Raw genomic sequence first — 57671 nt, 5'->3', positions numbered from 1 at the left:
GCGCGGTGCTTGCCCTCGGCTGGGAAGGCGCGCCCGAGCGGCACGGCGTCCTCCCACGCGCTCGGATCGGACGGCGGCACCTCCTCGACGCCGATCTCGATGTGCTCCAGGCTCTCGCCCCAACGCGCCTCGAGCCGTTCGACGCTGCGCAGCACCGCCTCGTCGAACGAGCGCGCCCGCGACAGCATCGACGGCGTGGGCGGCCACGCGAGCGGCCCACGATGGCGGCGCCCGTGACGATCGCGCCGCGTCGGGGCGTCCCCGCGCGGCGCGCGTGGGGTGGGGCGAGGAGTCACCCGGCGAGCCTAACGTGGTGCCCGCCGTGGCGTACCCTTGTGCCTCGTGACGTTGATGCGACAGTGTTCCCGATCGGCCTGCTCCCAGCCCGCCGTGGCCACGCTGACGTACGTCTACGCCGATTCGACGGTCGTGCTCGGCCCGCTCGCGACATACGCGGAGCCGCACACCTACGACCTGTGCGCCGACCACGCGACGCGCCTCACCGCGCCGCGCGGGTGGGACATCGTCCGCCTCGCCGTCGACATGACGCCGCCCGAGCCGACGCCCGACGATCTCGTCGCGCTCGCCGAGGCCGTGCGTCAGGCGGCGGTACGCCCGGCGCCGGGGGAGCCCGAGCCGACGCGCCGTTCGACGCGCAGCGTCGCCGCGAGTGACCCGACGCTGCTGTCGGCGACGGAGCGCCGCCGTCACCTTCGGGTGCTGCCCGGTCAGACGCCCGCGGACGCGCTCTCTGACGCTTCCGATGACGACGACGCCGACGGGGGCCGGTTCGACAGGCCCTTCGACGGTCGGGAAGGGCCCTCGCGCCGGTAGAGTGAACGTCGTGACTGCACCCGCGCTCAACGACTTCATCAAGGCCTACGACGTGCGTGGCCTCGTGCCCGACCAGCTCTCCCCGCGCGTCGCCCGCGAGCTCGGCGCCGCGTTCGCGCAGGTTGTCGTGCGCCCCGAGGGCGCGAACGCCATCGTCGTCGGGCACGACATGCGCCCGAGTTCTCCAGAGCTGTCGCGCGCGTTCGCCGACGGCGCCGCCGCGTACGGCGTCGACGTCACCCTCATCGGGCTGTGCTCGACTGACGGGCTCTACTTCGCCTCCGGTGCGCTCGATCTGCCGGGCGCGATGTTCACCGCGAGCCACAACCCGGCGCAGTACAACGGCATCAAGCTGTGCCGCGCGGGCGTTCGCCCCGTCTCCCTCGAGACCGGTCTCGCCGAGATCCGCGACCTCGCGCAATGGGCGCTCGATCGAGGTCAGGGTGTGCCGTTCGACGGCCCGGCGGGCAGCGTCACCGAGCGCGAGATGCTGCGCGAGTACGCCGAATTCCTGCGCGGTCTCGTCGACCTGTCGGGCGGACGCCCGCTCAAGGTCGTCGTCGACGCGGGCAACGGCATGGGCGGCCACACCGTCCCGGCCGTGCTCGGCACCGACGCGGGCCTGGCGCAGCTGCCGCTCGACATCGTCCCGCTGTACTTCGAGCTCGACGGCACGTTCCCCAACCACGAGGCCAACCCGCTCGAGCCGGCCAACCTCGTCGACCTGCAGCAGGCCGTCGTCGAGCACGGTGCCGACATCGGCCTCGCCTTCGACGGCGATGCCGACCGCTGCTTCGTCATCGACGAACGCGGCCAGCCCGTCACGCCGTCCGCGGTGACGGCGCTCGTCGCGGAGCGCGAGATCGCGAAGGAGGTCGCGCGGGGGGCCGCAGCGGCCGACGTCAAGGTCGTCGCGAACCTCATCTCGAGCCGCGCCGTCGGCGAGGTCATCGCCGAGAACGGCGCACAGCCGGTGCGCACGCGCGTCGGGCACTCGTTCATCAAGGCGCAGATGGCCGAGCACGACGCCGTCTTCGGTGGCGAGCACAGCGCGCACTACTACTTCCGCGACTTCTGGTTCGCCGACACCGGCATGCTCGCCGCGATGCACGTGCTCGCGGCGCTGGGGGAGCGGGACGCACCGTTGTCGCAGCTCGTCGCCGCGTATGCGCGCTACGAGGCGTCGGGGGAGATCAACTCGACGGTGAGCGACGCCGCCGCGGCCACGGGCCGCGTGCGCACGTGGGTCGCGTCGCAGGGCGAGTTCACCGAGGACGCGCTCGACGGCGTGACGTTCGTCCACGAGGGCGCGGGGGAGAGCGATCCGATGTGGTGGCTCAACCTGCGCGCGTCCAACACCGAGCCGCTGCTGCGCCTCAACGTCGAGGCCGCCGACACCGCCACCATGGAGCGCGTGCGCGACGCCGCGCTCGCCGCCGTCCGCGAAGGAGAAGCTCAGTGAACGACGACAAGAGCCGCCGGCCCCTGACGATCGACCCGTGGCTGCGCGAGATCCTGCGCTGCCCCGTCACCGGCACCGAGCTGGAGGACGCGAGTGACGCCTCGGGCGCGCCCGTCCTCGTCAGCACCGGGGTCGACGCAGAACGCGGCGGGCGCCTGCAGTACCCGATACGCGACGGCATCCCCGTCCTGCTCGCCGACGACGCAAGCGTGCTGCCCGCCTGACGCTCGCGCGCGCGGTCATCGACCGCGCGGCCCGCGAACACGCTCGACGTGAGCAACGACGGCGGCGTCGCCGCGCCCCGAATGTCTGAGACGAACCCCCGAGCCGAGGAGAAGTCATGGCCCATCTCGACGAGAGCTGGCTCGACGACGCCGGCCACCTCGAACGTTGCGACTCACGCGGATCGCTGCGTGCGCTCGCCACGGCGGGCGCGCAGGTGCGTGAGGCCCTGACGCTCGCGCGCGAAGCGGGCATCGACGACGTCGCCGGGTACGAACGACCGCGTTCGGTTCTCGTAGGGGCGCTCGGCGGGTCCGAGCGCGTCGGCGATGTGTTGCAGACTCTCGCGCAGCCGAGTTCGCCGGTGCCCGTCATGACGCGGCGCGACGTGCCGCTGCCCGGTTGGGTCGGGCCGCTCGACCTCGTCATCGCGGTCTCCTTGTCCGGGCGCGCTGAGGGGCCGCTCGCACTCGCTGCGGAGGCGGCACGGCGGGGCGCGTCGCTACTGACGGTCGGTGCCGACGACTCGCCGCTCGCCGACGTCTGTGCCCGCGCTCGCGGCGTGCACATCGGTGTCGGCCGCGGGCGGGTCTCGAGCCGGACCTCGCTGTGGTCGCTGCTCACCCCCGTGCTCATGGGCGCCCGTCGGTTGGGGCTGGTCGACGTCAGCGACGACGACCTGCTCGTCGCCGCCGCGATGCTGGATGCCGAATCGGAGACGCTGCGACCGTCGTCGGAGCACTTCGTCAACCCGGCCAAGCTCGCCGCGCTCCAGCTCGCCGGGACGGTGCCCGTCGCCCTCGCCGACGGCCCTGTCGCGGCGCTCGCGGCGCGTCGGGCCTCGTCGATGTTCGCCCGCACGGCGCGCGTGCCGATGACGTGGGGTGAGCTGCCCGACGACGCGGCCGACCTCGTCGCGACGCTCGACGGCCCGTTCACTGCCGGCGCGGGGGAAGGCGCCGTCTCCGCGCCGGACGACATCTTCGCCGACCCGTTCCTCGACGCCCCGCGCCAACCGAGCCTCGGGTTCCTCACGCTGCACTCGGACGCGACGGGCGGGTCCGGCGCGGGGCGTGATGGAGCCGATGGCTTCTTCGTCAGCGATGCGCCCGGCGGAGCGAGTGGGCTGGGCGGCAACGGCACCGGTGGCGTGGGAGCACTGGCCGGGGTCGCGAGCGGCATCCAGGAGAGCGCTCGCGCGGCGGGAGCTGTCGTCGTCGAGATGCATCCCGACGCCGGCCCGGCCATCGCGCGGGCCGCGCAGCTCATGCACCGCGTCGACTTCACTGCGACGTACCTCGCGCTCGGGCAGGGCCTCGACCCCGCAGTCTCGCGTCACGTCACCGAACTGCGCGACCGGCTCGGCCGCTGACGTCCGAGCGCGCGTGTTCGCCGTCAGACCCATGTGCCCGAGGCGCGACCGACGACGCGGAGCGCGGCCTGCGACGGGCGCGTCCTCCCGTCCCGTCACTGGGTAGGCTGAGTGGCATGAACACCGCTGCTTCGTCCTCGTCAGGCTCCCCGTTCGACCGCGCGCACGTCGCGTCGATCGTCGACCACACCCTGCTCAAGCCGGAGGCGACGCGCGCGGACGTCGACGCCCTCGCCCGTGAGGCCGAGGCGCTCGGCGCGTACTCGATCTGCGTGTCGCCGTCGATGCTCCCCGTGGAGACGAGCGTCAAGGTTGCGACGGTCTGCGGGTTCCCCAGCGGCAAGCACACGAGCGCCGTCAAGGCCGCAGAGGCCGCAGAATCCGTGGCGCGGGGGGCTGACGAGGTCGACATGGTCATCGACGTGGGCGCCGCGAAGGACGGGCGTTTCGACGACGTCGAGGCCGACGTGCGGGCCGTGCGCGAGGCCACCGAGGGCCGCGTGCTCAAGGTCATCATCGAATCCGCAGCACTGAGCGATGACGAGATCGTGGCCGTCTGCCGTGCTGCCGTCGCGGCGGGCGCGGACTTCGTCAAGACGTCCACCGGCTTCCACCCCGCCGGCGGTGCGAGCGAGCACGCCGTCCGCCTCATGCGCCAGACCGTCGGCCCCGACATCGGCGTCAAGGCCAGCGGCGGAATCCGCGACGCTGCCGCCGCCCACGCGATGATCGCGGCCGGTGCCAGCCGTCTCGGCCTCTCGGGTACTCGGGTGGTTCTCGACGGGCTCGACGGCGACGCCACCGGCGCGGACGCCCCACAGGCCGCGGCCGGTTACTGACCCGCCGCGGCCAGTACGTCAGGCGTCACGCCATGCCTGAAGCGCCCGAACTCCGACCGCGCTCGCGCGAAGGGTGACGTCTCGCTGCGGTTGAGCCCAGCCCGTCAGGGCGTCACAGCCGCGCGACGGTTCGGCACGCGCCACACGACGGCCGTGCCGCCACTGCGCCTCGCGCGGATGACGCAGGTGCCGCCGAGTCGCTCGGCCCGCGCGACGAGGTGGGCGATCCCCGAGCGTCGTTCGAGGTGCTCGGGCAGGCCGCGTCCGTCGTCGGTGACCTTGACGAGCACCTCGTCGCCGACGTCGAGCACGACCCGCACGGCGCTCGCGTGCGCGTGCCGCGCCGCGTTGCTCAGTGCCTCACGCATCACGGCGAGCAGGTCGGTGACGAGGGCGTCGTCGAGCGTCCAGTAGGCACCACTGACGCTGACGCTCGGCGCGAATCCGAGGGCGTCCTGCGCCTGCGCGGCGAGCTGGTCGACGGTGTGCGCGAGCGCCAACGCGGCGCCACCGGTGTGCAGGTCGAAGATCGCGCGGCGCACGTCGGTGACGGTCTCGTCGAGGTCGGTGATGACGGCGTCGAGCTTCTCGACGGCGACCTCGTCGTCGATGCGCGGCAGCGCACTCTGCACGCGCATGCCGGCGGCGAAGATGCGTTGGATGACGTGGTCGTGCAGGTCCTGCGCGATGCGGTCGCGATCTTCGAGGATGGCGACGCGTTCGGCCTCGGCGTGCCGGTAGGCGAGCAACGTCGCGACCGAGAGTCGGTCCGCGATCGTCTGCCCGATGGCCTCCATGGGTTCGGGGTCGAGCGAAAGCGTCGGGCGGTCCCAGGCGAACAGCAGCAGCTCCGGGTTCTCGCCGTCACTGGCGAGCGGCACGACCATCGCGCAGCGCATGCGCTCGTCGACGAGGCGCGCCGCGACGTCGTGCGTGAAGAATCGTGCGCGCGGCGCGAGGAGCAGTTCTTCGGCGAGGTCGCCGAGGCGCGCTGCGCTGCGGTGACCCGGCACGTGTTCGACGTGGTTGGCGGTGAGGATCGAGTCGAACCGCGCGACGACCTGCGGCCACGCTTGCGCCGGCGGCAGTTGCGAGAGGAGCTGCGCGGCCTCGGCCGCCGCGCGGTGCCAGCGCTCGCGGGCCCCCGCCTCGGCGAGCGTCCGAGCGTGCGCGATGGCGGACGCCGCGGCCGACGCGAGCGCCTCGAGCACCCGTTCGTCGCGGGCGGAGAACTCCTCGGCGTCGCGCTTGTTCGTCAGGTAGATGTTGCCGTAGACCTGCCCGCGGATGACGACGGGGCAGCCGAGGAACGACGACATCGGCGGGTGGTGCTCGGGAAAGCCGACGCTCGCCTCGTGCGCGGCGATGTCGGGCACGCGCAGCGTGTGCGGGTGGGCGATGATCGCGCCGAGGACGCCCTCGCCGTGGGGGCCGTCGCCGATGAGTGCGGCCGTCTCGGCGTCGATGCCGTGGATGACGACGTCGTCGAAGCGCCCCTCGGCGTTGAGCACGCCGAGCGCCCCGTACTGGGCGCCGGTGAGTTCCGCTGCGGTCTCGACGAATCGGCGCAGCAGTGGTTTGAGCTCGAGATCCTTGCTCAGTTCGATGACGGCGGCCAGCAGAGCCTCGTCAGGCTCGTTCGGCAAGACCGGATCGAAGGAGCGGATCGACGCGGTGACCATGCGCCGATGATAGGCACTCGGCGCTGAACAGAGCCTCCCGCGTCGGCAGGACGACATCGCCGCGCTGCGGTGCATCCGACGTCGAGCGAATGGCGAGCGGGCCGGTGACGCTGATCGACCAGCACGTTCCGTCGATGAGCGCCTCGACCTGCACGGCCGCGATGTCGCGTCGCTGCGCGCCGCGTGTGACGCTCGGGTGGGCCGTCTCGACGACGACGTCGCCACCCGTAACACGCACGCCACAGGGCATGACGAACGGAAGAGCACCCCGCGAGACGCTGACGTGCGCCCGACCGGTCCGTCCCATGGCATCGAGCATCTGCTCCGGTGTCGGTTCGCTCGGTGAGGGCATGCTTCATCCTCACCCGCGCCTCACCGCAGCGCCCGGGGACCTTCGTCCTCACCTGCGCGCCGGTGATGTGGCAGGAACCTCCTGAGCTGACGCGGCGTCAGCGCCGTGTTTTGTGCATGGGCGTCGACATTCGGCTGCGTGACGACGGTGATCGGGACGCGCTCGTGCGGCTGCTGTGCGAGCAGCAGCCGGTGTCGGGGTATCCGGTGCGGTGGCCGCTGCCCGGGCCGGTCGAGGGCTTCATCTTCCGCGATCGTGACGAGATCGCGTGGGTGGCGTGTGACGCCGACGCGGCTGACGGGCTGGAACGAGACCAGGGTCAAGTCCGTCATGCGCCCATCCTGGGGGAGCGCGCGGCGCGAACTCAACGCAGCGGCCACAATGGGGTCATGACTGTGCGCGTGTATCTGCTCGACGACCACGAGATCGTCCGTCGCGGCCTGGCCGAGTTGCTGGCGTCATCGGGGCGCTGCGACGTCGTCGGCGAGAGCGGCAGCGCAGAGGAGGCGACACGGCGCATCCCGGCGGCGCGCCCCGACGTCGCCATCCTCGACGGCCGGCTGCCAGACGGCACGGGCATGGAGGTGTGCCGCGCCGTGCGCAGCGTCGACGAGAACATCCGCTGCCTCATCCTCACCTCCTACGACGATGACGAGGCCCTGCTCGCCGCGATCCTCGCGGGCGCGAGTGGGTACGTCCTCAAGCAGGTGCGCGGCGCCGACCTCATCGACACGATCGAACGCGTCGCGGCGGGGGAGTCGCTGCTCGACACCGCCGACGCCGACGTCATCCGCGCGCGCCTGCGCGGTGACGGTGCCCTCGAGAGCCCCGAACTCGCCGCGCTCACCGAGCAGGAGAAGCGCGTGCTCGACCTCATCACGCAGGGGTACACGAACCGTCAGATCGCGGGGCGCCTGCACCTCGCGGAGAAGACGGTGAAGAACTACGTCACCAGCCTGCTCGCGAAACTCGGCCTCGAATCGCGCACGCAGGCGGCCGTCCTCATGGAGCGCCTGCGCCACCCGCACTGACGCCCATCGTTCGACGCCTCGAGGCTCGGGAGGCTCGCTCGCGCAGAGAGGTCCGTGAGAAGAAATGCCCGGCGTTCCGGGGTTGTCCCCGCCTGCGCCTAGGGTTGGGGCATGGCTCATTTCGACCTCGTCATCATCGGCACCGGCTCGGGCAACTCGCTCGTGACGCCCGACTTCGCCGACAAGCGCGTCGCCGTCATCGAGAAGGGTGTCTTCGGCGGCACCTGCCTCAACGTCGGCTGCATCCCGACGAAGATGTTCGTCCAGGCCGCCGAGGTGGCGCGCAGCGCGCGGGAGGCGTCGCGCCTCGGCGTCGACGCGCACGTCGATCAGGTGCGCTGGGACGACATCCGCGACCGCGTCTTCGGGCGCATCGACGCGATCTCCGCGGGCGGACGCGCGTACCGCGAGCGCGGCAGCGACGACGGCAACACGACCGTGTTCAGCGGCCACGCGCGCTTCACCGGCGACCGCACGCTGCGCGTCGAGGGCTACGACGAGGAGATCAGCGGCGACCAGATCGTCATCGCGACCGGCGCGCGTCCCAACATCCCGCCCGTCGTCACCGACAGCGGCGTGCCCTACGAGACGAGCGACACGATCATGCGCATCGAGAAGTTGCCGCGTTCGCTCGTCATCGCCGGCGCCGGGTACATCGCCCTCGAGTTCGCCCACGTGTTCTCGTCCCTCGGCGTCGAGGTGACGATGCTCGCACGCGGAAAGCGCGTGCTGCGCCACGCCGACGACGACGTCAGCCGCGTCCTCACCCACGCCGCCACCGACCAGTGGGCTCTCGAACGTGATGCGGTCATGGAGTCGATCGAACAGCGCGACGGGACGATCCGCGTGACGCTGAGAGGTGGGCGCGTCATCGAGGGCGAGATGCTCCTCGTCGCCACGGGCCGCATCCCCAACACCGACGACCTCGGCCTCGAGAACACCCGCGTCGAGGTGCGCGACGACGGGCGCATCGTCGTCGACGAGTACGGACGCACGGGCGCTGACGGCGTCTGGTCACTCGGCGACTGCTCCTCGCGCTACCAGCTCAAGCACGTCGCCAACGCCGAGGAGCGCTGCGTCGCGCACAACCTCGTCCACCCCGACGACCTGCGCGCGTTCCCGCACGACGTCGTGCCGGCGGCGGTCTTCACGCACCCGCAGGTCGCCACCGTCGGGCTGACGGAGGACGAGGCGCGCGAGGGCGGGCACGCCATCACGACGAAGGTGCAGAAGTACGGCGACATCGCCTACGGCTGGGCCCTCGAGGACACGACGAGCATCTGCAAGGTCATCGCCGACAAGGCGACGAAGAAGCTGCTCGGCGTGCACCTCGTCGGCCCGGAGGCCTCGATCGTCATCCAGCCTGCAGTCCAGGCGATGTCGTTCGGGCTCACCGCCGACGAGATGGCACGCGGGCAGTACTGGATTCACCCGGCGCTCACCGAGGTGCTCGAGAACGCGCTGCTGGGGCTCGAATTCGACTGAGCCCCAGGATGCGCCCCGAATGAACCCCGGGGTGCGACGGCGAGACTGAGCCCCAGGATGCGCCCCGAATGAACCCCGGGGTGCGACGGCGAGTGAGCCCTGGCAGCGATGTCAGAGCGGCAGCGGCGTCCCGACCCCGGCGCGCTGGGCGGCCTCCTGTACCGCGACGGCCGCGGCAGCGTCCTGCAACCCGATCCCGACCGAGGCGTAGAGCGTCACGCGCGGGCGACGCTCACCGTGGGCGCCTGCGTCGCTGTCGGCGGCGCCGTGGTTGGTGACGCCGTTGTTCGAGGAGTCGTCGTTCCAGACGTGACGTTCTGCGTCATCGTCATCGGCATGTGCGGCGTCGCGCACGAGCACCTCGCCGAGCGTCTCGACGCTGCCGGTCTCGAGCACCCCGGCCATGAGGGCCGCGACGACGCACCCGTTGTCGGCCAGTGCCGTCTCGCGGTCGTCGACGACGACGCGTGCCTGAGCGACGAGGTCGCTCGGCACCTCGGATCGCTCGGCGCTGAACGAGCCCACGGAGATGACGAGGGCGCCGTCACGCACCCAGGTCGCCTCGAGCACGGGCGTCGTCGACGTCGTGCACACCGCGATGACGTCGGCGTCCGCGCACGCCTGCTCGACCGTGTCGACGAGTTCCATGTCGGGTGCGCCCTCGGGCCTCGTCGTATGCCAGCGCGCGACCAACTCGTCGGCACTCGCGCGGTCGCGCGCCGCGAGCCGGATGCGACCCACCGTGTGCTCACCGCCGACGGCGCACAACGCGTGCGCGTGCGCCTCGGCCTGCACGCCGCTCCCGACGATCGCGACATGAACACCGGTGCCGTCCCGGGCACCGACACCTGCGCCGTCGGCCACACGGACGTCGTCGCGCCCGCTCGAGTCAGGGGACCACAACGCCTCCATCGCGACGGCGCTCGCTGCCGCCGTGCGGCGTGTCGTCAGCGTCGTGCCTGCCATGACGCACGTCGGCACACCTGTCGTCGGGTCGAGCACCGTGACGAGCGCGTGCACCGCGGGCAGCCCCGCGTCGACGTTGCCGGCGTGTACCGAACCGAACTTGCTGACGGCCGGTGCGCTCGCCTCGGCCCGCGCGGCGTAGCAGAACGCGACGTCGTCGCCGCGCCCCGGCAGCAGCAGACGTGCGGGCAGCAGCGCCTCTCCGCGTCCGAGCGCGATGAACGCCGCGTGCTGCGAGGCGTGCGCGACGTCTGCCGTGAACGCTGCCCGGACGTCGGATTCGCTGAGGTAGAGCAGAGTCGGCGCGGCGGGTTCTTCGCTGGATCGAGGGGGTGTGACGGCGCCGTCGCGGTTGGCGGCGCGAGAGTCGCCACCTATTCTCGGGGGCATGAGTGACGAGAAGGAAGCCGGATCGGGCGGGCACAGCGGCAACAACACGGCGATCTTCGCCGCGCTGGCCGCCAATCTGGGCATCGCCGTCACGAAGATCATCGCGTGGTTGCTCACCGGCATGAGTTCGATGCTCGCCGAGGGCATCCACTCCGCCGCCGATTCGGGCAACCAGATCCTCCTGCTCATCGGCGGCAAGAAGGCCCAGAAGGACGCGGACGAGGATCACCCGTTCGGTCACGGGCGTGAGCGTTACCTTGCGGGCTTCGTCGTCAGCATCATCGTGTTCTCCCTCGGTGGCCTGTTCTCGCTGTTCGAGGCGTACGAGAAGTTCCATCAGATGCGCGAGCCCGGAGCGAAGCAGCCGTCGACGGACGAGGCCTGGTGGTGGGTGCCGATCGTCGTGCTCGTGCTGGCGATCCTCATGGAAGGCCGTTCCCTCATGACGGCGGCCAAGGAGGCACGCAAGCAGAAGGGCGAACAGAGCTGGGGGCAGTTCCTCAAGTCGGCGAAGAGCCCCGAGTTGCCCGTGCTCCTGTGCGAGGACTCGGCGGCCGTCACCGGTCTCGTCTTCGCCCTCGTCGGCGTCTCGCTCGCCCTCGTCACGCAGAACGGCATCTGGGACGCCGTGGGCGCCGGCCTCATCGGCATCCTGCTCATCCTGGTCGCGATCTTCCTGTTCCGTGAGACGAAGTCCATGCTCCTCGGCGAGGCCGCGACCCCCGAGACGGTGCGCGACATCCGACGTGCCATCGAGTCGGCGGACGGCGTGAACCGCGTCATCCACATGAAGACGAGCCACCTCGGCCCCGAGGAGTTGCTCGTCGCCGTCAAGTTCGCCGTCGACAAGAGCGACACGGGTGAGGAGATCGCCCACGCCATCGACATGGCTGAACAGGCGGCACGTGCCGCGAAGCCCGACATGCAGTTGCTCATGTACCTCGAACCCGACATCGACCTCGGGCGCGTCGGCAGCCGTATCGGGCACCGCTCGTCCGCGGTGCACACCGACCTGCCCGACGAGCGGGTCAACGATGGCGGCTCGACCCAGCACGGTGCGACGCGCATCGAAGGCTGAAGCTCGGAGTGGATAGCTTCCCTCAGCGTATTTCGTGAGCCTCCCAGGTTTCTCTAGGCTGTGCGCATGATGCCCGCCGCTCCGCACCCGAGGCCTGACGCCATGCCGCCGTCGCACCGAAGCGCGCAGGTGCGCTGATGGCGGGCGGACTGTTCGCACTGCTCGACGACGTTGCCGCGCTCGCGCGCATGGCTGCGGCGTCCGTCGACGACGTCGCCGCCGCTGCCGGCAAGGCGAGCACGCAGGCCGTGGGCGTCGTCGTCGACGACACGGCCGTGACGCCGCGCTACGTGCAGGGTCTCGCCGCGGAACGCGAGCTGCCGATCATCGCGAAGATCGCGAAGGGCTCGATCCGCAACAAGCTGCTCATCATCCTGCCCGTCATCCTCGTGCTGTCACAGTTCTTGCCCATCGCGGTGACGATCCTGCTCATCCTCGGTGGCCTCTACCTGTCCTACGAGGGCGCGGAGAAGATCCATCACGCCCTCGCGCACCGCCGCGCCCACCGCGAGGAGACCCCGGCCGAGCACCTGGCCGAGGACGTCGCCACCGAGTCCGTCGACGAGAACAAGGTCATCGCCGAGGCCGTCCGCACCGACCTCATCCTGTCGACCGAGATCATGGTCATCTCGCTGCAGACCGTCGATCACGAACCCTTCCTCACCCGCACCATCGTCCTCATCGTCGTCGCGTTCCTCATCACCGCGCTCGTCTATGGCGTCGTCGCACTGATCGTCAAGATGGACGACGTGGGCCTGCACCTCGTCGAGTCGGGCAAGAACGAGAAGCTCGGCCGTGGACTCGTGGCAGCGATGCCCAAGGTGATGTCGTTCCTGTCGACGCTGGGCGTCGTGGCGATGCTGTGGGTCGGTGGGCACATCCTGCTGGCGAACTCCGCCGAACTGGGCTGGCACGCGCCGTACGACGCCGTCCACCACGTCGAGCACGCCGTGGCCGACGCCACCGGAGCGCTCGGGGGAGTGCTCGCCTGGCTGACGAACACCCTCATCAGCGCCATCGTCGGCGTCCTCGTCGGTCTCGTCCTCGTCGCCCTCGTGACGCCCGCGCTCGCCCGCCGCAGCGGCGAGGTGGCCGCCGCGCACTGAGCGATGCGGCGCCCCCGGCGGCCTGTCAGTGATGGCGGATAGACTGACGAGCACGCGTTCGGCGTGGGTGATGACCCATGCGCGAAGCAGCCCAGAGGGGCGCGCCGGCGACGCCTGATCGAGAACGTCATTCGACAACCGAAGGGAACGACATCCCCATGTCCTTCGACTACAAGATCCGCGACATCAGCCTCGCCGAGGCCGGCCGCCACCAGCTGCGCCTCGCCGAGCACGAGATGCCCGGCCTCATGAGCCTGCGCGAGGAATACGCCGAGTCGCAGCCGCTCGCCGGCGCCAAGATCGCCGGCTCGCTGCACATGACCGTCCAGACGGCCGTCCTGATCGAGACCCTGACGGCGCTCGGCGCCGAGGTCCGCTGGGCGAGCTGCAACATCTACTCGACGGACGACGCCGCGGCCGCCGCCGTCGTCGTCGGCCCCGACGGCACGCCCGAGGACCCGAAGGGCGTCCCCGTGTTCGCCTGGAAGGGCGAGAGCCTCGAGGAGTACTGGGCCTGCACGAACGAGATCCTCACCTGGTCCGGTGACGACGCCCCCAACATGATCCTCGACGACGGCGGCGACGCCACGATGCTCGTGCACAAGGGCACCGAGTGGGAGAAGGCCGGCCAGGTGCCGCCCACCACCGAAGCCGACTCCGAGGAGTTCAGCGTCTTCAAGGCCCTCGTGCGCTCCACGATGGCCGACGACCCGCAGAAGTGGACGAAGGTCGGCGAGCGCATCAAGGGCGTCACCGAGGAGACGACCACCGGCGTGCACCGCCTCTACGAACTCGCGCGCGCGGGAGAACTGCTGTTCCCGGCGATCAACGTCAACGACTCCGTGACGAAGTCGAAGTTCGACAACAAGTACGGCACCCGCCACTCCGTCATCGACGGCCTCAACCGCGCCACCGACGTGCTCATCGGCGGCAAGGTTGCCGTCGTCGCCGGATACGGGGACGTGGGCAAGGGCGTCGCCGCCGCCCTTGCCGGACAGGGCGCCCGCGTCGTCATCACCGAGATCGACCCCATCTGCGCGCTCCAGGCCGCGATGGAAGGCTTCCAGGTGACGACGATGGACAAGGCCTGCGAGTACGGCGACATCTTCGTCACGACGACCGGCAACTTCGACATCATCACCGCCGACCACATGGCACGCATGAAGAACAAGGCCATCGTGTCCAACATCGGCCACTTCGACAACGAGATCGACATGGCCGGCCTCGCCAAGATCCCCGGCATCGAAAAGGTCGAGATCAAGCCGCAGGTCCACGAATGGACGTTCGACAAGGGCGCCGACGACGAACGCTCCATCATCGTGCTGTCCGAAGGCCGCCTCATGAACCTCGGCAACGCCACCGGCCACCCCAGCTTCGTCATGTCCAACTCGTTCGCCAACCAGACGATCGCCCAGATCGAACTGTGGACCAACGGCAACGCCTACACCGACAACGGCAAACCCCTCGTCAAGACGCTCCCCAAGCACCTCGACGAAAAGGTCGCCCGCGCCCACCTCAACGCCCTCGGCGTCGAACTCACCGAACTGCGCAAGGACCAAGCCGAATACATCGGCGTGGACGTTGCCGGCCCGTACAAGCCGGAGCACTACCGCTACTGACCGCGCGCAAGCGCGCGCCAGTCTCGGCGCGTTCCGGATTGATTCTCTCTGGCGCGTCTTGTGGCCGGGCCCTGGCGGGCCCGTCTCACTGTGACACGCGGGCCGTCCACGTTGCGACGCGGTGCTGCCCGCACGATCCGGAACGTGCCGATGCTGGCCGGCTCGCAAGCTCGCCGGTCCAGTCTCGGCGCGTTCCGGCTCCGATCCTGTTCGGCGCGTCTTCCGGCTCGGCCCGGGGGGCCTCGCTCGGTGCGACACGCGGGCCGTCCACGTTGCGACGTGGTACGGCCCGCACGATCCGGAACGTGCCGATGCTGGCCGGCTCGCAAGCTCGCCGGTCCAGTCTCGGCGCGTTCCGGCTCCGATCTTGTTCGGCGCGTCTTCCGGCTCGGCCCGGGGGGCCTCGCTCGGTGCGACACGCAGGCCGTCCACGTTGCGACGCGGTGATGCCCGCGTGGCTGTCGCCGTTTCACCCGTGAGGCGTGCACAACTGCGATTTGCGGTCACATTCGCAATTCCTGTCCACCTTCGAGGTTCTCGTCCACCTGTGCGAATCACGTCCACATTCGGCCAGACAGAACGCACGCGCAGGCAGAGTGGGGACGAACGTCCCGGGGACGGCAGGACGCCTGAAGAGGTCCGGGGAGGGCCCGCAGGCATGTGTGACAATGAGCCGAGGACGGCGCCCCACCGGGCGCACGCGCCGCACGAAGGAAGGGGCCCCCACGTGATGAACCGTGTGCTGATAGTCGACGACGACCCGGCACTCGCCGAGATGCTCGGCATCGTTCTGCGCGGCGAGGGCTACCACGTCACCCACTGCGGCGACGGCACGTCAGCACTCGCCACGTTCCGCGACGCGAAACCCGACCTCGTCCTGCTCGACGTCATGCTGCCCGGCAAGAACGGCGTCGAAGTGTGCCGCGCCATCCGCGCCGAATCCGACGTCCCCATCGTCATGCTGACCGCCCGCACCGACACCCTCGACGTCGTCGCCGGCCTCGACGCCGGCGCCGACGACTACGTCAACAAGCCCTTCAAACCCGCCGAACTCGTCGCCCGCGTCCGCGCCCGCCTGCGCCGCGGCGACGCCGAACCCGAAACCGTCACCATCGGCGACCTGACGATCGACCTCGCCGCCCACTCCGTCACCCGCGACGGCACCCCGATCTCCCTCACTCCCCTCGAGTTCGACCTCCTGCTCGCCCTCGCCCGCAAGCCATGGCAGGTGTTCAGTCGCGAAGTGTTGCTGGAACAGGTCTGGGGTTACCGCCACGCCGCCGACACGCGCCTCGTCAACGTGCACGTCCAGCGCCTGCGCGCCAAGGTCGAGAAGGACCCGGAGAGGCCCGAGATCGTCGTGACCGTGCGAGGTGTGGGATACAAGGCCGGTGCCAGCACACCCGCCACCTGAGGCACCCCGCAGCGTCCTACGACGCGCCTACGACGCGTCCCGCCGCGCAATCAGGCGCCTCGTCACGTTCTGCGTGCGCAGCTGGCGACGCAGCCTGCACGTGCGCGTCATCAGCCTGACGATGCTCATGGGCCTCACCGTCGTCATCGCCGTCGGATCCCTCATGTACCAGGGCATCGCCGACGGGCTCGTGCGCAGCAAGACCGCGTCCGCGCAACAGATCGCGCTGAGCGAGACCGCTGACGTCCAGAGCGCGTTCGACGCGACCGACAAGACCGACATGACGACGCTCTACAACCTCTCGCGTGACTCCGTGCAACGCATCGCGAGCCCGCTCGACGACTCCGCGCGCCTCGTCATCCTCATGCGCGCCAGCGACAACACGCGCCCCGGCATCCCCCTCGTCGCGACGGCCCGTGCGCGCGGCTTCACCCCACCCGCCGACGTGCGCGGCGCCCTCGCCCGCGACCCCGCGCATCAGCAGACGAAGATCATCTCCCTCGACGCGACCGGCCGCCACATCCCCGCCGTCATGGTCGGCTCACGCGTCAGCATCCCCAACGCCGGCGCGTACGACCTGTACCTCATCTTCCCGATGGACAAGGAAGCCGACTCGCTCAGCATCGTGCGCACCTCGTTCGCCGCCGGCGGCCTCGCGCTCATCCTGCTCCTCGGCGCCTGCGCCTACCTCGCGACGCGCCTCGTCGTGACCCCCGTCCGCTCCGCCGCGCACGTCTCCGAGCGCCTCGCCGCCGGCAACCTCGACGAACGCATGCCGGTGCGCGGAGAGGACGACATCGCGCGCCTCGCGACGAGCTTCAACGCCATGGCCTCGAGCCTGCAACGTCAGATCGGCCAGCTCGAGGACCTGTCGCACCTGCAGCAACGCTTCACCTCCGACGTCTCGCACGAACTGCGCACACCGCTGACGACGATCCGCATGGCCGCCGACATGATCCACGACTCACGCGGCGACTTCGCGGCGCACGTCGCGCGTTCTTCCGAACTGCTGTCGAAGGAGCTCGACCGCTTCGAGTCGCTGCTCGCGGACCTGCTGGAGATCAGCCGATTCGACGCCGGCGGCGCCGTGCTGAGCCGCACACCGACGTCGATGCGCCAGCTGTGCGCCGAGGTGAACGACATGCACGCGCAGCTCGCCGACAAGCTCGGCTGCCGCCTCGTGCTCGACGCGCCGAACGACGTCACGATCGACGTCACGATCGACGTCGACCGCCGCCGCGTCGAGCGCATCCTGCGCAACCTCGTCGCCAACGCCATCGAGCACGGCCAGGGCCAGCCCGTCGTCGTGACGTTGCGCGCCAACTCGACTGCCGTCAGCGTCAGCGTCCGCGACTACGGCATCGGACTCAAGGAGGGCGAGGCGGACAAGGTCTTCGACCGGTTCTGGCGCGCCGACCCCGCCCGCGCCCGCACGACGGGCGGCACGGGCCTCGGATTGTCGATCTCTCTCGAGGACGCCCGCCTGCACGACGGTTTTCTCGAGGCGTGGGGCGCACCCGGCGAGGGCTCCTGCTTCCGGTTGACGCTGCCGCGCGTGCAGGGCGTCGCCATCGCCGCGAGTCCGGGCCCGCTGCAGCCCGGCCTCACCGCGAGGACGAAACAGATCTCGAGCGGCACGATGCGCACCTCCGACGGCGGGGCACGCCTGGCGTCGGGCTACCCGGTCGCGATCGATGCGAAGAAGCGCTCGAACTCACTGCCCCAGGTCATCGACGGTGAGGGCGCCGTCGACGCCGGCGAGGCCCCACGATGAGCCCACGACGCAGGCTGCCGCGCGCCTTGGTGGCCGTGGCCGCCGCGGCGAGCGTGTTCGCGACCGCCGGGTGCGTCGGGTTGCCCTCGACGTCGAGCGTCGCGCCGGGCAAGGCCGTCGACGCGAAGGACGACAGCGAACCGCTCGCCGTCGAGCCGCTGACGGCGTCGGCCTACGACGATCCGCGCCAGATCGCGACTGGTTTCCTACGCGCCCAGATGTCCGCGCACGACGACTACCAGGCTGCCCGCACCTTCCTCACCGGCGACGCGAGCCGTCGCTGGAAACCGGGCAGCGCCGTCACGGTCTTCGCGGGCGACAGCGACATCACGGCCACCCGCCCCGACACGACGACGGTGCGTCTCAGCGTCCCCGTCGTCGCGACGATCGACGCCGATGGCCACCTCGTGCGCCAACCGTCGACGACCCGCCGCGACCTGCGCTTCACGGTGGGTTCCACGGCCGGGGGATGGCGCCTCAGCCAGGTGCCCGACGGGCTGGGCGTGTGGATCAGCAGCACGGACGTCGCGCGCCTGTTCAGCCGCGTCAACGTGTACTACCCGGCCGCCTACGGACGCTCGCTCGTACCCGACCCGCGCCTGCTGCCGCGCCAGGGTCTCGCGACGGCGCTCGCGCGCGCGGCGCTCTCCGCCCCACCGCAGTGGCTGCGCCCCGCCATCGCGACGAGCCTGCCGACGGGGACGGCGCTCGCCGTCGACGCCGTGCCCGTGCGCGACGGCGAGGCGGACGTCGCGCTCTCCAGCCGCGCGAGCGCTGCCGACAACCCCGCGCGCGCCGCGCTGTGGGCGTCGGTGACGGCGACCGTCATGCAGGCGCCGGAGGTGCGCTCGGTCTCAGTGCGCGTCGGCGGGGCGCGCCTGGAGACCGACAACCTGCCTGCGCAGGTGAGCGACCCGAGCCAGGTCGGCTACTCGATCACCGCCGACAGCCTCGACGAGGTCATCTCCCGCAGTGGCGCCTACCTCGCCTGGACGCACGCCCAGGCGAACGACTCCGTCTCGGGCACCGACGCCCGCGCGGCGCAGGGACGCCCCGTGCTGCCCGCGGTGCCGGCCGACTGGTCGTTGCTCGCCGCCGGCCAGGGCGGGCGGCAGATCGCGGCGATCTCGAAGGACCGCACGTCGGTACGACGTTGGCTCAACGGCACCGACGTCACCGTCCCCGATCTCGGAAACCAGCTCGTGCGTCCCGCGTTCGACAGCTCCGGATGGTTGTGGGTGGCAGGCCGCACGTCGTCGGCATCACCGTCGTCGCAGGCGTCCAGGTCGAAGAGGACAGGCGACACCTCGAGCGCCGCGCTGTGGGCGCTCGACACGACGTCGACCTCGCCGACGCGAACACCGACAGCCCTCGACGTCCCGTGGCTCGGCGCGTCCTCCGTCACGTCGCTCAGCGTGTCGCCCGAGGGCTCCCGCGTCGCTCTCACCATCCGTGACCGCGACGACGCCCGCGCCGTCGTCGCAGCCGTCGAACGCGACGAGCGCGGTCGACCTGTCTCCCTCGGCCCGGCGCACGACATCGCGCCGGGCGTGCACGACGTCAAGGACGTCGTGTGGGCGGACGGAACGTCACTTGCCGTCCTCGGCACGAGCGACGGTCTCCTGCAACCGACCCTCGTGCCGCTCGACGACGCCCCGGTGCCCCTCGGCGGCGTCACGGGCGCGAGCAGCCTCGTGTCTACTCTCGACGGGCGAAGCGGCCTGTTCGTGCGAACCGACGCGAACACCGTCTTCACGCGCCAGGGCTCCTCGTGGAGCAGTTTCCTCACCCGGGGCGACCTCATCGCCCCGCGATCCTGACACCCGTCTCCGCTTGGGACGCCGTCGTTCGGCGCGCGCCGAACGTGCTCGTCGCTCTGGATGAGGTGGTCGAAAGCGCGCCGGACAGCGTGGGCCGAGACTCCGTCGTCCACAACCGGTGACGGCTGTGGCCCGGGGGAGCGCTGCGGCGCACCCTCGTCCACAGGGGCGAGCGCGTGTCGGTGGTGACGTCGTCGCGCGGGCGGCATCATCGCGGGTGTGCCCCGCCAGTCTCGCGACGTCGGCGCCCGGCTCACGCCGCCGGTCGCGTGGGTGAGGGGCGCGCTGCGTGACGTCGTCGATCTGGCGTGGCCGTCGAACTGTCTCGGCTGCGGCGCATGGGGCCCGAGCTGGTGCGCGACGTGCGACGCCGGTCTGTGCCGTGAAGCGTTCACGGTGCGAGCCCATCACGCCCCCGAACTCGACGTCGCCGTCGCTGCGGCGTTCGACGGGCCGTTGCGCGAGGCCATCACGGCGTTCAAGGATCGTGGACGCAGCGACGGCCTCGACGTCCTCGTGCGCCTCGCGCGCCGCTCGCTCGCTCGCGCACTCACCGACGCCACACTCGAAGATGCCGCGCTGGGCGCGCGGCCATCGGCCGGCGCCGGGCCACTCGTCCTCGTGCCCATTCCGTCCCGGGCCGCGGCCTACCGTGAGCGGGGACGCTTTCCGTTGGGCGAACTGTGCGACGCCGTGTGTCGGGGCACCAGCCTCGTCAGCGGACGGAGCCTGCTGCGGCACCGCGATCGGGGCGTCGCGGATCAGGCGCGGCTGACTCTCGCCGAGCGACGCCGCAACGTCGAAGGGGCCTTCAGGATCGAGCCGCGGACGGCGGAGCGTCTCGTTCGCGCCGGCGCGCGCGTCGTCCTGTTCGACGACGTCGTGACGAGCGGCGCGACGCTCGCCGCGGCGCACGCGACGCTGGAACGAGCGGGCGTGCGGGTCGTCGCCGTCGCGGCGCTCGCGGCGACGCCGCACGAGCCGAACGCCCGCTCGGCAGGCTGACCGCGGGACGATCACACCCCGCCGGCGCCCGCAGCGGGGGCGGCCGGAATCGACCGTTCCCGAACCCTTCCCCGGGCGTCGATGGGGGGTTAGGTTGGAGGACATCGAACAAGCATCCCCGCAGGAGGTGGTGGCGCGCACGAAGCGGCTCCCGACGCCTGCAGCCGGGCTGACGGGGCCGATTTCTCACCGAAGTTTCTCTCGATCCGAGGAGTCGATTTCCATGGAGATCACCGTGACCGGCCGACACGTCGAGGTTCCTGCCCGCCTCGCGCGACACGTCGAGGACAAGCTGGCCAAGGTTCCGCAGCTCGACCCGCGCGTCATGCGCTGCGACGTCGTCATCACGCACGAGCCGAACCCGCGCCGCGCCAAGGAGGCCTACCGCGTCGAGGTGACGTGCCGCTCGAAGCGGTCCGTCGTGCGCGCGGAGGCGTCGGCGGACGAGGAGTACGCGGCCCTCGACCTCGTCATGGGAAAGCTCGGTGAGCGATTGCGCCGCCAGCACGACCGTCGTCGTATCCAGCGCGGCCAGCACCGCACGATGTCCGTCGCGGAGGCGACGGCGGATCTGCCGGTGCTCGAGATCATGCCCGACACGCGCGACGACGCGCCGGAGGCCGCCCAGCTCGGTGAGGATCCGGACTGCCCGGTGCAGCTGCGCGAGAAGGTGCACGCGAGCGCGCCCATGGACGTCGACGAGGCCCTGCGCGAGATGGAACTCGTCGGCCACGACTTCTACCTCTACCAGGACAAGAGCAGCGGTCGTCCGAGCCTCGTCTACCGCCGCCGTGGGTGGAGCTATGGAGTGATCCACCTCGACGTCGTCGACGAAGCACCGGACACGCTGGAGGAGACAGCCTGAGCAGCGCGCCCGATGACGCCGGGCTGCGGGTGCGTCACGGACCGCCCGCCGCCCGGCGAACGCGCCCTGACGCCTCCATGGGGTCGGGTTCGTGCACGCGAGCGCTCTCGTCCAACAGGCTCGAACGATGAACGTCGCCGGCGCGCCGCGCGACCTTCTCAGGGGTCGCCGACCTGATGCCGGCGTCATCACCGGCGGCCAGGTGCCGTGGCGGTGGTGTGCGCCGCGCAGCGCCGCGGAGCTGCTCGCGCAGCTCGAACACGCCACCCCCGAGCACCTGCTCGTCGTCACCGATGACGACGACATCCTCGCCACCGCCATCCGCTGCGGTGTTCACGGTGTGCTCGCCGAGGTGCCCACGCCACTCGACGAAGCGGCGCTCGCCCGGATGTTGCGTGCCGACGAGCCGTACGTGGCACCCGAGCGAGCGGCTCAGGTGTGGGCGGTGGCATGCGCCCTCGCCCGGGCGCCCCACCCGACGTATGCCCTGTCCGCGCGCGAACGCGAGGTGCTCGACCTTGTGGCTCGTGGCCGCTCGAACCGCAGCATCGCCGCGACGCTCTTCCTGTCGGAGAACACCGTGCGCAACCACCTTGCCCGGATCTATCGCACGCTCGGGGTGTCCTCGCGCGCCGAGGCGCGCGCGCTGCTGCGTCAGGCGCCGGGGGAACAGGCAACCGCAGACGCACCCGACCCAGCGGACTCTGACGGGGCGGCGCCGCCGCTCACCCATTACTCTTAGGGGAACTGTGCCCGCGCGTCGGGCGCCACCTCGCGTGAGGGCCCGTGAGAACGGCCCGTCGCCCGAGGTGATCGATCAACGATTTACGGAGTCTCGCGTGCCCAAAATTGTCGAACGTGTTCTGCGCGCCGGCGAAGGACGAACGCTCAAGAAGCTCGAGGCGATCGCCGCTCAGGTGAACATCGTCGAAGAGGATTTCGAAAAGCTCACCGACGCCGAACTGCGGGAGGAGACCGACCGGTTCCGCAAGCGACTCGCGGACGGGCAGAGCCTTGATCAGATCCTGCCCGAGGCGTTCGCCGCCGTGCGCGAGGCGAGCAAGCGCACGATCGGCAAGCGTCACTTCGACGTGCAGATCATGGGTGGTGCCGCGCTGCACATGGGCAACGTCGCCGAGATGCGCACCGGTGAGGGCAAGACGCTCGTCGCGACACTGCCGAGCTACCTCAACGCGATCGAAGGCAAGGGCGTCCACGTCGTCACCGTCAACGACTACCTCGCCGAGTACCAGTCCGAGCTCATGGGCCGCGTGCACCGGGCGCTCGGGCTCGAGACGGGCTGCATCCTGTCGTCGATGACGCCGGCGCAGCGCCGAGACGAGTACAACAAGGACATCACGTACGGCACGAACAACGAGTTCGGCTTCGACTACCTGCGCGACAACATGGCCTGGTCGACGGACGAGCTCGTGCAGCGCGGCCACAACTTCGCCATCGTCGACGAGGTCGACTCGATCCTCATCGACGAGGCACGCACGCCGCTCATCATCTCCGGCCCGGCCGACGCGGCGACGAAGTGGTACGTCGAGTTCGCCTCGATCGTCGAGCACCTGACGCGCGCGGAGAAGGGCAAGGACGGCAAGATCACGAAGCCGGGCGACTACGAGATCGACGAGAAGAAGAAGACCGTCGGCCTGCTCGAGCCGGGCATCGAGAAGGTCGAGGACCTGCTCGGCATCGAGAACCTCTACGAGGCGCAGAACTCGCCGCTCATCGGCTACCTCAACAACGCCATCAAGGCGAAGGAACTGTTCAAGCGCGACAAGGACTACGTCGCGATGAACGGCGAGATCCTCATCGTCGACGAGCACACCGGCCGCATGCTCGCCGGACGTCGCTACAACGAGGGTGTGCACCAGGCGATCGAGGCCAAGGAAGGCGTCGAGATCCAGAACGAGAACCAGACGCTCGCGACGGTGACGCTGCAGAACTACTTCCGCATGTACGACAAGCTGTCGGGCATGACGGGTACGGCCCAGACCGAGGCCGCCGAGCTGTACCAGATCTACAAGTTGGGTGTCGTCACGATCCCGACGAACAACCCGCCGCAGCGCGTCGACCAGCCCGACCGCATCTACCGCACCGAGGACGCGAAGTTCCGTGCCGTCACCGACGACATCGCCGAGCGTCACCGCAAGGGCCAGCCAGTCCTCGTGGGTACGACGAGCGTCGAGAAGTCGGAGCGCCTGTCGGAGCTGCTTCGCAAGAAGGGCGTCGCGCACGAGGTGCTCAATGCGAAGCACCACGAGCGCGAGGCCGCCATCGTCGCGCAGGCCGGGCGCAAGGGCGGCGTCACCGTGGCGACCAACATGGCCGGTCGAGGCACCGACATCATGCTCGGTGGCAACCCCGAGTTCATGGCCGTCGCCGCGCTCAAGCAGCGGGGCCTCGACCCGGAGGAGACGCCCGAGGAGTACGAGGCGAGCTGGGACGAGGCCCTCGCGAAGGCGGAGGCCGCGGTCAAGGCCGAGCACGACGAGGTGAAGGAACTCGGCGGCCTGTACGTCCTCGGCACCGAGCGTCACGAGTCGCGCCGCATCGACAACCAGCTCCGCGGACGCTCCGGTCGCCAGGGCGACCCCGGTGAGTCGCGTTTCTACCTGTCGCTGCAGGACGACCTCATGCGCCTGTTCAACGCGGCGCTCGTCGACCGGTTCATGTCGGGCTCCGGCATGGACGACGACCAGCCGATCGAGAACAAGATCGTCTCCCGCTCGATCCAGTCCGCCCAGGGCCAGGTCGAGGGCCAGAACTTCGAGATCCGCAAGAACGTCCTCAAGTACGACGACGTGCTCAACCGTCAGCGTGAGACGATCTACGCCGAACGCAAGCGTGTGCTCGAGGGTGACATCGACGGCCAGATGCGCCACTTCATCAACGACACGATCGACACGTACGTCGCGACGGCGACCGCGGACGGTTTCTCCGAGCACTGGGATCTCGAGCGACTCTGGGGCGCCCTCGAGGAGCTCTACCCGATCACGATCGGTCTCGAGGAGCTCGAGGCGGAGCTCGGCGGGCGCGCCGGCATCACGCCGGAGATCCTCGGCGAGGAACTGCGCTCCGATGCGCAGCACGCGTTCGACGACCGCGTCGCCTTCCTCGGTTCGAGCGTTGCGCGCGAGGTCGAACGACGCGTGGTGCTCACCGTCCTCGACCGCCAGTGGCGCGAGCACCTGTACGAGATGGACTACCTCAAGGAGGGCATCCACCTGCGGCAGATGGCTCAGCGCGACCCGCTCGTCGAGTACCAGCGCGAGGGCTTCCAGATGTTCGAGGCGATGACGGAGTCGATCAAGGAGGAGTCCACGCAGCTGTTCTTCCACGTCGACGTCGACCCCGCCGAGGTCGAGGCATCCACGCCCGCACCCAAGCAGGAGCAGCTGCACTTCACGGCGCCCAACGAGGAGGGCCTCGCTGAGGAGCACGTCGTCGCCAAGGACGGGCACGTCATGGACGACGAAGAGCAGATGTCGCGCGAACAGCGTCGCTCCGCAGCGCGCAGCCGCAAGAGCAAGGGCGGCAAGAAGCGCAAGCGCTGAGGCGCGGACACGCTCAGATCAGCTCGAGGACGGTGACCTGCCAGCGCCCGTCGACCCCGTTGAGGCGCAGGGCGATCGGCGTCGCACGGCCGTTGACGCGGGCGACGACGGCCGCTTCGACGACGCCGTCGCACGGCTGGCACACCTGAACGCGCCGCACGCCCGTCGGTCCGGGCGCGGCACCGCGACGCAGTGTCGTGCGGTGGCGTCGCTGGATGCGGGCCAGCACGTCCGGGCTCGTGTGCGGCGTGAGCTGCGTCGGTGAGCGACGCCCCGCCAGAGCCTCGACGAGCGCCAGGGCGAAGCGCTGCGTCCACACCCGTGCGTCCGGCAACGCGGACGTCGCCGTGTGCTGCGGGCCGAAGATCTCGTCGTGCTCGCCGCGGTGCGGCAGGCGCTCGCGGCTGACGTCGACCGCGAGGCGCGCGCTGATGGCCGGCACGTCGGCGACGCGCAGCGAGCCGTCGAGCAACCCGCCGATCTCGTGCAGATCGAGTTCACGCGGCATTTCGTGGGCCGCGCGCGGGGGTGCGACGCTCGCTCGTTCGAGGGTGAGGGTGGTCATCGGTGGGCTCCGAACGCTGAGGTGGTCGAGACGAAGGACGCAGGAAGGGTGAGCTGCTGGCCGACCTCGATCGTGTCCGGATCGAGCCGCAGCAGCGGGTTGGCCTCGAGCCAGCCCGGCAGGGACGCCGCGACGTCTTCCGCCGGTGCGCCCGGGGCGAGGTAGGACGCCGCGATGCTCCACAGCGTGTCGCCGCGCACGACGACGTGCGTCCTGTGTTCCGCGGCCGTGCCTGAACCGCGCGGCGTGCCCAGCACGATGGCGGACAGCTCGTTCGAGGTACTGAACGGATCCGGCGTCCAGCCGGGACGCGGCACCGCTGGCTGGGGCGTGTCGGACGTGGCCGAGTCGGATGTGCGTGCCTCGGACGGGGCCGACACGGACGCTGGGGAACCGAACGCGGGGGAGTCGAGGTCAGGGGCGTCGAGGTCGGGGTTTTCGAAGTCCGGGGCGTCGACGTCGGGGGCCTCGCGGTCGGGCCAGTGCGAGCTGGTTGTGCCAGACGCAGGTGCCGCGCCCGAGGGAGTGGCGGCCGCTGGCGAGACCGCCCCGGAAGGGGCCGCTGCGTCGGTGACAGAGGCCGAGGCGGGCGGCATCACCTCGGCCGAGACGGAGAACGACGGGCGCGGCGCGGGTTCGGCGGCCCCGGCCGACTGCGCGCCGACGGTGATGAGTGCCGCGACGGCGAGGAACAGACTCGCCGTGCGGGTTCTCGACCCCGTCGCGTCCGCCGTTACCGGTGCAGAGCGCGCCACGACAGAGCGCGAATCGCAGACCTGAACTCGGACGAGCGCCGATCGGCCACACTCGAGGTCGCCCGCCACGAGCAGCCGTGCCTCGCACCGCAGGTCGAGGGCAGAGCGAAGACTGAGCCACGCCAGGCGGGCCAGCGCGAGCGTGAGGACGGCGCCCGCGGCGACGCCGATGACGTCCTCGCTCGTCGCGCCGGGCCCGGGCAGCGCCCGTCGGGTCGTGACGGCGACGGCCACGGCTGCTGTCGCGAGCAGCGGTGCGCTGAGGCCCGCCAGGATGCCGGCGCTCCTCAGCTGCTGCGGCGTGACAGGTGTGTTCGAGGGGTTCGACGTGCTCGCCCTGGTCGTCGTGATCATCGCGTTCCGCCTTCGTCGTCGCGTCATGCGCCTCGGCGCGACTCGTGTCGCCGCCGATCAACATCCATGACGAACGATGACGTTCAGTGACGTGTGATGTCGATGAATGCAATGTAACGACACATCGTGTCGAGTGGGGGCGTGGAAGATGAAAAACTTTTTTCGCCCGTCCGAGCTCCTCGCTGCTCTAGCGTCGAGCCATGCGAATGGAGCGATTGCTGGCCGACCTCGAGGCTGCCCAGGAGGCACAGGAACGTGCCGAGGCGCGGGCAGAGGTCGCTGAGAGCGTGCGCGTCGAGCACGCCGGCGTCACGCTGGTCGACCGGCTGCGTGCCGGGATCGGCAGTGTCGTCGCACTGAGCGTCGGCACCGAGACTCTGCGCGGGCACCTCCTCGACGTGGGGGAGGGCTGGCTCGCTCTCGATCGTGACGGCGTGCATGCGGTGCACGGTGTCGACGACCTCGTGCGTGCCGGGCTCCGTCTCGTGCCCGTCAGTGCGATCGCCTGCGTCAGCGGGCTGGGGCGCCCCCACGTCGCGGCCGACGGTTCGTCGATCGGACGCGGATGGAGCAGCGTGCTGCGTGCCATGGCGCGTTCACGTGCCCCTCTCGCCTGGCATCGCCTCGGCGGGCACACGATCGTCGGGACGATCGACGCGGTGAGCGCCGATCACGTCGTCCTCACCCCGGCGCGCGGCGCGGCGAGTCTCGTGCTCCCGCTCGCCCATCTCGCGTGGATCGACGTCAACGCCAGCGGACGCTGAGCCGCTGCCGCTGACTGAGTTCACACCTCACGCCGGCCCCCCGAGCAGGTGATCAGGCGCGCGTGGACGAACGTCGAGCCCTCAGAAGTCCTCGCCCATTCCGCCGGCGGCGACGGCGGATCGCGTTGCGGCGTAGGCGCGTTCGATGTAGCGCTCCACCTCGGCTGCCTCGACGCGCCACTGGTTGTTGATCTTGATCGCCGGCAGCTCACCCGACTTGACGAGTCCGTAGACCTGCCGCGCCGAGACGTTGAGGGTCTCCGCCACGTCGGCGATCTGGACGAAGCGCTGCGCCATGGGGTGCCTTTCGACGGGTGCGGAGATTCTTACCAAAACCTGACGATCATTCTAGGCGTCGGGCCCGCTCGCCCGCGTGACGATGGATCTCGGCTGTGGACGAACGAGGAGGAACATCGTGGGTGAGCGTGGGGTACGCAGGTTGAAGGACGTCTCGCCGGGGGCGCAGGCGGCGCGGCGGTTCGTGCCGACCGGCATGAAGGACGTGCGCTGGGTCGTAGGCATCGTGCTGCTCGCCCTCGGCGTGCTCGGCACGTTGCGTGTCATCGGCTCGTTCGACGATTCGGTGCAGGTGTGGAGTGCGAAGAGCGCCCTCGTGCCTGGTCAGCGCCTCACCTCGTCCGACCTCGTGCCGACGAGGGTTCGTCTCGACGATCGCGGCGGGCAGTACCTGTCGAGCGCGACCCAGCCGGGCGGCGTCGTCCAGCGCGCCGTCGGGGCCGGGGAGCTCGTGCCGAAGAACGCCGTCGGGGACGCCTCCGGTGTGACGGTTCGCGCCCTGTCGGTCAACGTCGAGCGCGGGCAGGCCGACGTCATCCGCTCCGGCGGGGACGTCGAGGTCTGGGTTTCGGACAAGAAGGAGGGCGCCGGCTCGACCGGCTTCGACAAGCCGCACCAGAGCGTCGAGCGGGCCCTGGTGTCGCACGTCGGTTCGCGCAGCGGCGGTGTCGTCGCCGTCGCCGACGGCTCGCCCGTCGAGATCCTCGTCCCGCGCGAGTCGTTGCCGGCAATGATCGATGCCGTCAACTCGGGCGCGCGCATCACGCTGGTGCCGCTCGACTCGGCGGCCCGCTCGTGACGACGATGACGGTGTGCACCGTCGCGACCGCGATCTCGGCGCGTCTCGAGGCGCGGTTCGCCGAGGAGCTCGCCTCCGTCGAGGACGCGACCCTCGTGCGGCGCTGCGCCGATGTCACCGAACTACTCAGCGCCGCCGAGTCGGGCGCCGTCACCGTCGCCGCGATCAGCCCTGATTTCCCGGGCATGAACGGCAGCGTCGTCGCGGAACTGACCGTGCGGGGAGCGTCGGTGCTCGGTGTCGTCTCAGCCACATCCGCTCTGGACGCTCGCCAGTGCGAGGCGTGGTCCCTGCGACGGACCCACGTCGTCGGATCGGGCGAGCTGGAGCAGGCCTTCGAGACCCTCGCGCACACCGGCCCCGCCGAGCACGAGCTCGCGTCCGCCGCAGAACAGGCCGAGACGAGCCTGGCCACCGACGGGCCCGATGACGGGGCAGCGGCCGCGTCATCGCCGACGAGCACCACCGCCGTCGTGTGGGGCCCGCCCGGCGCGCCGGGGCGCACGACGTGCGCCACCCATCTCGCGCAGGCCCTGAGCGAGAGCGGGCCGACGCTGCTCGTCGACGCCGACACCGTTGCGCCGTCCTGCTCGGCGCATCTCGGGCTGCTCGACGAGGCACCCGGCGTCCTCGCGGCCGCGCGTCTCGTCGATGCGGGCACCCTCAACCTGCACCAGTTACGTTCCATCGCCGCGCACGTCACGCCCGGCTTCGACGTGCTCACCGGCATCGGGCATTCCGGGCGCTGGCACGAGCTGACCCGATTCCACCTCGGCCGCGTCCTCGATCTCGCCGCCCAGCACTACCGCTGGGTCGTCGTCGACGTGGCGGCCGAGGTCGAGTCGGACGAGAGCCTGCTGTTCGACACCGTCGCTCCCTCCCGGGTCGGGGTGTCGAGCGAGGCGTTCGCGCGCGCCGACCACGTGGTCGCGCTCGCCGGCTGCGACCCGGTTTCGCTGCAACGGTTCGTGCAGCACGCGCCGGCGATCATCGACCTGCACGACGATGTCCGCGTCGTCGTGTCGAAGGCCCGCGAACGAGCGGTCGGCGGGAGCGCCTCGTCGGTCGTCGCGGACGCGTTGGAACGCTTCCTCGGTGTGCGACCCGTGGCGGTGCTGCCCGACGTGCGCGATGCGCTGGACGCCGCGGTGCTGCGCGGAACCCTGCTCGAGGGCGCTGATGGCGCACCGTACCTCGCCGCCGTGCGCGATCTCGCGAGCGAGCTGGGCGCCGACGTGGCACCGCATGCGACGCGTCGTCGTCGCGCATGGCGGCGCCGCTAGGCTCGAGGCGTCGCCCCACCGCTCGAAAGGCTTTCCGATGACTCGCCTGTACTGCCCCGTGACCGCTGACGGTGTCGCGGCGCTCGCCACCTCGGCTCTGACGGTGGAGGCGGCGTTCGCCGTCACCGACGACGTGCGCGCGCTCGCCCCGCACGGCGACGAGGAACTGCACGAGCACATCGCGACGCAACTCGCAGCCGCAGGCTGTGCCGGGCGCCGCGTCGTCGTCGTGGTCGTCGACGTGCCGGACGCTCGAGTGAGGCCCGCGGCCTCCACCGGTGGCGGCGCACTCCCCGGCCGCGTCGTCGTGGACGGCGACGTGACGCTGCGCGATGTCGCGTGCTTCCTCGTCGGCGACGAGGGTGAGCAGGTGAGCGACGACGCCGACCTCGAACTCAGTTGGTACGACGCGAGCGAGATCGACGCGGTACGCGCACTGCTCTGAGCGGCCCCCGGCGGAGCGTGCCCGCGCTCAGCGCAGGGCCCGCGTGTCACCGCAGCGATCGAGGCAGCGCACGAGCGCTCGTTCGGTGCGGGCCGCCGCGTCGGCGGCCGCCTCACGAGAGCAGCCGGGCCGTGCGAGCGCGGCGGCCACCCGCGCGTAGCCGTGGGCGTAGGTGGAGACGACGCGCGCGAGGCGCCCCACCGCGTCCGCGCAGGGCAGCGCTGCCGTGGACGCGAGCTGTGGGTGCGTGCTCACGAGGTCGCGGATCGAGCGTTCGACGTCGAGCAGATCGTCACGGCTCGTGGTCAAGGAGCGGCCGCTGCCGGGCAGCGTGCCCTCCTCGACGGCGCGCCGCAACGTCACCCCCGCGCGACGCGTCGTCGCCCCGGCGATATGAGGCAGCTCGGGCGCGCGGAACGGTGGCGGGGGAGCGGTGGCCAGCAGCGCCGTCGCGGTGTCGCTCAACTGATCGCTCAACGCCTCGACGACGAGATCGAAGCGTTCACCGCTGCACACCGCCGCAGGCTCGAACGTGACGTCGAGCAGTCGCAGCGCAGCCCGGGTGAGCTGCGGGGCGACGTCCGTGGGTGCGGCGGTGAGTGATTCCATGAACCCCACCGTAGGCGCCGGCACCGACAACGTGCCGAGCCCGAGCCCCCAGCTTGTGGACGACGACGCGAGGCGTCCTGGCGCGTCGGTGAAGTCTGCGACACCGAAGGCCGTCGACGTCGCCGGGGCGCGTTAGAGTCGACGGCAGCGGTACAGCGTCGTACCGCCCGTCGCTCTGCCAGGAGAGGTCATGTCTGCCGAGGCTCCAACGCCTGCTCTGTCCGACGTCGAGGCCCGCACCGGGGTCGCGCTCGAGATCGTCCAGGGGGTGTTGGGCGACATCCCTCCGGCCGAGCTGGCCGGCAAGTCGCTCGACCACCTGGCCTGGGTGGTCGAGGGCCAGATGCAGGCCGCGCAGCGCCGCGCCGGTGCGCACTCGATCGTCGAGGTCGAGGGGGATCTGCCCGCCTCCCTCATCGACGACGCCGTCGAGCACGGGGGCGTCAACCGTCTCACTGCGGGCGCCGTCATCCGCGTCGTCACGGACGACATGCCGTTCGTCGTCGATTCGATCGTCGCCGCCGTCACCTCGCGTGGCGCCGGCATCGGCGACCTGCTGCACCCGCAGATGGCGGTGCGGCGCGACGCCTCGGGGCAGCTGTGCTTCGCGCGCCGCAGCGGTAAGCGTCCCGGCGCGGTGCGCCTGCCCGGCCAGACCGACACGGTGCCGGAGGGCCAGCGCGAGAGCGAGGAGTCGTGGGTCTACCTGCACATCTCGCCGCTGGGCGACTTCACGGGCGCCGACGAGATCGAGCGCACGATCAGCGACGTCATCGACGACGTGCGCGCCGCCGCGAACGACTGGCAGCGCATGCGCGACCAGGCGCTCGCCATCGTCGACGACCTCGGAGCCAACCCGCCCGTGTCGGTGCCGGAGTTCGCGACGGCCGACGTGCGCCGCTTCCTCACCTGGCTCTCCGAGGACAACTTCACCTTCCTCGGCTATCGCGAGTACGCCCTCGACGTCGTCGACGGCGAGGACGTGCTGCGTCCCGTCGACGGCAGCGCCCTCGGCATCCTGCGCTCGGCCTCCGACGCGCCGCGCGGGTTCGAGCGGATGACGCCGCAGAGTCGCGCCGCGGCGCGTTCGCCGCAGCTGCTCACGCTGACGAAGGCCAACTCGCGTTCGCGCGTGCATCGTGACGCCTACCTCGACTACGTCGGCGTGAAGACATTCGACGAGGCGGGCAACGTCACCGGCGAGCGTCGCTTCCTCGGCCTGCACACCGCCCGCACCTACGCGGCGTCGCCGTCGAGCATCCCGATCGTCGCCGAGCGCGTCGCCAAGGTGATCCGCCGGGCGGGCTACTCGCCCGACTCGCACTCGGGCCGCGACCTGCTCCACGTGCTCGAGAGCTACCCGCGCGACGAGCTGTTCCAGACCTCCTCGGAGCGCCTCTACGAGATCGCCACGGAGGTCGTACGCCTGCAGGCGCGCCGTCACGTCGGCGTCTTCCTGCGCAATGACGACTACGGCCGCTTCGTCGCCGTCCTCGTCTACCTACCGCGCGATCGCTACAACACCCGCGTGCGCGAGGCCATTGCTCAGCACCTCGCCCAGGCGTACGGCGCGGAGACGGTCGACTACACCGCCCGCGTCACCTCCGAGGCGCTCGCACGCATCTACTACACGGTGCGCCTGCCGCGTGGGACGGCGATCCCGGACGTCAGTGCGGACGACATCCGCGCCGCCGTCCTCGAGGTGACGCGCACGTGGAGCGAGCGCGTCACGCAGGCCGCGCACGCGGAGGAGGGGCTCGCGGACGTCGATGCCCGCCAGCTCATCTCGACCTTCGCCGACGGGTTCCCGGCCGGTTACTCCGACGACTTCACCCCCCGTCAGGCCGTCGCCGACATGCGCCGGCTCGAACGCCTCGGTGACGACGACGCGGCGCTCACGCTGTACGGCACCGACAAGGTCGACTCGCGCGAGCGACGCCTCAAGATCTTCCGCAACGAGCCGCTCATGCTCACCGAGGTATTCCCGATCTTCACGAACCTCGGCGTGCAGGTCTCGGACGAGCGTCCGTACACGCTGACGCGCGCCGACGGCTCCACCTGCCACGTCTACGACTTCGGCCTTGTCGCCGATCGCACGGCGATGTGGGGCAACACGCCGCAGGAGAGCGCGCGTCGGCGCACGAACGTCATGGAGACGGTGCTCGCCGCCTGGCGCGGACAGGCCGAGAACGACGCGCTCAACCAGCTCGTCCTCGCGGCCGGGTTGTCGTGGCGTCAGATCAACCATCTGCGGGCGCTCGCGCGCTACATGCGTCAGATCGGGTTCTCGCTCAGCTACGAGTACGTCGTCGCGGCGCTGCTCGCGAACACGGATCTGACGTCGCTGCTCGTGCGCCTGTTCGAGGCGCGCTTCGACCCCTCCCTCGACGCCGACGAGCGAGAGGCGCAGACGCAGGCCGTCCGCCAGCGCTTCGCCGACGGTCTCGCGGATGTCACGAGCCTCGACCACGACCGCATCCTGCGCACACTCGAGGGCGTCATCATGGCGATCGTGCGCACGAACGCGTACACGCCGAAGTTGCTCTCCGGTGAGTGTGCGGAGCTCGTGTTCAAGATCCGCTGCGCCGACGTTCCCGGCATCCCCGCGCCCGTGCCGATGTTCGAGATCTGGGTCTACGGCCCGAAGGTCGAGGGTGTGCACCTGCGCTTCGGGCTCGTCGCGCGCGGCGGGCTGCGCTGGAGCGACCGTTTCGAGGACTTCCGCACCGAGATCCTCGGCCTCGTCAAGGCGCAGATGGTCAAGAATGCCGTCATCGTGCCGACCGGGTCGAAGGGCGGTTTCGTCGCGAAGCAGCTACCCGACCCGGCGGATCGCGAGGCATGGCTCGCCGCGGGCGTCGAGGCCTACGAGGCCTTCATCGGCGGTCTGCTCAGCGTCACCGACAACCGTGACGGCGACACGATCATCGCGCCGCAGGACGTCGTGCGCCACGACGACGACCCCTACCTCGTCGTCGCCGCCGACAAGGGCACCGCGACGTTCTCCGACAAGGCCAACGCCGTAGCTCGTCGCGAGGGCTTCTGGCTCGACGATGCCTTCGCCTCGGGCGGTTCGAACGGCTACGACCACAAGGCGATGGGCATCACCGCCCGCGGCGCGTGGGAGTCGGTCAAGCGCCACTTCCGCGAGCTGGGCCACGACACGCAGAGCGACGACTTCACCGTCGTCGGCGTCGGCGACATGAGTGGTGACGTGTTCGGCAACGGCATGCTGCTGTCGGAGCACATCCGACTCGTGGCCGCCTTCGACCACCGTGACATCTTCATCGACCCCAACCCGGACGCTGCCGCGTCGTATGCCGAGCGGCGCCGCCTGTTCGAGCTGCCGCGCTCGTCGTGGTCGGACTACTCGCGCGACCTCATCTCCGAGGGCGGCGGCGTCTTCTCCCGCTCGGCCAAGCAGATCAAGCTGACACCGCAGATCCGCGAGGCGCTCGGCATCGACGACGGCGTCGAGACGATGACGCCGAACGAACTGATGCGCGCGGTGCTGCTCGCCCCCGTCGACCTGTTCTGGAACGGTGGCATCGGCACGTACATCAAGGCCTCCGACGAGACGAACGCCGAGATCGGCGACCGTGCCAACGACGCCGTGCGCGTCGACGGTCGCGACCTGCGCGTGCGCGTCATCGGTGAGGGCGGCAACCTGGGCGTCAGCCAGCGCGGGCGCATCGAGGCGGCACAGCACGGCGTCAGCGTCAACACCGACGCCATCGACAACTCGGCCGGCGTCGACACGAGCGACCACGAGGTCAACATCAAGATCCTGCTCGCCGACGCCGTGCGCGACGGTGCGCTCGCGCTCGAGGAGCGCAACGAGCTGCTCGCCTCGATGACGGACGAGGTCGGCTCGAAGGTGCTGCGTCACAACACGGACCAGAACACGCTGCTCGGCAACGCTCGCGTGCAGGGCCCGCAGATGCTGCACGTGCACCGCCGGCTCATCGCCGACCTCGAGTCGGACGGCTTCCTCGACCGCGAGCTCGAGTTCCTGCCCGACGAGGCCGAGATCGATCGGCGCCTCGAGGCCGGCGAGGGGCTGACGTCGCCGGAGTTCAGCGTGCTGCTCGCGTACTCGAAGCTACGGCTGAAGAACGAGGTCGGCGCGAGCGAGCTCGTCGACGACCCGTGGCTCGTGCGTGAGCTGCTCGGCTACTTCCCCGAGGCGCTGCGCGAGCCGTACGCCACGACGATGGAGAACCACCCGCTGCGGCGCGAGATCATCACGAACTCGCTCGTCAACGGCCTCGTCAACCGCGGCGGCATCACCTTCGTCCACCGCGCGGTCGAGGAGACGGGCGCCCGGGCCGAGGAGATCGTCAAGGCCTTCGTGGTCGCGCGTGAGGTGTTCGACGCGCAGAGCTTCATCGACGACGTCGAGGCGCTCGACCACGTCATCAGCACGCAGGTGCAGTCAAGGCTGCTGCTGCGTCTGCGCCGCCTGCTCGACCGCGCGACGCGCTGGTTCGTCCACCACGAGGTGGAGCACACGCCGATCGAGACGCTCGTCGAGCGCTACCGCGAGCCCGTGCAGCAGCTGTCGCCGAAGGTGCCCGACCTCGTCGTCGGCGTCGGGCGCGAGAAGTTCGAAGCCGAGGTCGACCAGCTCGTCGGCGAGGGCGTCCCGACGGCGCTCGCGCGACGTGCGGCGGCCCTGCTCGACGACTTCGTCCTGCTCGACATCGTCGAGCTCGCGCGTGACCTCGGTGAGGACGTCGAGGACGTCGCCGCGGCGTACTACTACGGCGGCGCCCAGATCGGCCTCGGCCGCATGCTCGACGCCATCGCCGAGCTGCCGCGTGACGACCGCTGGGACGCGCTGGCGCGCGGCGCCGTGCGCGACGACGCGTACGCGGTGCTCGCCGACCTCACACGGGATGTGCTCGCCGAGTCGGAGGCATCGCAGACGACGCAGGAGCGCTGGCAGCAGTGGGCGCAGCGCCACTCGCTCGCCGTCGAGCGTGCCCGCGCCGCCGTGACGGGCGTGCAGAACTCGGCGGCCCGCCTGGCCCCGATGTCGGTGGCGCTGCGCACGATGCGCTCACTGACGCGCGCTGCGGCAGGGGAGCGCGACTGAGCGCGGTGAACGCGACGATGCAGGACGTCCTCGGGTCGGCCTCGTCACTCGACGAGGCCGACCACGAGTGGCTGCACCTGCTCGTCGGCGACTGGCAGCTGCTCGCCGACCTCGCCTTCGGCGACCTCATGATGTGGGTGCGCGGCGACGCCGGGTGGCAGGTCGCGGCGCACGTACGCCCGACGACGGGCGTCAGCCTGTTCGCCGACGACCTCGTCGGCGCCAGGCCGCAGGAACTCGACTCGTCGCAGACACAGGACGATGCCGATCGTGGTGGCGTCGCTGAGGTTGCTGCTCGCGCAGGCACCTCTGTCGAGCGGGGGCTGCGTGAGGGTGAAGCCCGCGCGGACGCCTCCGACGTGAGTGACGGCGTTGAGGACGCCGCCCGTTCGAACGATCTGCAGGTGGGCCTCGATCGCGCTCGCCTCCAGGGTGCGGAGACGCGCGTGGACATCGTGGTCGAAGGCGAGCCGGTCTCACGGCGCCTCGTGCCCGTGCGGCGCGGCGGACGCGTCATCGCGGTTCTCGGGTGCCACATGCGCCTGGGCAACGTGCGTCGCCGCGGCCGCCTGGAGACGCGCTACGTGGCGCTCGCGGAGGCGCTGTTCCGCATGATCGCCGAGGGCACCTTTCCCGACGGCGGCGGCGTCATGGGCGGTCGCGGGGGTGCGCCGCGCGTCGGCGACGGTGTCGTCGAGCTCGACGCCAGCGGTCGCGTCACCTACGCGAGCCCCAACGCGGTCTCGGCGCTCCGCAGGCTCGGGGTGGAGAGCAACATCCCCGGCCTGCGCCTCGCCACCGCGCTCGACGAACGCGGCGTCAAGGCGAGCGACGGGCCGGAGGAGGCCACCGTCGTGCTCGCGGGCCGCGCCCCCTGGCAGGCGGAGTTCCGGCGCGGCTCGGCCGCCGTCATGGTGCGTGCCGTGCCGCTCGTGGCCGGCGGACGCCGCCTCGGCGCGGCGCTGCTGCTGCGCGACATCACCGAGCTGCGCCGTCGCGACCGCGAACTGCTGACGAAGGACGCGACGATCCGCGAGATCCATCACCGCGTCAAGAACAACCTGCAGACGGTGGCCGCGGTGCTGCGCCTGCAGGCGCGCCGGCTGCCCGACGAGGAGGCCCGTCAGGCCCTCGCCGACGCGGGGCGCCGTGTCGGCGTCATCGCCGCGGTTCACGAGTCGCTCAGCGAGGGCTTCGGTGGCACGGTCGACTTCGACGACGTCGCTGCCCGCGGCCTCGCCTCGAGCATCGACGTGGCCCGCCGCTCGGACGCCTCGGTGGCCTCCCACCTCGACGGCTCCTTCGGTGTGCTCTCGAGCGAGGACGCGACGTCCCTCGCGATGGTCCTCGGCGAGCTCGTGCAGAACGCCGTCGAGCACGGCCTCGGGGACGCCGGCGGCAACGTCACCGTACGGGCACGTCGCGACGGCGACCGGCTCGACGTCCACGTGATCGACGACGGCCGCGGCTACGAGCGCGGAGGTGCGCCCGGCGGCGAGCGTGGCGGTACCGGCCCGGACGCGCCGACAGGTGCGTCAGCACGCGTGCGCAGCGGGCTCGGGACGCAGATCGTCACGACGTTCGTCGAGGATCTGCACGGCGAGATCGCCTGGCATCGCCTCGACGGCGGCGGCACCGACGCGCACTTCAGCGCCCGTCTGCGTCCAGTCCCTGCGTCGAACTGACCTACGTCAGCCGCGCCCCAAGTCCTCGATTCTCAACCATTACCCGGTGCGCGAATCCCGTCCCTTCGCGAATCCCGTCCCCATCGACGATTTTCGTCCACCTTCGCGAATCCCGTCCCCATCGGCGATGTCCGTGCCCATGCGCGATCATCGGTCACATTCGCTCATCGCCGTGTTCACCCCGCCGGCGCGCAGATCCCAGCACCAGCAGCCGGGCCCGGACATGACAGAACTGGCGGTCACACCCAGGGTGTGCCGCCAGTCGTCGACGCGGGGCTCAGGTCAGCTGGCGCGGCGGGCGCGGGCGTTGCGGCGCTTGAGAGCGCGACGCTCGTCTTCCGAGAGGCCGCCCCAGACGCCTGCATCCTGACCGGATTCGAGAGCCCACTTCAGGCAGGTGTCGATCACTTCGCAGCGTCGGCACACAGCCTTGGCGTCTTCGATCTGCTGCAGGGCAGGGCCGGTGTTGCCGATCGGGAAGAAAAGCTCCGGGTCCTCGTCCAGGCACGCAGCGCGATTGCGCCAATCCATGTGGCTTGCTCCTTGATGTCTCCGCTGAAACCGGCGGGGTCGGTTCGAACGCTGCCGGGGTGCCGGCGTGTCCACAGTGCGACGCTGGGACGCGCTGCAGAGGTGTTCCGTTATAGGTTCACACCTGGCGCGGGCGAGCACAAGGGGTTTGCCCGAACTTTTTGTGTGCTTATGTGAGCTTTTGCTCACACGATGTTCGTAAATGTCGCGGCGTAAAGTGGGTGCGTGGACACCACCCGCTCGACGTCATCGCTCCCCGCTCCCACCTGGAAGGGCTCGCGCGCCCATTGGCTCGCCGCCGCTACGGGCACGGCGATCTCGGCGGCCGCCATCCTCGTCATGGCCGTCATGTCGGTCGTGAGCGCCGTCACCGGATCGGCCAGCACGACGACGCGCGCCCTCACGGAGGCGGCCATGCTCGTCGTCCTCGGGGGAGCGGTGCTGGCCCTCGTCGTCGGCCTGGTGCGTGCCAAGTCACTGGCCAAGACCCCGACGCTGCTGTGGAACGCCATGCTCGTGCCGATCGGCTTCAGCCTCATGGACGGCGGTGCCGCCGCACTCGGCATCGCGACCGTCGTCGTTGCTGTGGCGACGTTCGTCGTCGCGCTGCCGCTACCGCGTTACGAGGCGGACGTCGAGGACGGCGCGGCGCTCTGAGAGCCGGCGGGTGACGTCGACGGACTCGCCGAGCCGCCGGACGTCGCAGAACTCGTCGCGCTCGACGACGCACCCGCATCCTTCGTCGACTCACCGGTTCGCAACTTCGCGCCGAGCAGGTCGAGGAGCGCGGGCACGGTCTTCGTCGTGTACGCGCGGCGCGAATCGGCGTGCGAGTCGGCCAGCGTCGAGAAACCGATGCCGGAGAAACGAACGACCGCCGCAGCATCCCCGGTGCGCACGAGCGCATGGGTCGTCGTCCCGTCGGTGAAGGAATCGCTGACGCCGTGCGCGCCCTCGCCGTAGAACGTGTAGAGACCGCGGTTGGCCTGGGCGCGCTTCTCGTGCAGGGCCTTGTCACGCTTCCAGGCGGCCTCGACGTCCTTCCACTCACCGGTGTGCGGCAGCGCGATGACGAAGTGGCTGCGGTCGTCAGAGGGTTCACCGGCGATGTTCAACTCGAGCGTGTCGTCGCTGCCGCTCACCCCGTCGAGGTGCGGGATGATCGGTGCGAGCTCGCCACGGGTGAACAGTGACGTCGCGTCGGGCACGGAGGACGGGTCGACCGTCTTGCCGCCGAGGCGTAGCTGCAGCGGTTTGTCGACGTGCGTCGACCCAGCGGCGGCCGACGAGGAGGCAGATCCCGACGACGAGGCGCTGGGCGACGCGCCCGTGCTCGCGGACGACGGCGTCGCAGCGGACGTGCTCGTCGCCGCGGTCGGGGAGGAGGCCGGCGACGTCTCGGCCGAACCGGTCGTCGCGACGACGACGGGCAGGGCGGCGACGACGAGGCCGGCGACGGCGATCTTGGCGCGGGTTGACATGCCTCAAGCCTGTCACATCGTGGCCCGCCCGTTCGGCTGTGGTTCGTGCCGCAGGTGAACCTGGTGGCCGTGGGGCAGGACGAGCGCGCGCCCGGGTGGCATCGACGCCGGGATCTGAGCGGGACGCAGTCCTGCGAGTGAGTACTCCGTCGCGTCGTTCTGGCGCAGCACCAGCTTGACGTCGAGCAGCGCGCTGAGCTTCGAGGCGAGCACCTGCCGACCACCCGTGACGATGAACGTGTGTCCGTGACGGTGGCCTTCGCCGATGCGTTTCAGCAGGTCTTCGGCGGCCAGGCCGTGGTTGATACGCAGCAGCGTCGCGTGCAGGTCCTCCCACCCGTCGATGACGACGACGCTCGCCGGCCCCGCGGGGTGCGCCTCGGCGAGGTGCGTGAGCAGGCGGATGACGGCGTCCGCGTCGTCGGATGCGACGTGGACGTCGGCCGCGATCGGGTCGGTGGGGCCGACCCACCACGTCGATGCCGTGCGAGTCGTCGCGCCCGCGGCCGAGCCGCACACCGCCGCCCGGGCGAGCGCCGCGGCAGCGTTCGTCCGTCCGCTGCGAGGGGCTCCCGCCAGGCCGACGTGCACCCCGGCCGGCACGGTGACGGCGGGTTGGCTCTGCGCACCGGGCAGGTCGGCGATGCCGACGACGTGCGCGAGGCCGCCGTCCGTCGCAAACGCGTCGGCTGCTTCCGCGCGATCATGCCCGTCGCTCGAAGACGATGCGCCGAAAAGGGATTCGCTCCTGCCGCACGCCACCGTGTTCGACTGAGGCGCCGGCGTCGGTCGCTCGCCCGTCAGCGCGACGAGACCGACGGCGCTATTCGTCTCGGCGAGAAGTTCGTCGACATTCTCAGGCAGCGGCGGCAGCACGGGTCGGTGGATCGGTGGGAGTTGGTGTGCGGCGGCGACGGCCTCGTCCACGAACATCGCGAGGTCGCTGCGGGCGCTCGTCCGTCCGGGGCGGCAGGCATCACATCCGTCGCGCAGTTCGTCCAGCCCCGATGCAGTCACGACCGTGGGGTGGACGTGCACTGCCGCGGTGGTGCCTAGCTCGCGCGGCGCACCGCTGTAGGCGCTCTGGAACTCGACGCAAGCCTCACCGGCCGCCGCGAGGTACCCGCGCCCGGGGGTGCGGGCGGAGATGCGGGAGGCCAGGGGCGAGTCGATGACGTCGATGCTGTCGGAGCGTTCACGCACCCGCAGCGCGACTCGGACGTCGAGGTTGGCGCGCATGTCGGCGCTGACGGCGCCGCCGGGGCGTTGCGTCGCGAGGATGACGTGCATGCCGAGCGACCGTCCCACAGCCGCCAGACGCACCAAACCGGCGACGAAATCGGGCAGTTCGTCTGCGAGCACGCGGAATTCGTCGACGACGACGAAGAACCGCGGCAACGTCAGGTGGGCAGGCGCGGCGGCGAGATAATCACGGTAGGAGGTCAGCCCGTGACGCCCGAGCAGATGCTCGCGGCGCCCGATCTCGGCGCGCAACGCCGTCAGGGCACGGGTCGCGAGACCATGGTCGAGGTCGGTGACGACGCCGACGACGTGCGGCGCCCGCGCGAGCGGGCCGAACGTCGCACCTCCCTTGTAGTCGATGAGCAGCGCATTGACGTGCTCGGGGGAGTTGAGCGTGAACAGCCCGCGCAGGTACGTGAGCAGAAACTCGGACTTGCCCGATCCCGTCGTACCCGCGACGAGGGCGTGTGGCCCGGTGCGGGCGAGGTCGAGCGTCATGATGCCGTCGTGATCGTGGCCGATCGGCACGTTCGTGCTCGGGGTGCGCCACGCGCCGGCCACGTCGGACGGCAGCAGGGCAGCGCTCGTCGAGGCGCGCAGCGGCGCGCCATTGCCACCGGTGGCGCCCGCAGCCCAGCGGCGGTGCAGCCGCATGACAGCGGGAAACCACGTCTCACCCGGGCTGTCGAGGGTGAACGTGTGCCCGCCCGGCAGGCGGGCGGCGCGGTGTCCCGCGGCGCACGTGACGCGGACCGTCGCGGCCGCCGTCGTCACGCCCGTCTCGATGCTGGGTGGCTGCGCAGCGCCCACCCAGGCGACGGCCGCGCCGGCGATGACGAGGCGTCGCGCGAGGCGCGTGGCGTCGGCGCTACCGGCTTCGAGCACGACGAGGGGGAGGTCGTCACTGCCGGGGCGACGCACCCCGTCGTCGAGTCGTGCGATGAGGGTCTCCGGCACGCTCGTGTGGACGTGAACACGCGCCGAATCCAGCGCCCAGGCCCAGCGTCGCGAGGCCGCTTGCCGGGTGACGACGACGGGCGGGGCGTCCGTCGGATCGTGCAGGACGGCGAGTTGCGCGACGACGAGTTCGAGGACTTGCGGCGTCGTGGCCGCATCGGCGTCGAGATGGACGAGGCCGCCCGGCGTCAGGACGAGGGTGACGGGTGCCTCGCTGAGCCCGAGCGGGTGTGTCGAGCCGTTGCGGGCGAGGCGGTGCGCGGATGGCGCGTCACCGTACCCGAGACGCAGCAGACGTGCGCTCGGCCCGCGTCGCAGGCCGAGCCCGTCGCGGGAGCCTGCGGCGACGGCGAGCAATTGGTCGGGGCTCGGCGCCAGGCGCGCGAGAGTGACGACTTCCGCGTCGAGCGCATCAGCGACGCGGCGGCCGACGTCCTGCACTTCGCGCGCATGGTCGCGGGCTGCGCTGCGCCCACCTCGACGTCCGCGACGGCGGTCGTCGAGGTGCGTGGCCACCATGACGAGCGGGCCCACGAGCATGAAGCACAACATGTACGCCGCGTGCATGACGATCGCGAGAACCAGTGCGACGGGCACCGGGGCGAGCACCGCGATCCAGCGCAGCGGCACCCGACGTGGGGGTGTCGGGGCCGCGGGCCACTCGAACGTCCGCGGTTCGGGCAGGGAGTTCGACGTCCCGGCGCGCATGGCTGAGCCAGCGTTTGCAGGGGCGGCACTCATGGGATCGGTTTCCGCAGGTTTGATGCCGGAGAGATCGGACCCCGCAAGGTCAGGAGGTGCTGGCTCAGCACTCGCCAGGTCGAGACGCAGCACGCTGGCGCCGAGACGCACTGATTCGCCCACACGCCAGGGGTGGCCCACGTGCGGTTGGAGGCGCGCCCCGCGGCTCGTCACGCCGTTGCTGCTGCCGAGGTCGGTGATCGTCACCTGCCCGCGCGCGACGCTGACGAGGGCGTGTCGACGTGAAGCGAGGGGATCGTCGCCGAGCAGGTGATGGTGGCGTCCGAGGGTGACGTGGCCGGCGGCGAGGGGAAGCGCGCTGCCCTGATGCGGGCCGCTCGCGCTGACGAGCGTCAGGACGGCCGCGTGCGCTTCCTCGTCCGGGCGGCGGGGTGGTTCGAGCAGCGCGCCGTCGACGAGCGGTGCTCGGCCGAGGACGTCGTCGTCACGGATCGCTCGACCGGCGTGCGTCGGCGCGTAGGGCAGGTCGAGTGCGGGGCGGATCGCGGCGAAGAGTGTGCCGTCGGGGGCATCGACGACGATCGGGTCGCTGGGGGAGCCGTCAGCGGTGACGACGGCCAGGCGGATGCTGGTGCTCACCTGTCCAGCCTGCGGCCTGCGACATCGCGTCGTCGGAACTGATCTGCACCTGTGGACAACGCTCTTGCCGGAGCCAGAACGGGTGCTTTGGTAAGACTTTGGTAAGAGTTTTTCCGAAACCCCCTTCGGCCCCGCGCGGCCTCTTTGATGGCTCCTGAGAGCAGGCATCGAAGAGGAGAGACGATGACGATCACGCTCATCGAGGACGAGGTGCGCGAGCAGTTGCGCGCCAAGGCCATCGACCCAGGAGCCGACCCCGAGGCGGTGCGTGGCGTCATCGCCGACGTCGTCGCCGCGACGGAGGTTGCCCGCGCCCGGGCGGGTCTGCCGGCGTCGTCGCGTTCGACGAGCGAGGCGAAGGCCGTGTTCGACGCCGTCGCGGGCTACGGGCCGCTGCAGGAGTACCTCGACGACCCCAGCGTCGAAGAAATTTGGTTGAACGAACCCGCGCGGGTCTTCGTCGCGCGCTCCGGGGTCTCCGAACTGACGCCGACGATCCTGACTCATGACCAGATCCGCGTTCTCGTCGAACGAATGCTGCGCACGTCGGGGCGGCGTCTCGACCTCAGCTCGCCCTTCGTCGATGCCTCGCTCCCGGACGGCTCGCGCCTTCACGTCGCGATTCCGGACGTGACCCGCGAGTACTGGGCGATCAACATCCGAAAATTCGTCGCGGCGAGTCATTCGATGGACGAGCTCGTCAACCGCGGGTCACTGTCGCCGGGGCTGGCGGCCATCCTCGCGGCGTGCGTCAAGGCAGGGCTCAACGTCCTCGTCTCCGGTCAGACGCAGGCCGGAAAAACGACGATGTTGAACTGCCTCGCGAGTGCCATTCCGCAGACCGAGCGCGTCATCACGTGCGAGGAGGTCTTCGAGGTGCAGCTCGCGGCGCGTGACTGGGTCGCGCTCCAGTGCCGTCAGCCCAACCTCGAGGGTTCGGGCGAGGTGACGCTGCGCATGCTCGTCAAAGAGGCGCTGCGCATGCGGCCGTCGCGGCTCGTCGTCGGGGAGGTTCGTCAGGCCGAGTCGCTCGACCTGTTGCTCGCACTCAACTCGGGTCTGCCGGGTCTCGCGACGCTGCACGCCAACTCGGCCCGCGAGGCGCTCACGAAACTCTGCACGTTACCGCTGCTCGCGGGCCCCAACATCTCGCCCTCGTTCGTCGTCCCGACGGTCGCGTCGGCGATCGACGTCGTCGTCCACCTCGGCCTTGATCGGCACGGGCGACGCTCCGTGCGCGAGGTCGTGCGCGTCACCGGACGAGTCGAGGGCGACACCGTCGAGACGATCCCGCTGTTCACCGAGGGCCAGGTCGGTTTCCCGCGCCTGCTGCCCGCGCTCGACGGAGAGGTTCGCTTCGCTCGCGCCGGCATCGACGTCGCCGCTCTCGCCGCTGAGGTGAACGCCGCGTGACGCGCCTGCTCAGCGCCGCCGCCGTCGGCACCGCCCTACTGCTCATGTGGCGGGCGATGACGTCCCCGGCTCCGCCGCGCCCCCTTCACGGTCTGCGCCGCAGCCGCCGGTACGCCGCGGTGCGTGAACTGCTCGACCAGTCCGGGCTCGTCACCTGGCGCGTGCGCACTCTCGTCGCCGCGTGCCTGGGCGCGGCGGCCGTGGCCTTCTGCATCGGCTTCGTCATCACCGGCGTGCCAGCCCTCGCCGTGGTCGTCGCGTGCGTCGGTGGGTGGGCACCTGCAGCATTCGTCCGCGGCCGGGCGACGAGCCTGCGCCGCCGACGACGTGAGGCCTGGCCCGATGCCGTCGACCATGTCGCCTCCGCCGTCCGCGCCGGCCTGTCGATCCCCGAAGCGCTGCGCCAACTGTCGTTGCACGGCCCGGAGGTGCTGCGTGAGGACTTCGCCGCCTTCGCCCGTCACGACGCGGCGCACGGCCGGTTCGACGACTCGCTCGACGTCCTCAAGGCCCGCCTTGCCGACCCGGCCGCCGATCGGCTCATCGAGTCGCTGCGCCTCGCCCACAACGTCGGCGGCAGCGACGTCGGTCGCCTGCTACGCACCCTCAGCTCCTTCCTGCGTGAGGACGCCTCGACGCGCGCCGAACTCGCCGCCAAGCAGAGCTGGACGGTGAGCGCGGCACGGTTGGCGCTCGCCGCACCGTGGCTCGCGTTGTGCGTCGTCGGTTTCCGCGGTGAGGGGCTGGCGGCCTACCGCACACCGCAGGGGGTGCTCGTGCTCGTCGCCGGGGCGCTCGTGTCGTGGATCGCGTACGTCGCGATGAAGGCCATCGGACGTCTGCCTCACGAGGAACGGGTCATGCGATGACGACGCCAGCCGCGCTGTCGGCCGCCGCCATCGGGCTGGGTCTCGCCCTGGTCGGCATCTGGGTGGCGCGCCCGCGCGTCAGCGTGCTCGAGCAGCGTCTCGGGGCAATGCTCGCCGTCGACTCACCCGCCGCGGCGCCGCGTCGCGGTCTCGACGCCGTCGCGGCGGCCCTGGCGCGCCTGCTCGGGCGGGTCCTGGGCGGCGCCGATCACGTGCGCTCCCGGATGGAGCGCGCGGGCCTCGTCCCGGACGTCGACACGTTCCGCACGAGCCAGGCCCTGTGGGCGATGACGGGCTTTGCAGGCGCGGCGTGCATCGTCCTCGTCACGGGCAACTCGACGCGCGGACCGCTGTCTGCCTCGGCGCTCGTGCTGCTCGCCGCCGGGTTCGGTGTCGTGCTGCGCGATCAGCAGCTCACCCGGCTCGCCGAGAGGCGCGAGGCCCGCATGATCGTCGAGTTCCCCGCGATCGCCGACATGCTCGCCCTCGCCGTCGCCGCCGGCCAGGGCCCGCTCGGCGCGCTCGAACACGTCACGACTCTGTGCCGCGGCCCCCTCGCCGAGGAACTGCGCACCGCCCTCGAGCAGGCGCGCGCCGGTACCCCGTTGTCCGACGCGCTGGCCGGCGTCGCGCGGCGCACGAGCGTCGTCAGCGTCGCGCGCTTCGTCGAGGGCGTCATCGTCGCCCTCGAGCGTGGCACGCCACTCGCCGACGTCCTGCGCGCGCAGGCCCAGGACGCGCGCGAGAGCGTGCGCACCGAACTCGTCGAGAAAGCCGGCCGCAAGGAGGTCGTCATGATGGCGCCCGTCGTCTTCCTCGTCCTGCCCATCACGGTGCTGTTCGCCGTGTACCCCGGGCTCGCAGCTCTCGATCTGACGCTGTGATGCCTCCCCACGACTCCCGCGAACGCTCGCGGGCCACACCCCGACGAAAGGTCACCTCCCATGAACCGCATCCTCAGTGCCCGCTCTGCTCTGCGACGACGCGTCGCACTCACCCTCCGACCGGTGAACGGGACGGACAGCGACGGCGAGCGCGGCGACGTGCCGGGCTGGGTGCTCGTCACGCTCATGACGGCGGGCCTCGTCACGCTGTTGTGGCAGACGGCCGGGCCGCTGCTGCAGACGATGTTCACGAGCGCCATGAGCAAGGTCTCCGGCGGCTGAACCGCATCACGGCCGCGATGCGCTTCCGGGTCGCGTGGCGGGACGAGCGCGGATCCGCGGTCGCCGAGAACGCGATGACGAGCGTCGTCATCGTGGCCGTCTTCCTGCTCGTGTGCCAGTTCGCCTACGCCGCCCACGTGCGGTCGTCGCTGACGATGGCGGCGGCCGAAGCGGCCCGCGCCGGCGCTCGCGTCGATGGGGGCGTCGACGCCGCTCAGGCGAAGGCACGCGACCTGCTCGCCGAGGGTGGCGGTCGGCACGCAGGCGTGAGCGCCGGGTCGACGAGTGAGGCGGGCGTCGCGGTCATGCGCGTCGACATCACCGCCCAGGTGCCCGTGCTCGGCCCGTTCGGCGTCGGTCTCGACCTGCACACGAGCGGGCGAGCCGTCATCGAGGACCGCGGCCCATGAGGGCCCGTCGAGACGTGGCCGCCGCGGCCCAAGGTGCGGGCCGCCTGGGACGAAGCCGCGGTGGTCCTGACCAGCCTGGCGCAGAAGGCGTCGTAGCGGACACGAGTGGTCATGGCCTCGATGCGGACGAAGGGTCGGCGCTCGTCGAGGCGATCGTCGTCATCGCGGTGTTGTTGTTGCCGTTGCTGTGGGTCGCGACGTCTCTCATCCGTGTCGAGGCGGCGTCGTTCGCGGTGCGCTCGGCGGCCCGTGAGGCGGCGCGCGCATACGTGACGGCGCCCTCCTCGGGCGCGGGCAGCGCACGCGCGAATGTCGCGACGCGTCTCGCGTTCGAGGATCAGCGCAGCCCCGTCGGCACGGCGACGATCACCTGCACGGCGAGCCCGTGCCTGACGCCCGGCGCTCAGGTCAGTGCGACGGCGCGCACGAGCGTCGGCCTGCCGTTCGTGCCGCGATGGCTCAGCGGTTCAGCGGGGCTCGAGATCCACCTGAGCTCTCGGCACGTCGAGAAGGTCGAACAGTACGGAGGGCAACGGTGACTCCCGCACCTGACGCGGGCGCCACGAGGCGTGGCGCCCTCAACGGACCCCTGCGCCACATGCCGGCGAGGCTCAGACAGCTCGCCTCGTCCCTCTTGAGCCGAACGCGCGCCGACGACGGCGGGATCGCCCTGCTCGGCATCGGGCTGTGTGCGTGCGTCGTCATGCTGCTGCTCGGCGGTATCTGCGTGCACACCGCGCAGGTGGCACGCGTCGACGTCCTCGACGCCGCCGACCATGCGGGCGCCGCAGCCGCCGACCGCATCTCGGTCGCGCATGCCTACGCTCACGGCGTCGAGGCGCCGCAGCTCGACGCGGCATCGGTGCGCGCCGAGGCGCAGGCGGCGCTGTCCGCCACCGAGCGCCCGGCGCACGTCACGTCGTGGAGCCTGACGTCGGCGAGCGTCGACGGCAAGGATCTCGTGCTCGCCGTCGCGGCCGTCGTCGACCCGCCGGCGGTCGGGGGAGCGCTGTCTGCGCTCGGCGCACCGATCACCGTCCACGTCACCACGCGGGCCGAAGCGCACTTCGAACGATGAGTGTTCACTCGCCGGTTGGGGCGCAGCCCGGCACAGGCGATACTCTGGAAGGCGTGGCTGTCGACTTTCCCAACGAAATCAAGAACCTGCGCACGACGATGGCGTCGGTGCGCGAGGTGCTCGACCTCGAGAAGCTGAAGAAGCAGATCGTCGACCTCGAGGAGCAGTCCGCGGCCCCCGATCTGTGGGACGATCCGGATGCGGCGCAGAAGATCACTTCCGCGCTGTCGCGCGCGAACGCCGAGAAGGACCGCGTCGAGAACATGGACGCGGCGATCGACGACCTCGAGGTGCTCGTCGAGATGGGCACCGAGGAGAACGACGCCGACACCCTCGCCGAGGCCGAGCGCGAACTGAAGAAGCTGCAGAAGGCCGTCGGCGAACTCGAGGTGCGCACCCTGCTCAACGGCGAGTTCGACGAGCGCGAGGCCGTCGTCACGATCCGCGCCGGCGCCGGTGGCGTCGACGCCGCCGACTTCGCCGAGATGCTCATGCGCATGTACCTGCGCTGGGCCGAGCGTCACGGCTACCCGACGAAGGTCATGGACACCTCCTACGCCGAAGAGGCGGGCCTCAAGTCCGTCACGTTCGAGGTCAACGTGCCCTACGCGTTCGGCAACCTGTCGGTCGAGGCCGGCACGCACCGCCTCGTGCGCATCTCGCCGTTCGACAACCAGGGCCGACGTCAGACGTCGTTCGCCGCCGTCGAGGTCGTGCCGCTCATCGAGACGACCGACACGATCGAGATCCCGGAGAACGAGCTGAAGATCGACGTGTTCCGTTCCTCGGGCCCCGGTGGCCAGAGCGTCAACACGACCGACTCGGCTGTGCGCATGACGCACATCCCGACCGGCACCGTCGTGTCGATGCAGAACGAGAAGAGCCAGATCCAGAACCGCGCCGCCGCGCTGCGCGTCATGCAGTCCCGCCTACTGCTGCTCAAGAAGCAGGAGGAGGACGCGCAGAAGAAGGAACTCGCCGGCGACATCAAGGCGAGCTGGGGCGACCAGATGCGCTCCTACGTCCTGCACCCCTACCAGATGGTCAAGGATCTGCGCACCGAGTACGAGGTCGGCAACACCTCCGGCGTGTTCGACGGCGACATCGACGGGTTCATGGAGGCCGGCATCCGCTGGAAGCGCGCCGCCGCCCGCGGCGCCGAGTGACACCGGCTCACACGCGGGGTAGGTAGCGAGCACGCATCGAGCACGGCGGGGGAGCCATGATTCGTTTCGACCATGTGAGTCTGACGTACGGCAGAAAGCTGGCGCCCGCGCTCGACGACGTCAGCTTCGACATCGAGCGCGGCGAGTTCGTCTTCCTCGTCGGCCAGTCCGGCTCGGGCAAGAGCTCGCTCATGCGTCTCATGACGCACGAGGTGACGGCGACGTCCGGCCAGATCCACATCGCCGGGCGAGACCTCATGACGATGCCGCGCCGCAAGGTGCCGTCGCTGCGCCGGGACATCGGCGTCGTCTTCCAGGATTTCCGGTTGCTCGAGAACAAGACGGTCGCCGAGAACGTCGCGTTCGTCCTCGAGATCCTCGGCTGGCGTCGGGGCGCGGTGCGCACGGCCGTGCCCGAGGCACTCGAACTCGTCGGCCTCGCCGAGAAGGCGCGCCGCTTCCCGCACGAACTCTCCGGCGGTGAGCAGCAGCGCGTCGCCATCGCGCGCGCCGTCGTCAAGCAGCCCGCCATCCTGCTCGCCGACGAACCGACCGGCAACCTCGACCCCGAGAACTCCGAGGAGGTCGTCGGCGTGCTCGACCGCGTCAACCGCACGAGCACGACGCTCGTCATGGCAACGCACGACAACTCGCTCGTCGACCGCCTGCAGCGGCGCGTCATCGAGATGAGCGACGGCCGTCTCGTGCGCGACTCGACCGGCGGCTACCGCTCCGAGGCAACCTCCCGACGCTCCGGCGCGCACCGCGTCGATGCCGTCGCAGAACAGGGCGGCCACGACAGTCACGACGCCCACGACGATCCGTCAGCTCTCGACGGCACGACCACCGCAATCCCGGGCGCCCGCGTCACGTGCCGGGGGCGCGACATCACGGGAGCTGCCTCGTGAACCTGCGTTTCCTCGCCTCCGAGGTCGGTCAGGGGGTGCGTCGCAACACCTCGATGATCGCCTCGGTCGTACTCGTGTCGATGGTGTCGATGATCTTCGTCGGTGCCGGGCTGCTCGCGCAGCGTCAGGTCGACGTCGCCAAGGGCGACTGGTACGACAAGGTCCACGCGTTCGTGTTCCTGTGCACCGACTCCGACACGGGCGTCGCCTCGTGCGCCGGCGGCGAGGCGAGCGCAGCGCAGACCGAGACGGTGCGCAGCAACCTGACGAACCTCGCGCCGCTCGTCACGAAGGTCGACTTCAAGACGAGCGAGCAGGCCGTTGCGATGTTCCGCGAGCAGTACCACGACTCGCCGTACGTCAGCAGCGTCGACGCGTCGTCGATGCCCGCATTCTTCGAGGTGCGCCTCGACGACCCACGGCGTTTCGACGAGATAGCGAGCGGATTCACCGGTATGCAGGGCGTCGCGCACGTGAGCAACCTGCACGAGGTGCTCGCGCCGTTCTTCTCGTTCCTCACGATGCTCGGCGTCGGCTCGGCGATCATCGCGACGCTCATGGTCGTGTGCTGCGTGCTGCTGATGGTGACGACGATCCGGCAGGTGGCGTTCACGCGGCGCCGGCAGGTCGGCATCATGCGCCTCGTCGGTGCCTCGAGCGCGACGATCTATCTGCCGTTCGTGGCCGAGGTGCTGCTCGCCTCGCTCGTCGGCGCGACCCTTGCCTCGGCCATGCTGTGGGCGATGGTCCACTTCGGCGTGAGCAGCCTCGCCGGCTCCGGGGGCGGCTTCGTCAACCTCGTCGGGGACGGCGACGTCCTCGCCGTCGTGCCGTGGCTGTACCTCGGCGTGCTCCTGCTCGCGGTCGTCACGTCGTGGCTGACGCTGCGTCGCTACCTCAAGGTGTGACGGTGGCGCCCACCAAATCCCGTCGCCGACTCTGCGCCGCAGCCCTCGCCGGGACCTGCGCGCTCGGTGTCGCGTCCGGGTCGAGCCACGCCGTCGGTGACGACGTCGACGACAAGATCAAGAACAGCAAGTCCGAGATCGACGACATCTCGAAGTCGCTCGCCGACGCCGACGCGACGCTGACGAAGACGAACAAGGCCGTCGCGGCCGCTGACAAGAAGGCGAAGGACGCGAAGGGCGCCCTGACGAAGGCCCAGCAGAAGCAGCGTGACGCCGCGTCCGACTACGACGTCGCCAAGGCCGACGAGGACGCCTCGCGCACCGCCCTCGCGACGAACCGCGCCGACCAGGCGAAGGCACGCACCGAGGTCGGTGGCCTCGCCCGCAACGCGTTCGAGACGGGCGGGCTCGGCGACCTCACGTTCACCATCGAGGTGCTCACCTCGAACTCGGGTGTCTCCGGGTCGATGGCACTCGCCGACATCGTCATGCGCCGCCAGCAGGGCGTCATCACGAATCTCAAGAGCTCGGCCGCAGCCGGGCAGAGCGAGGCGACACGTCTCGCGGAGATCCGGCGTCGTGCGAGCCTCGCGAAGACGAAGCAGGACGCCGCCGTCACCGCCGCGAGCACGGCGAAGACGGACGCCGACGCCGCCGAGGCGAGTCTCGTGGCGTTGCAGAAGACGCAGAAGGACGACAAGAAGAAGCTCGAGGCCGAGAAGAAGAAGGAGGAGGCGAAGCTCGCGGCGTTGCAGGCTGAGAGCACGCGCCTGAAGAACGTCACGACGACGAGCAAGGATGTCGACACCAGCGTCCACGACGTGCCGCAGGGCACCGGTTTCCTCGCCTCCCCGGGCCCGATCTCGAGCATCGTGTCGGGCTACGGCTACCGCTTCCACCCCGTCCTCAAGATCAACAAGCTGCACGAGGGCGACGACTTTCCGTTCGCGTGCGGCACGCCCGTCTATGCCGCGGGTGACGGCACCGTCATCGAGGCGAACTACAACGACGTCTCCGGCAATCACGTCTACATCAGCCACGGAACCGTCAACGGTGCGCAGCTGACGAGCGCCTACATGCACTTCACGTCCCTGTCGGTCAGCGTCGGGCAGAAGGTCAAGAAGGGCCAGCAGATCGGGGTCTCGGGGATGACGGGGCGCGTCACCGGCTGCCACCTGCACTTCGAGACCCGCGAGAATGGTGTGGCCGTCAACCCGCTGAAGTGGATAAAGTGACAGCTTCGGAAATGCCCGGCATGCCTGCGATGTTGTCTTCACAGACGTTGACCACGCCGAACGCGACCGCATCGAAGCAGAAGGGGGTGAGCCCATGCCGAAGGAACACGGCACGAAGGTGATCGCCAACAACAAGAAGGCGCGCCACGACTACCACATCGAGGAAACGCTCGAGGCGGGGCTGTCCCTCATGGGCACCGAGGTGAAGAGCCTGCGCATGGGGCGCGCGTCCCTCGTCGACGGTTACGTGCTCGAGCGCGACGGTGAGATGTGGCTCGAGAACGTCCACATCCCCGAGTACCTCCAGGGCACGTGGACGAACCACTCCGCGCGCCGGCGACGCAAGCTGCTGCTGCACAAGGCCGAGATCCTCAAGCTCGCGAACAAGGCGCAGTCGAAGGGGTACACCATCGTGCCGCTGTCGCTGTATTTCAAGGACGGGCGCGCGAAGGTCGAGATAGCCCTCGCGCGAGGCAAGCAACTGCACGACAAGCGCCAGACGCTGCGCGAGCGTCAGGACAACCTCGAGGCGCAGCGCGAGATGCAGGTGCGCCTCAAGCGCGGCGGCTGAGCCACGAGTCGGCGCAGCGCTCGCCCCGTCGGCATGCCCCCGCCTCGCCCACGTGGCAAGGTAGGGGCATGAGTCGTCTCAGGGGAGCACCTACACCGTCGGCCCGCACCGCACTCGGCGCCGCGGCCGTCGCGCTCGTCGCCATGAGCGCAGCGCCCGCTCAGGCCGCGGGCAACGACAACATCCGCATCACGAACTACGACATCCGCTACGACGTGGGCACCGACGGTGGCGTCGACGTCACGGAGAATCTCGACGTCCGCTTCAGCGACAGCAGCCATCACGGGCTCGATCGCATCGTCATCACGGGCCAGGGCGTGAGCGATACCCAGCACCGTGAGTACCCGATGACGAACGTCTCCGTCACCTCTTCGACGGGAGCGCCGACGCAGCTCCAGCGCTCCCGTGACGGCGGCGCGGAGCGGTTGCGCATCGGCAGCCCGAACCGCACCGTGTACGGCACGCAGCACTACACGCTCAAGTACCACCTCGCCGGTGTCGTCAACAAGCAGTCGGGCAACTCGACCGAGTTCTTCATCAACGCGACGGGCAACGACTGGAAGATCCCGATCGACACCGCGCGTGTCACCGTCAAGGGTCCGGGCGCCGTCTCTCGGGCCAAGTGCTGGTACGGCGAGAAGAACTCGAAGCAGGAGTGCAGGGCGACGCCGGGGACGGAGGCGTCGTTTTCGGCGAACAACGTCGGCAACGGGCGCGGCATGACGATCGACGCCGACCTGCCGACGTCGGCGTTCACGAACACCGCCCCCATCCTCAAGGACGGCTCGGCCGAGGACGCGTTCGGCGTCAACGGGCCGCTGACGTCTTCGCAGCGCCAGGCCGTCAACGTCGGCGGCGGGGCTCTGGCGGCGGCACTCGCCGGGCTCGGCGGGCTGTGGTTCGTCCGCGACCGTCGGCGCAACGCCGACGAGCGTTACAGCGGAATCGCACCCGGTCAGCTCCCCGCGCCCGGCCAGGAGGTACCGATCGCGCGGACCGGTGACCCGGAGGTCGCCGTGCGCTTCGAGCCGCCCAACGACGCCACCGCGGGCCTTGCGGGCCTCGTCATCGACCGTCGCGCCGACAACCGTGACGTCGCGGGCACCATCGTCGACCTCGCGGTGCGCGGGTACCTGCGCATGGAACAGGTCGACAAGAGCGACTGGCTGCTCATCGCCAACCCGCAGCCCCCTGCCGGTGATCTGCTGGCCTACGAGGCGGACCTACTCAACGCGCTGTTCTCCGACGGCTCGCAGGTGTACCTGTCCGATCTGAAGAACCACTTCGCGGGCCACCTGGCGAACGCGAAGGAGGGCATCGAGGACGAGGCCGTCGCGCGCGGCTGGTTCAAACAGCGCCCGAGCGCGAGTGAGGCCGGGGCCAAGGGCCTCGCGAGCCTGTTCGCGGTGCTCGCCGTCGTCTCGTTCTTCGTCGCGAACCACTTCCACCTCAACGGCTTCCTGTTCGGTGCGGGTTTCGCGATCGTCGCCGTCCTCGCGCTCGTGCGTTCGAAGAACGCTGCCGCGCGCACGCCCGTCGGCTCGGCGGTGTACGACCAGACGCGCGGGTTCGAGCTGTATCTCAAGACGGCTGAGGCGAAGCAGATCAAGTTCGAGGAAGCCGAGCAGATCTTCAGCCGCTACATGCCGTATGCGGTCGTGCTCGGTCTCGCCGACCGCTGGGCGAAGGTCTTCGGCCAAGTCGCCGCTGCCGCGCAGGCGCAGGGCTACCCGATGGTCATGCCCTACTGGTACGTGCCGTACGGCGGCTTTGGCGGCGGTTTCGGGGGCTTCGACAACTTCGGCGCCTCGATGGAGGCCTTCAGCGACGCGGCGTCGTCCGCGTTGTCGTCCACGCCCGGTTCGAGCGGCGGTAGCGGCTTCTCCGGCGGGGGAGGCTTCTCCGGCGGCGGCATCAGCGGTGGTGGTGGCGGCGGCTGGTGAGCCGGCCCGCCTGTAGCACGCCGAAAGGGGCGCCCGTCTCGAGTCGAGACGGGCGCCCCTTTCGCATGCGCCGCAGGACCTGACGGGCCCGAGCGGAGGCCGCGAGCCGTCAGGTCACGGCGGCGGACATCACTCGATGACGATGACGAGGTCGCCGCCCTCGACCTGCGTCTCGTGCGTCAGAGTGACGCGCTTGACGGTACCGGCGACGGGCGTCGTGATGGAGGCCTCCATCTTCATCGCCTCGATCGTCGCGACCGTGTCGCCTGCCGCGACCTCGTCACCCTCGGCGACGCTGACGGACACCATGCCCGCGAACGGAGCCGCGACATGGCCGGCGTTCTTCGGGTCGGCCTTCTCGACGGCGGCGACGTCGACCTTGACGGCGTGATCACGCACCTGGACGGGACGCAGCTGGCCGTTCACGGTCGCGAGCACGGTGCGCATGCCGCGCTCGTCGGGCTCGGAGACCGACGCGACCGACAACAGGATCTTCTTGCCCGGCTCGAGGTCGACCTCGTGCTCCTGCCCGGGTGCGAGGCCGTGGAGGAACTCCTTCGTCGACAGCACCGACAGGTCGCTGTAGAGCTCGCGGGCGCGTGCGTAGTCCTGCGTCGGGCCGGGGAACAGCAGGCGGTTGAGGGTTCCGCGCGGGTCGCGTGCGAGGTCGGCCTCGTCATCGTCGCTCAGCTCCTCGACGCGCGGGCGCACCGTGCGTCCGGCGAGGGCCTTCGTGCGGAACGGCTCGGGCCAGCCACCGGGCGGGTCGCCGAGCTCGCCGCCGAGGAAGCCGATGACGGAGTCCGGGATGTCGTAGTTCTGCGGGTTGGCCTCGAAGTCCTTCGGGTCGGCGTTCGCGCTGACGAGCGCGAGCGCGAGGTCGCCGACGACCTTCGAGCTCGGCGTCACCTTGACGACGTTGCCAAGGATGTCATTGGCCGCGGCGTACATGTCCTCGATCGCCTCGAAGCGGTCGCCGAGGCCGAGCGCGATCGCCTGTTGACGCAGGTTCGACAGCTGCCCACCCGGGATCTCGTGACGGTACACGCGACCCGTCGGCGCGGCGAGGCCCGACTCGAACGGCTTGTAGAGGGTGCGCACGGCCTCCCAGTACGGCTCGAGGTCGCACACGTTCGCGAGGTCGAGCCCCGTCGCACGGTCCGTGCCGTCCGTCGCGGCGACGAGCGCCGACATCGAGGGCTGGCTCGTCGTGCCCGACATCGCGGCGCTCGCGACGTCCACCGCGTCGACGCCCGCGTCGATGGCGGCGAGCAGCGTCGCGAGCTGGCCACCGGCCGTGTCGTGGGTGTGCAGGTGCACAGGCAGGTCGAAGCGCTCCCGCAACGCGGTGACGAGGGTGCGCGCCGCCGGGGCGCGCAGCAGACCGGCCATGTCCTTGATCGCGAGGACGTGGGCGCCGGCGTCGACGATCTTCTCGGCGAGCGCGAGGTAGTAGTCGAGCGTGTAGAGCTTCTCGTCGGGGGAGGCGAGGTTGCCGGTGTAGCACAGGGCCACCTCGGCGACGGCTGTGCCCGTCTCGCGCACCGCTTCGATGGCGGGACGCATCTGCTCGACGTCGTTGAGGGCGTCGAAGATGCGGAAGATGTCGACACCCGTGCGCGCGGCCTCGGTGACGAACGCGTCGGTCACCTTGGTCGGGTACGGCGTGTAGCCGACGGTGTTGCGCCCGCGCAGCAGCATCTGGATGGGGATGTTCGGCATCGCCTCGCGCAGCTTCGCGAGGCGGTCCCACGGGTCTTCGGACAGGAAGCGCAGCGCGACGTCGTACGTCGCGCCGCCCCAGGCCTCCATCGACAGCAGCTGCGGCGTCATGCGTGCGACGTAGGGCGCGACGTGCAGCAGGTCGCGGGTGCGGATGCGGGTCGCGAGCAGCGATTGGTGGGCGTCGCGCATCGTCGTCTCGGTGACGGCGACGGCCTGCTGCTCGCGCAGAGCGCGGGCGAACGCCTCGGGCCCCTCGGTGATCAGCCGGTCGCGCGCGCCGGGCGGGACGGGGCCGGTGATGTCGAACGCGGGCAGCTTCTCACGCGCCGTGATGGCGAGTGCCGAGTGGTCGCCGTACGGCTTGTTGACGGTCGTCTCGGCGAGGTAGGTGAGCAGCTTCGTGCCGCGGTCGCCGGGAGTGCGCGCGTCGAGCAGGTGCGGGTGGGTCTCGATGAACGACGTCGTCACGTTGCCGGAGATGAATGCCGGGTCCTCGAGCAAGGCCTGCAGAAAGGGGATGTTCGTGCTGACACCGCGCACGCGGAACTCGGCGAGGGCGCGGCGGGCGCGGCGCACGGCCGTCGCGAAGTCGCGGCCGCGGCAGGTGAGCTTGACGAGCATCGAGTCGAAGTGGGCGCTGACCTCGGCGCCCATGTGGATCGTGCCGCCGTCGAGGCGAACGCCCGAGCCACCCGCGGAACGGTAGGCGGTGATCGTGCCGGTGTCGGGGCGGAAGCCGTTGGCCGGGTCCTCGGTCGTGATGCGGCACTGCAGCGCCGCGCCGCGCAGGTGGATGTTCTCCTGAGCGAGGCCGAGGTCGTCGAGGGTGTCGCCGGAGGCGATGCGCATCTGCGCGGCGACGAGGTCGACGTCGGTGACCTCCTCGGTGACGGTGTGCTCCACCTGGATGCGCGGGTTCATCTCGATGAACACGTAGCGGCCGCGGGTGTCGAGCAGGAACTCGACGGTGCCGGCGCACGAGTAGCCGATCTCCTTCGCGAAGGCGACGGCGTCGGCGCACATGCGTTCGCGCAGTTCGGGGGAGAGGTTCGGTGCCGGCGCGATCTCGACGACCTTCTGGTGGCGTCGCTGCACGGAGCAGTCGCGTTCGAAGAGGTGGACGACGCCGCCCTCACCGTCGGCGAGGATCTGCACCTCGATGTGGCGCGGGTCGACGACGGCTTCCTCGATGAA

Annotated in this window: 50 protein-coding genes and 1 pseudogene (2 of these 51 running past the window's edge); 38 read left to right on the top strand and 13 right to left on the bottom strand. The window is 70.5% G+C overall.

Annotated features, from left to right (window positions below; genetic code table 11):
• A protein-coding gene (locus NQ706_RS02150; protein WP_006944419.1) for a metallopeptidase family protein crosses the window boundary here: on the bottom strand, positions 1 to 296 show its 5' portion. Its footprint begins 136 nt before the window's first position; only the first 296 of its 432 coding nucleotides appear in the window; it begins with the start codon at positions 294 to 296; the stop codon falls past the left edge of the window.
• 46 nt (positions 297 to 342) lie between these two features.
• Here NQ706_RS02150 and NQ706_RS02145 point away from each other — a divergent pair.
• The 5 genes and pseudogenes from NQ706_RS02145 to deoC form a co-directional block, all read left to right on the top strand.
• A pseudogene (locus tag NQ706_RS02145) lies at positions 343 to 723 on the top strand (DUF3499 domain-containing protein); the annotation flags it as partial.
• A 112-nt stretch (positions 724 to 835) separates the two neighbouring features.
• On the top strand, positions 836 to 2296 hold the full coding sequence (locus tag NQ706_RS02140) for a phosphomannomutase/phosphoglucomutase (protein ID WP_038568949.1): 1461 nt from the start codon (positions 836 to 838) through the stop codon (positions 2294 to 2296).
• Complete coding sequence (locus NQ706_RS02135) at positions 2293 to 2520, top strand: Trm112 family protein (RefSeq protein WP_006944432.1); 228 nt, start codon at positions 2293 to 2295, stop codon at positions 2518 to 2520. Before NQ706_RS02140 ends, NQ706_RS02135 begins: the two co-directional genes overlap by 4 nt.
• Positions 2521 to 2636: 116 nt before the next feature.
• Positions 2637 to 3890, top strand: a complete 1254-nt coding sequence (locus tag NQ706_RS02130; RefSeq protein ID WP_038568947.1) for an SIS domain-containing protein — start codon at positions 2637 to 2639, stop codon at positions 3888 to 3890.
• Between the two features lie 116 nt (positions 3891 to 4006).
• The gene (gene deoC, locus NQ706_RS02125; RefSeq protein WP_006944421.1) at positions 4007 to 4729 is read left to right on the top strand and encodes a deoxyribose-phosphate aldolase; all 723 of its coding nucleotides are present in this window, start codon (positions 4007 to 4009) and stop codon (positions 4727 to 4729) included.
• 104 nt (positions 4730 to 4833) lie between these two features.
• On the opposite strand, the gene NQ706_RS02120 is transcribed toward deoC, so the two are convergent.
• From NQ706_RS02120 to NQ706_RS02110, 3 genes are read right to left on the bottom strand one after another with little or no spacing between them, the layout of a single operon-like run.
• Entirely contained in the window at positions 4834 to 6411 is a 1578-nt protein-coding gene (locus tag NQ706_RS02120) for a GAF domain-containing sensor histidine kinase (protein ID WP_038568945.1), read from the bottom strand.
• Entirely contained in the window at positions 6359 to 6763 is a 405-nt protein-coding gene (locus NQ706_RS02115; protein WP_038568943.1) for a hypothetical protein, read from the bottom strand. The genes NQ706_RS02120 and NQ706_RS02115 overlap by 53 nt, the downstream gene beginning before the upstream one ends.
• A gap of 20 nt (positions 6764 to 6783) precedes the next feature.
• Positions 6784 to 7095 carry a hypothetical protein gene (locus NQ706_RS02110; protein WP_131941318.1) on the bottom strand — a complete coding sequence of 104 codons (312 nt, stop codon included), beginning with the start codon at positions 7093 to 7095 and terminating at the stop codon, positions 6784 to 6786.
• Positions 7096 to 7152: 57 nt separating this feature from the next.
• On the opposite strand from NQ706_RS02110, the gene NQ706_RS02105 reads away from it, so the two are divergent.
• Both NQ706_RS02105 and mtr read left to right on the top strand, forming a co-directional pair.
• Entirely contained in the window at positions 7153 to 7794 is a 642-nt protein-coding gene (locus NQ706_RS02105; protein ID WP_038571274.1) for a response regulator transcription factor, read from the top strand.
• 111 nt (positions 7795 to 7905) lie between these two features.
• Positions 7906 to 9279, top strand: a complete 1374-nt coding sequence (gene mtr, locus NQ706_RS02100) for a mycothione reductase (RefSeq protein WP_038568935.1) — start codon at positions 7906 to 7908, stop codon at positions 9277 to 9279.
• 111 nt (positions 9280 to 9390) lie between these two features.
• Here the strand turns inward: mtr and NQ706_RS02095 are convergent, their stop codons facing one another.
• The gene (locus NQ706_RS02095; protein WP_051806022.1) at positions 9391 to 10635 is read right to left on the bottom strand and encodes a hypothetical protein; all 1245 of its coding nucleotides are present in this window, start codon (positions 10633 to 10635) and stop codon (positions 9391 to 9393) included.
• On the opposite strand from NQ706_RS02095, the gene NQ706_RS02090 reads away from it, so the two are divergent.
• The 10 genes from NQ706_RS02090 (at position 10634) to secA (ending at position 24879) form a co-directional block, all read left to right on the top strand.
• On the top strand, positions 10634 to 11713 hold the full coding sequence (locus tag NQ706_RS02090; RefSeq protein ID WP_051806021.1) for a cation diffusion facilitator family transporter: 1080 nt from the start codon (positions 10634 to 10636) through the stop codon (positions 11711 to 11713). The two genes, NQ706_RS02095 and NQ706_RS02090, sit on opposite strands and share 2 nt — an antisense overlap.
• Before the next feature lie 137 nt (positions 11714 to 11850).
• Positions 11851 to 12819: a DUF808 domain-containing protein gene (locus tag NQ706_RS02085; protein WP_006944429.1), complete on the top strand. Its 969-nt coding sequence runs from the start codon at positions 11851 to 11853 to the stop codon at positions 12817 to 12819.
• 158 nt (positions 12820 to 12977) lie between these two features.
• Positions 12978 to 14438 (top strand): adenosylhomocysteinase, encoded by a 1461-nt coding sequence (gene ahcY / locus NQ706_RS02080; protein ID WP_038568933.1) that lies wholly within the window; start codon positions 12978 to 12980, stop codon positions 14436 to 14438.
• A gap of 727 nt (positions 14439 to 15165) precedes the next feature.
• On the top strand, positions 15166 to 15852 hold the full coding sequence (gene mtrA, locus NQ706_RS02075; protein WP_404360281.1) for an MtrAB system response regulator MtrA: 687 nt from the start codon (positions 15166 to 15168) through the stop codon (positions 15850 to 15852).
• Positions 15812 to 17626, top strand: a complete 1815-nt coding sequence (mtrB, locus tag NQ706_RS02070) for an MtrAB system histidine kinase MtrB (RefSeq protein ID WP_338032952.1) — start codon at positions 15812 to 15814, stop codon at positions 17624 to 17626. Before mtrA ends, mtrB begins: the two co-directional genes overlap by 41 nt.
• Entirely contained in the window at positions 17623 to 19446 is a 1824-nt protein-coding gene (locus tag NQ706_RS02065; protein ID WP_081873695.1) for an LpqB family beta-propeller domain-containing protein, read from the top strand. The genes mtrB and NQ706_RS02065 overlap by 4 nt, the downstream gene beginning before the upstream one ends.
• 219 nt (positions 19447 to 19665) lie before the next feature.
• Complete coding sequence (locus NQ706_RS02060; protein WP_051806019.1) at positions 19666 to 20451, top strand: ComF family protein; 786 nt, start codon at positions 19666 to 19668, stop codon at positions 20449 to 20451.
• Positions 20452 to 20674: 223 nt separating this feature from the next.
• Positions 20675 to 21316: a ribosome hibernation-promoting factor, HPF/YfiA family gene (hpf, locus tag NQ706_RS02055; RefSeq protein ID WP_038568925.1), complete on the top strand. Its 642-nt coding sequence runs from the start codon at positions 20675 to 20677 to the stop codon at positions 21314 to 21316.
• Positions 21317 to 21443: 127 nt separating this feature from the next.
• A complete protein-coding gene (locus NQ706_RS02050) occupies positions 21444 to 22058 on the top strand; it encodes a response regulator transcription factor (protein WP_051806017.1) in 615 nt (204 codons plus the stop codon).
• A gap of 97 nt (positions 22059 to 22155) precedes the next feature.
• A complete protein-coding gene (secA, locus tag NQ706_RS02045; protein WP_038568923.1) occupies positions 22156 to 24879 on the top strand; it encodes a preprotein translocase subunit SecA in 2724 nt (907 codons plus the stop codon).
• Between the two features lie 13 nt (positions 24880 to 24892).
• On the opposite strand, the gene NQ706_RS02040 is transcribed toward secA, so the two are convergent.
• Together NQ706_RS02040 and NQ706_RS02035 are read right to left on the bottom strand one after the other, a co-directional pair.
• Positions 24893 to 25444, bottom strand: a complete 552-nt coding sequence (locus tag NQ706_RS02040) for an Rv3235 family protein (RefSeq protein ID WP_038568921.1) — start codon at positions 25442 to 25444, stop codon at positions 24893 to 24895.
• Entirely contained in the window at positions 25441 to 26553 is a 1113-nt protein-coding gene (locus NQ706_RS02035) for a LysM peptidoglycan-binding domain-containing protein (RefSeq protein ID WP_167539849.1), read from the bottom strand. The genes NQ706_RS02040 and NQ706_RS02035 overlap by 4 nt, the downstream gene beginning before the upstream one ends.
• Positions 26554 to 26753: 200 nt before the next feature.
• Here NQ706_RS02035 and NQ706_RS02030 point away from each other — a divergent pair, with 200 nt between their 5' ends.
• Entirely contained in the window at positions 26754 to 27317 is a 564-nt protein-coding gene (locus NQ706_RS02030) for a hypothetical protein (protein WP_131941312.1), read from the top strand.
• An 81-nt stretch (positions 27318 to 27398) separates the two neighbouring features.
• Here the strand turns inward: NQ706_RS02030 and NQ706_RS02025 are convergent, their stop codons facing one another.
• Positions 27399 to 27614 carry a helix-turn-helix domain-containing protein gene (locus tag NQ706_RS02025; RefSeq protein ID WP_006945776.1) on the bottom strand — a complete coding sequence of 72 codons (216 nt, stop codon included), beginning with the start codon at positions 27612 to 27614 and terminating at the stop codon, positions 27399 to 27401.
• Between the two features lie 118 nt (positions 27615 to 27732).
• Here NQ706_RS02025 and NQ706_RS02020 point away from each other — a divergent pair, with 118 nt between their 5' ends.
• From NQ706_RS02020 to NQ706_RS02010, 3 genes are read left to right on the top strand one after another with little or no spacing between them, the layout of a single operon-like run.
• Complete coding sequence (locus NQ706_RS02020; protein ID WP_131941310.1) at positions 27733 to 28413, top strand: SAF domain-containing protein; 681 nt, start codon at positions 27733 to 27735, stop codon at positions 28411 to 28413.
• On the top strand, positions 28410 to 29696 hold the full coding sequence (locus NQ706_RS02015) for a ParA family protein (protein ID WP_051806015.1): 1287 nt from the start codon (positions 28410 to 28412) through the stop codon (positions 29694 to 29696). The genes NQ706_RS02020 and NQ706_RS02015 overlap by 4 nt, the downstream gene beginning before the upstream one ends.
• A gap of 37 nt (positions 29697 to 29733) precedes the next feature.
• Positions 29734 to 30141: a DUF6912 family protein gene (locus NQ706_RS02010; RefSeq protein ID WP_006945782.1), complete on the top strand. Its 408-nt coding sequence runs from the start codon at positions 29734 to 29736 to the stop codon at positions 30139 to 30141.
• Positions 30142 to 30168: 27 nt separating this feature from the next.
• Here the strand turns inward: NQ706_RS02010 and NQ706_RS02005 are convergent, their stop codons facing one another.
• Entirely contained in the window at positions 30169 to 30750 is a 582-nt protein-coding gene (locus NQ706_RS02005) for a hypothetical protein (protein ID WP_038568913.1), read from the bottom strand.
• Between NQ706_RS02005 and NQ706_RS02000 the strand changes: the two genes are divergently transcribed.
• The 3 genes from NQ706_RS02000 to NQ706_RS01990 are packed head-to-tail and all read left to right on the top strand — an operon-like array spanning position 30749 to position 37533.
• Positions 30749 to 30886, top strand: coding sequence for a hypothetical protein (locus NQ706_RS02000; protein ID WP_165584067.1), 138 nt, complete (start codon positions 30749 to 30751; stop codon positions 30884 to 30886). The two genes, NQ706_RS02005 and NQ706_RS02000, sit on opposite strands and share 2 nt — an antisense overlap.
• A 54-nt stretch (positions 30887 to 30940) precedes the next feature.
• Positions 30941 to 35848, top strand: coding sequence for an NAD-glutamate dehydrogenase (locus tag NQ706_RS01995; protein ID WP_038568911.1), 4908 nt, complete (start codon positions 30941 to 30943; stop codon positions 35846 to 35848).
• Positions 35849 to 35853: 5 nt separating this feature from the next.
• Positions 35854 to 37533, top strand: a complete 1680-nt coding sequence (locus NQ706_RS01990) for a sensor histidine kinase (protein ID WP_150112771.1) — start codon at positions 35854 to 35856, stop codon at positions 37531 to 37533.
• Positions 37534 to 37815: 282 nt separating this feature from the next.
• On the opposite strand, the gene NQ706_RS01985 is transcribed toward NQ706_RS01990, so the two are convergent.
• The gene (locus NQ706_RS01985; RefSeq protein WP_006943843.1) at positions 37816 to 38064 is read right to left on the bottom strand and encodes a WhiB family transcriptional regulator; all 249 of its coding nucleotides are present in this window, start codon (positions 38062 to 38064) and stop codon (positions 37816 to 37818) included.
• A 225-nt stretch (positions 38065 to 38289) separates the two neighbouring features.
• Between NQ706_RS01985 and NQ706_RS01980 the strand changes: the two genes are divergently transcribed.
• Positions 38290 to 38721 carry a hypothetical protein gene (locus NQ706_RS01980; protein ID WP_150112770.1) on the top strand — a complete coding sequence of 144 codons (432 nt, stop codon included), beginning with the start codon at positions 38290 to 38292 and terminating at the stop codon, positions 38719 to 38721.
• Here NQ706_RS01980 and NQ706_RS01975 read toward each other — a convergent pair.
• Together NQ706_RS01975 and NQ706_RS01970 are read right to left on the bottom strand one after the other, a co-directional pair.
• Positions 38685 to 39545, bottom strand: coding sequence for a hypothetical protein (locus NQ706_RS01975; RefSeq protein WP_038568907.1), 861 nt, complete (start codon positions 39543 to 39545; stop codon positions 38685 to 38687). The genes NQ706_RS01980 and NQ706_RS01975 overlap by 37 nt on opposite strands.
• A 12-nt stretch (positions 39546 to 39557) precedes the next feature.
• Positions 39558 to 43085: an FtsK/SpoIIIE domain-containing protein gene (locus tag NQ706_RS01970; RefSeq protein WP_288756077.1), complete on the bottom strand. Its 3528-nt coding sequence runs from the start codon at positions 43083 to 43085 to the stop codon at positions 39558 to 39560.
• A 183-nt stretch (positions 43086 to 43268) separates the two neighbouring features.
• Here NQ706_RS01970 and NQ706_RS01965 point away from each other — a divergent pair, with 183 nt between their 5' ends.
• The 13 genes from NQ706_RS01965 (at position 43269) to NQ706_RS01905 (ending at position 54752) form a co-directional block, all read left to right on the top strand.
• Positions 43269 to 44498, top strand: coding sequence for a CpaF family protein (locus NQ706_RS01965; protein WP_038568903.1), 1230 nt, complete (start codon positions 43269 to 43271; stop codon positions 44496 to 44498).
• Positions 44495 to 45367 (top strand): type II secretion system F family protein, encoded by an 873-nt coding sequence (locus NQ706_RS01960; protein WP_038568902.1) that lies wholly within the window; start codon positions 44495 to 44497, stop codon positions 45365 to 45367. Before NQ706_RS01965 ends, NQ706_RS01960 begins: the two co-directional genes overlap by 4 nt.
• Positions 45364 to 46251 carry a type II secretion system F family protein gene (locus tag NQ706_RS01955; protein ID WP_038568900.1) on the top strand — a complete coding sequence of 296 codons (888 nt, stop codon included), beginning with the start codon at positions 45364 to 45366 and terminating at the stop codon, positions 46249 to 46251. The genes NQ706_RS01960 and NQ706_RS01955 overlap by 4 nt, the downstream gene beginning before the upstream one ends.
• A 60-nt stretch (positions 46252 to 46311) precedes the next feature.
• On the top strand, positions 46312 to 46533 hold the full coding sequence (locus tag NQ706_RS01950; protein ID WP_006943854.1) for a hypothetical protein: 222 nt from the start codon (positions 46312 to 46314) through the stop codon (positions 46531 to 46533).
• Positions 46534 to 46550: 17 nt separating this feature from the next.
• On the top strand, positions 46551 to 46943 hold the full coding sequence (locus NQ706_RS01945) for a TadE/TadG family type IV pilus assembly protein (protein ID WP_038568899.1): 393 nt from the start codon (positions 46551 to 46553) through the stop codon (positions 46941 to 46943).
• Positions 46940 to 47482 carry a pilus assembly protein gene (locus tag NQ706_RS01940; protein WP_150112769.1) on the top strand — a complete coding sequence of 181 codons (543 nt, stop codon included), beginning with the start codon at positions 46940 to 46942 and terminating at the stop codon, positions 47480 to 47482. The genes NQ706_RS01945 and NQ706_RS01940 overlap by 4 nt, the downstream gene beginning before the upstream one ends.
• 95 nt (positions 47483 to 47577) lie before the next feature.
• Entirely contained in the window at positions 47578 to 48021 is a 444-nt protein-coding gene (locus NQ706_RS01935) for a hypothetical protein (RefSeq protein WP_150112768.1), read from the top strand.
• Positions 48022 to 48074: 53 nt separating this feature from the next.
• Positions 48075 to 49187 carry a peptide chain release factor 2 gene (gene prfB, locus NQ706_RS01930; protein ID WP_038568895.1) on the top strand — a complete coding sequence of 371 codons (1113 nt, stop codon included), beginning with the start codon at positions 48075 to 48077 and terminating at the stop codon, positions 49185 to 49187.
• 56 nt (positions 49188 to 49243) lie between these two features.
• Positions 49244 to 50095: a cell division ATP-binding protein FtsE gene (ftsE, locus tag NQ706_RS01925; protein ID WP_038568893.1), complete on the top strand. Its 852-nt coding sequence runs from the start codon at positions 49244 to 49246 to the stop codon at positions 50093 to 50095.
• Positions 50092 to 51003: a permease-like cell division protein FtsX gene (gene ftsX / locus NQ706_RS01920; protein WP_038568891.1), complete on the top strand. Its 912-nt coding sequence runs from the start codon at positions 50092 to 50094 to the stop codon at positions 51001 to 51003. Before ftsE ends, ftsX begins: the two co-directional genes overlap by 4 nt.
• A 2-nt stretch (positions 51004 to 51005) precedes the next feature.
• Positions 51006 to 52238 carry a M23 family metallopeptidase gene (locus NQ706_RS01915; protein ID WP_051806009.1) on the top strand — a complete coding sequence of 411 codons (1233 nt, stop codon included), beginning with the start codon at positions 51006 to 51008 and terminating at the stop codon, positions 52236 to 52238.
• 94 nt (positions 52239 to 52332) lie between these two features.
• Positions 52333 to 52809 (top strand): SsrA-binding protein SmpB, encoded by a 477-nt coding sequence (gene smpB, locus NQ706_RS01910; RefSeq protein ID WP_006943848.1) that lies wholly within the window; start codon positions 52333 to 52335, stop codon positions 52807 to 52809.
• A gap of 68 nt (positions 52810 to 52877) precedes the next feature.
• Positions 52878 to 54752 (top strand): DUF2207 domain-containing protein, encoded by a 1875-nt coding sequence (locus NQ706_RS01905; protein ID WP_081873691.1) that lies wholly within the window; start codon positions 52878 to 52880, stop codon positions 54750 to 54752.
• 129 nt (positions 54753 to 54881) lie between these two features.
• Here the strand turns inward: NQ706_RS01905 and NQ706_RS01900 are convergent, their stop codons facing one another.
• Positions 54882 to 57671 carry the 3' portion of a pyruvate carboxylase gene (locus NQ706_RS01900; RefSeq protein ID WP_038571231.1) on the bottom strand. The gene runs 591 nt beyond the window's last position, so the window shows 2790 of its 3381 coding nt (coding positions 592-3381); its start codon lies off the right edge, out of view; the stop codon is at positions 54882 to 54884.

Origin of the sequence: Dermacoccus sp. BD5, from assembly GCF_044878485.1 — a bacterium.
Classification (GTDB): Bacteria; Actinomycetota; Actinomycetes; order Actinomycetales; family Dermatophilaceae; genus Dermacoccus; species Dermacoccus nishinomiyaensis.
Note: the sequence above shows the minus strand (reverse complement) of the source record. Positions and strands in the feature narration are given on the sequence as shown.

Bases quoted from the DNA above. Each gene is read 5' to 3' on its own strand.
- NQ706_RS02130 (WP_038568947.1), top strand. From the start codon at position 2,637: ATGGCCCATCTCGACGAGAGCTGGCTCGACGACGCCGGCCACCTCGAA.
- deoC (WP_006944421.1), top strand. From the start codon at position 4,007: ATGAACACCGCTGCTTCGTCCTCGTCAGGCTCCCCGTTCGACCGCGCG.
- NQ706_RS02120 (WP_038568945.1), bottom strand. From the start codon at position 6,411: ATGGTCACCGCGTCGATCCGCTCCTTCGATCCGGTCTTGCCGAACGAG.
- NQ706_RS02115 (WP_038568943.1), bottom strand. From the start codon at position 6,763: ATGCCCTCACCGAGCGAACCGACACCGGAGCAGATGCTCGATGCCATG.
- NQ706_RS02110 (WP_131941318.1), bottom strand. From the start codon at position 7,095: ATGACGGACTTGACCCTGGTCTCGTTCCAGCCCGTCAGCCGCGTCGGC.
- NQ706_RS02105 (WP_038571274.1), top strand. From the start codon at position 7,153: ATGACTGTGCGCGTGTATCTGCTCGACGACCACGAGATCGTCCGTCGC.
- mtr (WP_038568935.1), top strand. From the start codon at position 7,906: ATGGCTCATTTCGACCTCGTCATCATCGGCACCGGCTCGGGCAACTCG.
- NQ706_RS02090 (WP_051806021.1), top strand. From the start codon at position 10,634: ATGAGTGACGAGAAGGAAGCCGGATCGGGCGGGCACAGCGGCAACAAC.
- NQ706_RS02095 (WP_051806022.1), bottom strand. From the start codon at position 10,635: ATGCCCCCGAGAATAGGTGGCGACTCTCGCGCCGCCAACCGCGACGGC.
- NQ706_RS02085 (WP_006944429.1), top strand. From the start codon at position 11,851: ATGGCGGGCGGACTGTTCGCACTGCTCGACGACGTTGCCGCGCTCGCG.
- ahcY (WP_038568933.1), top strand. From the start codon at position 12,978: ATGTCCTTCGACTACAAGATCCGCGACATCAGCCTCGCCGAGGCCGGC.
- NQ706_RS02065 (WP_081873695.1), top strand. From the start codon at position 17,623: ATGAGCCCACGACGCAGGCTGCCGCGCGCCTTGGTGGCCGTGGCCGCC.
- hpf (WP_038568925.1), top strand. From the start codon at position 20,675: ATGGAGATCACCGTGACCGGCCGACACGTCGAGGTTCCTGCCCGCCTC.
- NQ706_RS02050 (WP_051806017.1), top strand. From the start codon at position 21,444: ATGAACGTCGCCGGCGCGCCGCGCGACCTTCTCAGGGGTCGCCGACCT.
- NQ706_RS02040 (WP_038568921.1), bottom strand. From the start codon at position 25,444: ATGACCACCCTCACCCTCGAACGAGCGAGCGTCGCACCCCCGCGCGCG.
- NQ706_RS02035 (WP_167539849.1), bottom strand. From the start codon at position 26,553: ATGATCACGACGACCAGGGCGAGCACGTCGAACCCCTCGAACACACCT.
- NQ706_RS02030 (WP_131941312.1), top strand. From the start codon at position 26,754: ATGCGAATGGAGCGATTGCTGGCCGACCTCGAGGCTGCCCAGGAGGCA.
- NQ706_RS02025 (WP_006945776.1), bottom strand. From the start codon at position 27,614: ATGGCGCAGCGCTTCGTCCAGATCGCCGACGTGGCGGAGACCCTCAAC.
- NQ706_RS02010 (WP_006945782.1), top strand. From the start codon at position 29,734: ATGACTCGCCTGTACTGCCCCGTGACCGCTGACGGTGTCGCGGCGCTC.
- NQ706_RS02000 (WP_165584067.1), top strand. From the start codon at position 30,749: ATGAACCCCACCGTAGGCGCCGGCACCGACAACGTGCCGAGCCCGAGC.
- NQ706_RS02005 (WP_038568913.1), bottom strand. From the start codon at position 30,750: ATGGAATCACTCACCGCCGCACCCACGGACGTCGCCCCGCAGCTCACC.
- NQ706_RS01995 (WP_038568911.1), top strand. From the start codon at position 30,941: ATGTCTGCCGAGGCTCCAACGCCTGCTCTGTCCGACGTCGAGGCCCGC.
- NQ706_RS01985 (WP_006943843.1), bottom strand. From the start codon at position 38,064: ATGGATTGGCGCAATCGCGCTGCGTGCCTGGACGAGGACCCGGAGCTT.
- NQ706_RS01975 (WP_038568907.1), bottom strand. From the start codon at position 39,545: ATGTCAACCCGCGCCAAGATCGCCGTCGCCGGCCTCGTCGTCGCCGCC.
- NQ706_RS01965 (WP_038568903.1), top strand. From the start codon at position 43,269: ATGACGATCACGCTCATCGAGGACGAGGTGCGCGAGCAGTTGCGCGCC.
- NQ706_RS01955 (WP_038568900.1), top strand. From the start codon at position 45,364: ATGACGACGCCAGCCGCGCTGTCGGCCGCCGCCATCGGGCTGGGTCTC.
- NQ706_RS01950 (WP_006943854.1), top strand. From the start codon at position 46,312: ATGAACCGCATCCTCAGTGCCCGCTCTGCTCTGCGACGACGCGTCGCA.
- NQ706_RS01945 (WP_038568899.1), top strand. From the start codon at position 46,551: ATGCGCTTCCGGGTCGCGTGGCGGGACGAGCGCGGATCCGCGGTCGCC.
- NQ706_RS01940 (WP_150112769.1), top strand. From the start codon at position 46,940: ATGAGGGCCCGTCGAGACGTGGCCGCCGCGGCCCAAGGTGCGGGCCGC.
- ftsE (WP_038568893.1), top strand. From the start codon at position 49,244: ATGATTCGTTTCGACCATGTGAGTCTGACGTACGGCAGAAAGCTGGCG.
- smpB (WP_006943848.1), top strand. From the start codon at position 52,333: ATGCCGAAGGAACACGGCACGAAGGTGATCGCCAACAACAAGAAGGCG.
- NQ706_RS01905 (WP_081873691.1), top strand. From the start codon at position 52,878: ATGAGTCGTCTCAGGGGAGCACCTACACCGTCGGCCCGCACCGCACTC.